Annotated in this window: 55 protein-coding genes, 1 tRNA gene and 1 pseudogene (2 of these 57 running past the window's edge); 33 read left to right on the top strand and 24 right to left on the bottom strand. The window is 70.3% G+C overall.

From position 1 onward, the window contains the following. Window positions 1–334, top strand: partial view of a peptidylprolyl isomerase gene (locus BLV96_RS21910; RefSeq protein WP_091389439.1) — the 3' portion only. It extends 176 nt beyond the left edge of the window; only the last 334 of its 510 coding nucleotides appear in the window; its start codon lies beyond the left edge, outside the window; the stop codon is at window positions 332–334. 38 nt (window positions 335–372) lie between these two features. After that, window positions 373–1332 (top strand): rhomboid family intramembrane serine protease, encoded by a 960-nt coding sequence (locus BLV96_RS21915; protein WP_167379692.1) that lies wholly within the window; start codon window positions 373–375, stop codon window positions 1330–1332. Here BLV96_RS21915 and BLV96_RS21920 read toward each other — a convergent pair. Both BLV96_RS21920 and crgA read right to left on the bottom strand, forming a co-directional pair. After that, on the bottom strand, window positions 1329–1748 hold the full coding sequence (locus BLV96_RS21920) for a PH domain-containing protein (protein WP_244180398.1): 420 nt from the start codon (window positions 1746–1748) through the stop codon (window positions 1329–1331). The genes BLV96_RS21915 and BLV96_RS21920 overlap by 4 nt on opposite strands. A gap of 70 nt (window positions 1749–1818) precedes the next feature. Next, window positions 1819–2085: a cell division protein CrgA gene (gene crgA / locus BLV96_RS21925; protein ID WP_033261030.1), complete on the bottom strand. Its 267-nt coding sequence runs from the start codon at window positions 2083–2085 to the stop codon at window positions 1819–1821. A gap of 184 nt (window positions 2086–2269) precedes the next feature. On the opposite strand from crgA, the gene BLV96_RS21930 reads away from it, so the two are divergent. Next, entirely contained in the window at window positions 2270–3331 is a 1062-nt protein-coding gene (locus tag BLV96_RS21930; RefSeq protein ID WP_091389443.1) for a class E sortase, read from the top strand. Next, window positions 3331–3486 (top strand): hypothetical protein, encoded by a 156-nt coding sequence (locus BLV96_RS21935; RefSeq protein ID WP_086675995.1) that lies wholly within the window; start codon window positions 3331–3333, stop codon window positions 3484–3486. Before BLV96_RS21930 ends, BLV96_RS21935 begins: the two co-directional genes overlap by 1 nt. A gap of 240 nt (window positions 3487–3726) precedes the next feature. Here BLV96_RS21935 and BLV96_RS21940 read toward each other — a convergent pair whose 3' ends face one another. The 3 genes from BLV96_RS21940 to BLV96_RS21950 form a co-directional block, all read right to left on the bottom strand. Then, window positions 3727–4119, bottom strand: a complete 393-nt coding sequence (locus BLV96_RS21940; protein ID WP_086675997.1) for an SCO5389 family protein — start codon at window positions 4117–4119, stop codon at window positions 3727–3729. 92 nt (window positions 4120–4211) lie between these two features. Next, window positions 4212–4946 (bottom strand): ABC transporter permease, encoded by a 735-nt coding sequence (locus BLV96_RS21945; RefSeq protein WP_086675999.1) that lies wholly within the window; start codon window positions 4944–4946, stop codon window positions 4212–4214. Then, window positions 4943–5656, bottom strand: coding sequence for an ABC transporter ATP-binding protein (locus tag BLV96_RS21950; RefSeq protein WP_086676001.1), 714 nt, complete (start codon window positions 5654–5656; stop codon window positions 4943–4945). Before BLV96_RS21950 ends, BLV96_RS21945 begins: the two co-directional genes overlap by 4 nt. Window positions 5657–5826: 170 nt before the next feature. On the opposite strand from BLV96_RS21950, the gene BLV96_RS21955 reads away from it, so the two are divergent. Together BLV96_RS21955 and BLV96_RS21960 are read left to right on the top strand one after the other, a co-directional pair. Further along, the gene (locus BLV96_RS21955) at window positions 5827–7647 is read left to right on the top strand and encodes a sensor histidine kinase (RefSeq protein WP_086676002.1); all 1821 of its coding nucleotides are present in this window, start codon (window positions 5827–5829) and stop codon (window positions 7645–7647) included. Next, the gene (locus BLV96_RS21960; RefSeq protein WP_086676004.1) at window positions 7587–8243 is read left to right on the top strand and encodes a response regulator; all 657 of its coding nucleotides are present in this window, start codon (window positions 7587–7589) and stop codon (window positions 8241–8243) included. Before BLV96_RS21955 ends, BLV96_RS21960 begins: the two co-directional genes overlap by 61 nt. On the opposite strand, the gene BLV96_RS21965 is transcribed toward BLV96_RS21960, so the two are convergent. Then, on the bottom strand, window positions 8240–9559 hold the full coding sequence (locus BLV96_RS21965) for an FAD-dependent oxidoreductase (protein WP_086676006.1): 1320 nt from the start codon (window positions 9557–9559) through the stop codon (window positions 8240–8242). The genes BLV96_RS21960 and BLV96_RS21965 overlap by 4 nt on opposite strands. Before the next feature lie 112 nt (window positions 9560–9671). Between BLV96_RS21965 and BLV96_RS21970 the strand changes: the two genes are divergently transcribed. The 4 genes from BLV96_RS21970 to BLV96_RS21985 all read left to right on the top strand — a co-directional run bounded on the left by BLV96_RS21970 (window position 9672) and on the right by BLV96_RS21985 (window position 12151). Further along, a complete protein-coding gene (locus tag BLV96_RS21970) occupies window positions 9672–10316 on the top strand; it encodes an aminodeoxychorismate/anthranilate synthase component II (RefSeq protein ID WP_086676007.1) in 645 nt (214 codons plus the stop codon). Beyond that, complete coding sequence (locus BLV96_RS21975; protein ID WP_086676008.1) at window positions 10313–11104, top strand: ABC transporter ATP-binding protein; 792 nt, start codon at window positions 10313–10315, stop codon at window positions 11102–11104. The genes BLV96_RS21970 and BLV96_RS21975 overlap by 4 nt, the downstream gene beginning before the upstream one ends. After that, the gene (locus BLV96_RS21980) at window positions 11092–11733 is read left to right on the top strand and encodes a hypothetical protein (RefSeq protein WP_086676009.1); all 642 of its coding nucleotides are present in this window, start codon (window positions 11092–11094) and stop codon (window positions 11731–11733) included. Before BLV96_RS21975 ends, BLV96_RS21980 begins: the two co-directional genes overlap by 13 nt. 100 nt (window positions 11734–11833) lie before the next feature. Continuing rightward, the gene (locus BLV96_RS21985) at window positions 11834–12151 is read left to right on the top strand and encodes an effector-associated constant component EACC1 (RefSeq protein WP_086676010.1); all 318 of its coding nucleotides are present in this window, start codon (window positions 11834–11836) and stop codon (window positions 12149–12151) included. Between the two features lie 55 nt (window positions 12152–12206). On the opposite strand, the gene pknB is transcribed toward BLV96_RS21985, so the two are convergent. The 7 genes from pknB to BLV96_RS22020 all read right to left on the bottom strand — a co-directional run bounded on the left by pknB (window position 12207) and on the right by BLV96_RS22020 (window position 21659). Then, entirely contained in the window at window positions 12207–14171 is a 1965-nt protein-coding gene (gene pknB / locus BLV96_RS21990; protein WP_086676011.1) for a Stk1 family PASTA domain-containing Ser/Thr kinase, read from the bottom strand. Beyond that, window positions 14168–15508 (bottom strand): serine/threonine-protein kinase, encoded by a 1341-nt coding sequence (locus BLV96_RS21995; RefSeq protein ID WP_086676012.1) that lies wholly within the window; start codon window positions 15506–15508, stop codon window positions 14168–14170. Before BLV96_RS21995 ends, pknB begins: the two co-directional genes overlap by 4 nt. Before the next feature lie 3 nt (window positions 15509–15511). Then, window positions 15512–16981 (bottom strand): peptidoglycan D,D-transpeptidase FtsI family protein, encoded by a 1470-nt coding sequence (locus tag BLV96_RS22000; RefSeq protein ID WP_086676013.1) that lies wholly within the window; start codon window positions 16979–16981, stop codon window positions 15512–15514. Further along, window positions 16978–18465, bottom strand: a complete 1488-nt coding sequence (locus BLV96_RS22005) for an FtsW/RodA/SpoVE family cell cycle protein (protein WP_086676014.1) — start codon at window positions 18463–18465, stop codon at window positions 16978–16980. Before BLV96_RS22005 ends, BLV96_RS22000 begins: the two co-directional genes overlap by 4 nt. Beyond that, entirely contained in the window at window positions 18465–19862 is a 1398-nt protein-coding gene (locus tag BLV96_RS22010; RefSeq protein ID WP_086676015.1) for a PP2C family protein-serine/threonine phosphatase, read from the bottom strand. Before BLV96_RS22010 ends, BLV96_RS22005 begins: the two co-directional genes overlap by 1 nt. Then, window positions 19859–20320 carry an FHA domain-containing protein FhaB/FipA gene (locus tag BLV96_RS22015; protein WP_003079002.1) on the bottom strand — a complete coding sequence of 154 codons (462 nt, stop codon included), beginning with the start codon at window positions 20318–20320 and terminating at the stop codon, window positions 19859–19861. The genes BLV96_RS22010 and BLV96_RS22015 overlap by 4 nt, the downstream gene beginning before the upstream one ends. A gap of 100 nt (window positions 20321–20420) precedes the next feature. Further along, window positions 20421–21659: a DUF3662 and FHA domain-containing protein gene (locus BLV96_RS22020; protein ID WP_086676016.1), complete on the bottom strand. Its 1239-nt coding sequence runs from the start codon at window positions 21657–21659 to the stop codon at window positions 20421–20423. A 131-nt stretch (window positions 21660–21790) separates the two neighbouring features. Here BLV96_RS22020 and BLV96_RS22025 point away from each other — a divergent pair. Further along, a tRNA-Leu gene (locus tag BLV96_RS22025) sits at window positions 21791–21873 on the top strand. A gap of 124 nt (window positions 21874–21997) precedes the next feature. Here the strand turns inward: BLV96_RS22025 and BLV96_RS22030 are convergent. From BLV96_RS22030 to BLV96_RS22040, 3 genes are all read right to left on the bottom strand, one after another. Continuing rightward, complete coding sequence (locus BLV96_RS22030) at window positions 21998–22738, bottom strand: S1 family peptidase (RefSeq protein ID WP_086676017.1); 741 nt, start codon at window positions 22736–22738, stop codon at window positions 21998–22000. 105 nt (window positions 22739–22843) lie between these two features. After that, window positions 22844–23596 (bottom strand): S1 family peptidase, encoded by a 753-nt coding sequence (locus tag BLV96_RS22035; RefSeq protein ID WP_086676018.1) that lies wholly within the window; start codon window positions 23594–23596, stop codon window positions 22844–22846. Window positions 23597–23655: 59 nt separating this feature from the next. Continuing rightward, the gene (locus BLV96_RS22040; protein WP_086676019.1) at window positions 23656–24030 is read right to left on the bottom strand and encodes an FKBP-type peptidyl-prolyl cis-trans isomerase; all 375 of its coding nucleotides are present in this window, start codon (window positions 24028–24030) and stop codon (window positions 23656–23658) included. Between the two features lie 140 nt (window positions 24031–24170). On the opposite strand from BLV96_RS22040, the gene BLV96_RS22045 reads away from it, so the two are divergent. The 4 genes from BLV96_RS22045 (at window position 24171) to BLV96_RS22060 (ending at window position 29890) form a co-directional block, all read left to right on the top strand. Next, window positions 24171–27389, top strand: coding sequence for a penicillin acylase family protein (locus tag BLV96_RS22045; protein WP_208608298.1), 3219 nt, complete (start codon window positions 24171–24173; stop codon window positions 27387–27389). A gap of 92 nt (window positions 27390–27481) precedes the next feature. Continuing rightward, complete coding sequence (locus tag BLV96_RS22050) at window positions 27482–28522, top strand: trans-sulfuration enzyme family protein (RefSeq protein WP_086676020.1); 1041 nt, start codon at window positions 27482–27484, stop codon at window positions 28520–28522. Between the two features lie 61 nt (window positions 28523–28583). After that, the gene (locus tag BLV96_RS22055; RefSeq protein ID WP_244180400.1) at window positions 28584–29312 is read left to right on the top strand and encodes a hypothetical protein; all 729 of its coding nucleotides are present in this window, start codon (window positions 28584–28586) and stop codon (window positions 29310–29312) included. Continuing rightward, window positions 29309–29890, top strand: a complete 582-nt coding sequence (locus BLV96_RS22060; protein ID WP_086676021.1) for a class F sortase — start codon at window positions 29309–29311, stop codon at window positions 29888–29890. The genes BLV96_RS22055 and BLV96_RS22060 overlap by 4 nt, the downstream gene beginning before the upstream one ends. On the opposite strand, the pseudogene BLV96_RS22065 reads toward BLV96_RS22060, so the two are convergent. Then, window positions 29876–30855: pseudogene (locus tag BLV96_RS22065) on the bottom strand (patatin-like phospholipase family protein). The gene BLV96_RS22060 and the pseudogene BLV96_RS22065 sit on opposite strands and share 15 nt — an antisense overlap. 70 nt (window positions 30856–30925) lie before the next feature. After that, window positions 30926–31672 carry a FadR/GntR family transcriptional regulator gene (locus BLV96_RS22070; protein ID WP_086676022.1) on the bottom strand — a complete coding sequence of 249 codons (747 nt, stop codon included), beginning with the start codon at window positions 31670–31672 and terminating at the stop codon, window positions 30926–30928. 66 nt (window positions 31673–31738) lie between these two features. Between BLV96_RS22070 and BLV96_RS22075 the strand changes: the two genes are divergently transcribed. The 10 genes from BLV96_RS22075 to BLV96_RS22120 all read left to right on the top strand — a co-directional run bounded on the left by BLV96_RS22075 (window position 31739) and on the right by BLV96_RS22120 (window position 41433). Then, complete coding sequence (locus BLV96_RS22075; RefSeq protein ID WP_208608299.1) at window positions 31739–33229, top strand: ABC transporter substrate-binding protein; 1491 nt, start codon at window positions 31739–31741, stop codon at window positions 33227–33229. Beyond that, window positions 33226–34170, top strand: a complete 945-nt coding sequence (locus BLV96_RS22080) for an ABC transporter permease (RefSeq protein ID WP_086676023.1) — start codon at window positions 33226–33228, stop codon at window positions 34168–34170. Before BLV96_RS22075 ends, BLV96_RS22080 begins: the two co-directional genes overlap by 4 nt. After that, complete coding sequence (locus BLV96_RS22085) at window positions 34170–34976, top strand: ABC transporter permease (protein ID WP_167379693.1); 807 nt, start codon at window positions 34170–34172, stop codon at window positions 34974–34976. The genes BLV96_RS22080 and BLV96_RS22085 overlap by 1 nt, the downstream gene beginning before the upstream one ends. Further along, on the top strand, window positions 34973–35704 hold the full coding sequence (locus BLV96_RS22090) for an ABC transporter ATP-binding protein (RefSeq protein ID WP_086676025.1): 732 nt from the start codon (window positions 34973–34975) through the stop codon (window positions 35702–35704). The genes BLV96_RS22085 and BLV96_RS22090 overlap by 4 nt, the downstream gene beginning before the upstream one ends. Further along, window positions 35701–36474: an ABC transporter ATP-binding protein gene (locus tag BLV96_RS22095; RefSeq protein ID WP_086676026.1), complete on the top strand. Its 774-nt coding sequence runs from the start codon at window positions 35701–35703 to the stop codon at window positions 36472–36474. The genes BLV96_RS22090 and BLV96_RS22095 overlap by 4 nt, the downstream gene beginning before the upstream one ends. Next, entirely contained in the window at window positions 36467–37879 is a 1413-nt protein-coding gene (locus BLV96_RS22100) for an aldehyde dehydrogenase family protein (RefSeq protein WP_086676027.1), read from the top strand. The genes BLV96_RS22095 and BLV96_RS22100 overlap by 8 nt, the downstream gene beginning before the upstream one ends. Then, the gene (locus tag BLV96_RS22105; RefSeq protein ID WP_086676028.1) at window positions 37876–38631 is read left to right on the top strand and encodes an SDR family NAD(P)-dependent oxidoreductase; all 756 of its coding nucleotides are present in this window, start codon (window positions 37876–37878) and stop codon (window positions 38629–38631) included. The genes BLV96_RS22100 and BLV96_RS22105 overlap by 4 nt, the downstream gene beginning before the upstream one ends. 9 nt (window positions 38632–38640) lie before the next feature. Beyond that, a complete protein-coding gene (locus BLV96_RS22110; RefSeq protein ID WP_086676029.1) occupies window positions 38641–40026 on the top strand; it encodes an amidase in 1386 nt (461 codons plus the stop codon). A 62-nt stretch (window positions 40027–40088) separates the two neighbouring features. Continuing rightward, a complete protein-coding gene (locus BLV96_RS22115) occupies window positions 40089–40604 on the top strand; it encodes an RNA polymerase sigma factor (RefSeq protein ID WP_086676030.1) in 516 nt (171 codons plus the stop codon). Beyond that, entirely contained in the window at window positions 40597–41433 is an 837-nt protein-coding gene (locus BLV96_RS22120; protein ID WP_086676031.1) for a CU044_5270 family protein, read from the top strand. The genes BLV96_RS22115 and BLV96_RS22120 overlap by 8 nt, the downstream gene beginning before the upstream one ends. Window positions 41434–41435: 2 nt before the next feature. On the opposite strand, the gene BLV96_RS22125 is transcribed toward BLV96_RS22120, so the two are convergent. Then, window positions 41436–42293: an HpcH/HpaI aldolase/citrate lyase family protein gene (locus tag BLV96_RS22125; protein WP_086676032.1), complete on the bottom strand. Its 858-nt coding sequence runs from the start codon at window positions 42291–42293 to the stop codon at window positions 41436–41438. Beyond that, the gene (locus BLV96_RS22130) at window positions 42290–43360 is read right to left on the bottom strand and encodes an HpcH/HpaI aldolase/citrate lyase family protein (RefSeq protein ID WP_086676033.1); all 1071 of its coding nucleotides are present in this window, start codon (window positions 43358–43360) and stop codon (window positions 42290–42292) included. The genes BLV96_RS22125 and BLV96_RS22130 overlap by 4 nt, the downstream gene beginning before the upstream one ends. A 422-nt stretch (window positions 43361–43782) precedes the next feature. Between BLV96_RS22130 and BLV96_RS22135 the strand changes: the two genes are divergently transcribed. The 3 genes from BLV96_RS22135 to BLV96_RS22145 are packed head-to-tail and all read left to right on the top strand — an operon-like array spanning window position 43783 to window position 46041. Beyond that, window positions 43783–44433: a hypothetical protein gene (locus BLV96_RS22135; protein WP_086676034.1), complete on the top strand. Its 651-nt coding sequence runs from the start codon at window positions 43783–43785 to the stop codon at window positions 44431–44433. A gap of 10 nt (window positions 44434–44443) precedes the next feature. Continuing rightward, window positions 44444–45094: an SDR family oxidoreductase gene (locus BLV96_RS22140; RefSeq protein WP_086676035.1), complete on the top strand. Its 651-nt coding sequence runs from the start codon at window positions 44444–44446 to the stop codon at window positions 45092–45094. Next, complete coding sequence (locus BLV96_RS22145; protein WP_086676036.1) at window positions 45091–46041, top strand: ribose-phosphate diphosphokinase; 951 nt, start codon at window positions 45091–45093, stop codon at window positions 46039–46041. The genes BLV96_RS22140 and BLV96_RS22145 overlap by 4 nt, the downstream gene beginning before the upstream one ends. Here the strand turns inward: BLV96_RS22145 and BLV96_RS22150 are convergent. Further along, window positions 46038–47333, bottom strand: coding sequence for a D-arabinono-1,4-lactone oxidase (locus BLV96_RS22150; protein WP_091389445.1), 1296 nt, complete (start codon window positions 47331–47333; stop codon window positions 46038–46040). The two genes, BLV96_RS22145 and BLV96_RS22150, sit on opposite strands and share 4 nt — an antisense overlap. A gap of 85 nt (window positions 47334–47418) precedes the next feature. Between BLV96_RS22150 and BLV96_RS22155 the strand changes: the two genes are divergently transcribed. After that, window positions 47419–48603, top strand: coding sequence for an amino acid deaminase/aldolase (locus BLV96_RS22155; RefSeq protein WP_091389446.1), 1185 nt, complete (start codon window positions 47419–47421; stop codon window positions 48601–48603). A 438-nt stretch (window positions 48604–49041) separates the two neighbouring features. Here the strand turns inward: BLV96_RS22155 and BLV96_RS22160 are convergent, their stop codons facing one another. Then, window positions 49042–49689: a TetR/AcrR family transcriptional regulator gene (locus tag BLV96_RS22160; RefSeq protein ID WP_086685216.1), complete on the bottom strand. Its 648-nt coding sequence runs from the start codon at window positions 49687–49689 to the stop codon at window positions 49042–49044. A gap of 129 nt (window positions 49690–49818) precedes the next feature. Between BLV96_RS22160 and BLV96_RS22165 the strand changes: the two genes are divergently transcribed. Next, on the top strand, window positions 49819–51138 hold the full coding sequence (locus tag BLV96_RS22165; protein ID WP_091389448.1) for a GH1 family beta-glucosidase: 1320 nt from the start codon (window positions 49819–49821) through the stop codon (window positions 51136–51138). Beyond that, the gene (locus tag BLV96_RS22170) at window positions 51128–52390 is read left to right on the top strand and encodes an MFS transporter (RefSeq protein WP_086675048.1); all 1263 of its coding nucleotides are present in this window, start codon (window positions 51128–51130) and stop codon (window positions 52388–52390) included. Before BLV96_RS22165 ends, BLV96_RS22170 begins: the two co-directional genes overlap by 11 nt. 379 nt (window positions 52391–52769) lie before the next feature. Here BLV96_RS22170 and BLV96_RS22175 read toward each other — a convergent pair whose 3' ends face one another. Beyond that, the gene (locus BLV96_RS22175) at window positions 52770–53192 is read right to left on the bottom strand and encodes a hypothetical protein (RefSeq protein ID WP_086675047.1); all 423 of its coding nucleotides are present in this window, start codon (window positions 53190–53192) and stop codon (window positions 52770–52772) included. 13 nt (window positions 53193–53205) lie between these two features. Then, a complete protein-coding gene (locus tag BLV96_RS22180) occupies window positions 53206–53541 on the bottom strand; it encodes a hypothetical protein (protein WP_086675046.1) in 336 nt (111 codons plus the stop codon). Window positions 53542–53825: 284 nt separating this feature from the next. Here BLV96_RS22180 and BLV96_RS22185 point away from each other — a divergent pair, with 284 nt between their 5' ends. Together BLV96_RS22185 and BLV96_RS22190 are read left to right on the top strand one after the other, a co-directional pair. Then, window positions 53826–55211: a helix-turn-helix transcriptional regulator gene (locus BLV96_RS22185; protein WP_086675045.1), complete on the top strand. Its 1386-nt coding sequence runs from the start codon at window positions 53826–53828 to the stop codon at window positions 55209–55211. A gap of 22 nt (window positions 55212–55233) precedes the next feature. Beyond that, window positions 55234–55699: the 5' portion of an aminoglycoside phosphotransferase family protein gene (locus BLV96_RS22190; protein WP_086675044.1), read on the top strand. Its footprint extends 422 nt past the window's final position; 466 of the gene's 888 nt are visible here — the first part of the coding sequence; its start codon is at window positions 55234–55236; its stop codon lies beyond the right edge, outside the window.

Consider the following 55699-nt stretch of genomic DNA (forward strand, 5'->3'; position numbering starts at 1 on the left):
GGTCATCGACGGCTTCATGCTGCAGGGCGGCGACCCGACCGGCACCGGCCGCGGCGGCCCCGGCTACAAGTTCGGCGACGAGTTCCACCCGGAGCTGCAGTTCAGCAAGCCGTACCTGTTGGCCATGGCCAACGCGGGGCCCGGCACGAACGGCTCGCAGTTCTTCATCACGGTCGCGCCGACCACCCACCTGAACTTCCGGCACACGATCTTCGGCGAGGTGGCCGACCAGGAGTCGCGCAACGTCGTCGACGCGATCGCGCGCACCTCGACCGGCCCGGCGGACCGTCCGCTGACCGACGTCGTCATCGAGAAGGTCACCATCGAGCACTGACGGTTCCTCGACGGGAGTTTCGGTAGGTTGGTGACATCGTGAACCAACCGCCGAACCCCGCCGCCGAGCAAGCCGCGCTGCCCGGGTGCTGGTGGCACCCGAACCGCCCGACCGGACTGAGCTGTTCCCGGTGCGGGCGTCCGGCGTGCCCGGATTGCCTCCGTGAAGCCCCCGTCGGCTTCCAGTGCACCGACTGCGTCCACTCCGGCACCCAGCAGCAACGCCGGCAGCACCGCGACTACCAGGAAGCCGGGTTCGGCCAGCGCACTGTCTTCGGCGCGCGGCTGTCCCAGTCGGTGCTCGTCACCCAGGCCATCCTCGCGGTGAACGTCCTGGTCTTCCTGCTGACGGTCGTGCAGGCGGGCAGCCTCACCGACAACGACCTGTCGTCGGCGTTCCAGCACGGCGCCCTCTACGGCGACGCGACCCTCGGCCACGGCGAGTGGTGGCGCGTCCTGACCAACGGGTTCCTGCACTACGGCCCCCTCCACATCGCGGTCAACATGTTCTCGCTGTGGATGATCGGCCGGTCGCTGGAGCAGGTCTGCGGCCGCGGCCGCTACCTAGCGCTCTACTTCGTCTCGATGCTCGGCGCGTCGGCGTCCGTGCTGCTGTTCGCCGACCCCGCCGGGTTCCCCGGCACGGCGGGCGCGTCCGGTGCGCTGTTCGGCCTGATGGGCGCGTACGCGGTCACCGTGCTGAAGCTGCGCCTGAACCCCACCGGCCTGCTCATCACGCTGGCGCTGAACGCGTTCATCACGTTCGGCATCCCGGGCATTTCGATCTGGGCGCACGTCGGCGGCCTGGTGACCGGGGCGCTGGTCACCGTCGCGCTGCTCTACGCCCCGCAGGCCGGCCAGGCGCGCTGGCAGGCGATCGGCATCGGCATCATCACCGTCGCGATCCTCGGCCTGATCGTCTACAAGGGGTCGCAGTTCACGGCCGAGACCTGCCAGTACGTGCAGTTCCCGTTCGGCCGGTACTACGTCTGCCGCTAGCCGCGCGCACGCAGGGTGCTGAGGACGTCCAGGACGTCGCGGGGGTCCTCGCCGAGGTCGAGCCAGCCGAAGACGTACAGCTCGTCTTCGTGCTCGACCTCGAGCGTGACGCCGTCGCGGCCCAGCCGGCGGGTGGTGCGCAGCCGGGTGCGGGTCTGCGCCCACGGCAGCCGGTGCGTGCCGCCGAGCGTCCGCGCCACCAGGCCCTCGGTGCCCGCGGCCAGCCGGGGCCGGACGAGCGTCGAGTGCGCGGCGAAGGCGCCGACGGCCACCGTGGCCAGCGCGAACAGCACCAAGCCGCCGCGGTCGCCGGTGAGGGCGTCGGCCACCACGCCGATCAGCAGCAACGCGGTGACCGCCCACGCCGATACCACAAGGGCCCGACGCGGCGCCCACGAGGTGGGGTAGTTATCCACAGGGGTTATCCACACTGGGGATGAGTCACACCGGTGTAATTCGGCGTCAAGCCGCCATTCGGAGTAATAATCAGCGCCAACGCATAGTCATGAGCAGACCCGCGATCATCAGCGCGAACCCGCCGGCGAAGTTCCAGTTGCCGAGGTCGGCCATCCAGGAGATCTTGTCGCCGGCGATGTAGTTCACCAGCAGCCAGACCAGGCCCACGAGCATCAGCCCGAACATGGGGATCTTCCAGGCGAGACCGGTGGGACCGGCCGCCCGCACCTTCACCGGCGTGCGCCGGTCGGCAGGCGGGGTGTAAGCCGTCTTCTTGCGGACCTTGGACTTGGGCATCGTGTTCCTCGCGGTGCTGTTCGGGCTCGTCTGGTGGCGATGACCCGCCTGGGGTGCGCAACCAGCGCCACGTGCACACGTTAACGTAAATGACCGCAGGAAAGCAGCGGCCGGGAGTGGTCGGATTTCCCGTACCGTGACGTCGGGGTCACCAAGTGTTGGACGCGGCTTGAGAGGAGCTTGCGTGACTACGCGCGAAGGACCGGATGACGACCGGCGCAGACACCCCGGGCAGCGGCCCGCGCCCCAGCGCCGCCCGGTCCCGCCCCCACGTGGGCAAACGCCGCCCCGTCAGGCCCCCGGCCAGCCGCCGCGGCGTCCGCAGGGCCCGCCGCCCCGCCGGTACACCAGCCCGTCCCCGCCGCCCGGCGCGAACGAGGAGACGATCGTCTTCGCCCCGGTCAAGGGCGGCACCGCGACCAAGGAGAAGCCGGCTCCGCCGCTGGGCAAGGGCGGCGTCGCGATCCGGACGGCCGGCGAAGTGCTCATCACGCTGGGCCTGGTCGTGCTGCTGTTCATGGTCTACGAGCTGTACGTGACCGACCTGTTCTCGGCGGGCAAGCAGTCCGAGGCGAGCGACCAGCTCGACGGCGAGTGGGCGCACGACCGGACGCTGCACCCCGAGCTCATCGACGGCAAGGCGTTCGCCCGCATCCACATCCCGACGTTCGGCGTCGACTACAACTTCACCATCCAGGAGGGCACCGACGACGCCTCCCTGGAGGTCGGCCCCGGCCACTACAAGGGCACGTCGCTGCCCGGCGAGCCCGGCAACTTCGCCGTCGCCGGCCACCGCGTCGGCAAGGGTGCCCCGTTCAACGACCTGGACAACCTCTCCTCTTGTGACCAGATCGTGATCGAAACCTCGACCGACTTCTACATCTACAAGGTCCTGCCCTATGACGACGAGATGAAGGACTGGGCGGCGGGCAAGGGTGCCGACCCGAAGTGCAAGGGAGTCTCGACCCTGCGTTCCGGCGACGACGTCGACGCCGGCGCGTACAGCGAGACGTTCGGCCGCAAGGTCGTGCTGCCCAGCCAGGGCACCGCGGTGAACCCGGTCCCGTACAAGGACGCCGACACGCTGCCGAAGGCCCAGCAGGCCGCGCTCCTCACGCTGACGACATGCCACCCGCAGTTCTCCGCCAAGGAGCGGCTCATCATCACGTCGGTGCTGACCCAGCAGGTGCCGAAGGACCAGGTCAAGAACTACGGCGACCTGCTCTCGAAGATCGGGGAGGCCTGATGTACGCCTGGCTCTGGCGGAAGTTCCCCGGCCCGTTCGCGGTGAAGCTGACGATCGCGGTGGTTCTGGCGCTCGGTGTCGTGGCGCTGCTGATGTTCGTGGTGTTCCCGTGGCTGGAGCCGCGGCTGTGGTTCAACGAGGTCGCGGTCAACTGAGGTGGCAACCGGCCGGGCATATGCCGACGGAAGACACTTCGCCTTCCGCGAGGTGCCGCTGATTCCGAACCCGAACCGGCGGCCGGACCTGTGGAAGGCCGAAGTCGGCCGCTGTGCGAACGAGCCTCCGGCGCACCGGCGTCTCCCACGTGCTGATGCTCGTGGAGGCTTCCGGTACGCCGGAGGGCACTTTCGAGAACATCGCGCGGATCGGCACCGAAGTGCTGCCCGCGCTGCGGGCTAGCAGTCCCGCAGCTCCGGGCTCTGGTTGAGCAGCTGGCCGCGCGGTGAGACGAACGCGCGGTAGCGGTCACCGTCCACTTCGGACTTCTTGAACACCGCGATCCGGTGGCAGTTCTGGAAGGCCAGCTTGACGCCGAAGTGGCGCTCGAGGCCGCCGCGGATCGCGTCCGACGCCAGGGCCCGCAGCAGCTGGCCGCGGGCGGCCTCGCTCGGCGGCGGCGTCTCGTTGTCGGCGAACCCGTCCGCCGCGCCCTCGGCGTCGGCGATGACGCCGGTGATGACCTCCCAGGCGTACGGCAGGGATTCCTTGACGCAGGTGACGAACTCGGCGTCGGTGACCTCCCCGCGCTCGGCCTTCTCCAGCAGCGCGGGTGACACGTCCAGGGACATCGAACCTCCAAGTTGAGCAGGGCCACTCTCCTGGCTACCGGCCGGGCGACCCCGCCACAAGAGAAAACGATGATCATCACCAATATGGCGGATCACTCCCAGCGGAAGAGCTTGGCCGCCAACGCCGTGCCGATCACCGCGAACCCGGCGAGCACGAGCAGCTGCAGCGGCTGCACGCCGGTGCCGACCCAGGCGTCCTGCAGCGGCTGCGTGCCCGGCGGCAGGTAGTCGCCGACCCGCTGCAGGACCACCGGCAGCAACGCCCGCGGCAGGTACACGCCGCCGAAGAACATCGTCGGCACGAACGCGATCAGCGCGAACCCGCCCGCCGCCTTGGCCGTCCGGGCGACCGCGGCCGCCAGGAGGCCGAACGAAAACATCGAGACCGTGCCGAGCAGCAGCGTCAGCAGGAACAGCAGCGGGTGCTTCGGCAGCGGGACGTCGTAGACCGCGTTGGCGACCGCGAGCACCAGGCCGATGCCAGCCAGCGCGACCACGGCGTGGATCAGCAGCTGCGCGCCCAGCAGGTTGACCGGGTGCACCGGGGTCGTGGCCAGCCGGCGCAGCACGCCCTGCTCGCGGTAGGTCGCGACGGCGCCCGGGATCGACTGCAGCGCCAGCATCGCGAGGCTGACGACGATCAGCGACGGGACCCAGGCGTCGATGAACCGCGCGCCGCCGGTGGCCGGGCTGGGTTCCGTCATGCCCGGGATGGCGCCGACGGCCAGCAGCACCGCGGTCGGCAGCAGGAGCCCCGCGATGCCCATGACCGGCGTGCGGAGGAAGAGTTTCGCCTCGGTGGCGGTGATCTTGGCGAAGGTGTTCACAGCGTGCTCCTCGTGAGCGAGACGAACGCGTCGTCCAAAGTGGAGGCTCCGGCCGTTGCGCGGAGCTCGGCGGGCGTGCCGGTCGCGACCACGCGGCCGGCGTCGAAGATCGCGACGCGGTCGCAGAGCCGCTCGGCTTCGTCCATGAAGTGCGTGACCAGCAGGACGGTGACGCCGGCGGCGCGCACGCCTTCGACCAGCCGCCACGTTTCGCGGCGGGCGTGCGGGTCGAGCCCGGTGGTCAGCTCGTCGAGGATGGCCAGTTCGGGGTTGCCGACCAGCGCGAGCGCGATCGACACGCGCTGCTTCTGACCGCCGGAGAGCTTCCCGAAATAGCTGCGCGCGTGGTCGCGGAGGTCGAGCTGGTCCAGCAGGACGTCGACGTCGGCCGGGTCCGGGTAGAAGGAGGCGAACAGCTCCAGCGCCTCCCGCACCCGCAGCTTCGGCGGCAGCCGGCTTTCCTGCAGCTGCACGCCGACGCGGCGGGTCAGCGCGGCGCGGTCGGCCGCGGGGTCGAGGCCGAGCACGGAGATCGCCCCGCGGTCGGCGCGGCGGAGGCCCTGCAGGCATTCGACCGTGGTGGTCTTCCCGGCGCCGTTCGTGCCGAGGATGCCGAAGATCTCGCCGCGCTCGACGGTGAACGAAACGCCGTCGACCGCGACCCTGCTGCCGTAGCGCTTGTGGAGGCCGGTGACTTCGATGAGTGGCATGGCTACGAAGCTACGAATCTTCGCGGCCTCGCAGAATGACGCTGAATCCCCAGCTCAAGTAGGGTTTTGCTGACGCGGGGGTGGGTCTGGCCCCACCCCGGCCGGGGAGCTTCGGCCAGTGCGCGGACGCGGGCGGTCCGGCGATGATCCCGGGGGAAGGAGGTGCGGCGATGACGTACCTGCGAGCGCTCGGGCGGGCGGGCGCGCTGGCCGTGTTCGCGTTGCTCAGCTGGGTCGACGTGCTGGTCGAGCTGATCGCGTTCGCGCTGCTGTGCGTCGGGCTGGTCTTCTTCCTGGGCCCCGCGGTCGAATGGGCGCGCGGCCGGTCGAGGGTGGCGCGGACGCTGGCCGCGCGCTGGTGCGACGTCGAGATCGCGCCGCCGTACCGGCCCGAGCCGCCGGAACCGGTCCGCGAGCGCGACGGCTGGTACCGCGACGGCAACCAGCTCTACAAGCGCGCGTTCTGGATCCGCTGGCAGCACCGGCTGACGTGGGCGCTGGAGGATCCGGCGGCCGGGCGCGAGTTCACTTGGCAGCTGGTGAACCCGCTGGTCACGTTGCTGCTGCCGGTCGCCGTCCTGCTCGGCGGCTCCACCGTGCTGCGTGGCTACGGCCACTGGACGCGCTGGTGGCTCGGCCCCCGGCCGCCGGTCGAAGCCCGCAAGAACCGGCTGCACCGGCACGTCGAGGCGCTGGGTCACCAGGGTGGCATCTTCGCGCTTTCGGTGGTGCAGCTGATCTTCTCGCTGCCGCAGCTGGTCCTGATGGTCGGCTTCCCGCCGTTGGCGGTCCCGGTCGTCCTGTGGACCCGGTCGATCACGGACACGCTGCGCCGGGAGGCCGGGAACTGGACGGGCGTGCGGATCGCGCGGCCGTACCTGCCGCCGCCGGGGCTGCCGGTCCCGCGTCCCGACGGGCTCTACCAGGTCGGCAAGCAGTTGCACGAGGAGCCGTTCTGGCCGGTGCAGCACGCCCGCACGCGGTGGGTCCTGCGCGACCGCGCCACCTGGCGCGACCTCGCCGGCGCCGTGCTCGGCACGCTGGTTTCGTTCGTCCTGCTGCTGCCGTCGATCGCGCTTGTCACCCGCGGACTCCTCGGCCTCGTGACGCTCTGGGTTTGGCGGCCGTTCGTGTCGTCGCCGGTGACCTGGTGGCCGTTCCCAGAGGTCTCGACGCACCTCGGCGCGGCCGCGCAGACCCCGGTGGCGCTCGCGATGGTCGTCGCCGGCCTGGCCCCGGCGCCGTGGCTCGCGCGGCAGCAGGCGCGGTTCGCGCGCGTCTGGCTGGGACCGACGGAGGCGACCCGGCTCGCCGCGCGCGTCGAACGGCTGAAGCAGACCCGCACCGACGTCACGGTCACGCAGGCGGCGGAGCTGCGGCGGATCGAACGCGACCTGCACGACGGCATCCAGTCGCGGCTGGTCGCGATGGGGATGAAGCTCGGCGCGGTCGAGGCGCTCGTCGACACGGACCCGGCGGCGGCCAAACGGCTCGCGGCCGAGCTGCGGACGGCGTCGTCCGAGGCGTTGACCGAGCTGCGGGTGCTGATCCGCGGCATCCACCCGCCGGTGCTGTCCGAACGCGGGCTGCTCGACGCCGTGCGCGCGCTGGCCCTCGACAGCCCGCTGAAGACCGAGGTCACCGGCTCGCTGCCGGGCCGCGTCGAGGAGCCGGTCGAGGCGTGCACGTACTTCGCGGTGTCGGAACTGCTGGGCAACGCGGCGAAGCACGGCTCGAAGCGCGCGTCGATCGAGGTGGACTTCGCCGACGGCCAGCTGACGGTGGTGGTGACCGACGACGGCCCGGGCGGCGCCGTTCCCGCCCGCGGTTCGGGACTGCGCGGGATCGAGCGCCGGTTGGGGGCCTTCGACGGTAGGTTGACCCTGACCAGCCCGATCGGCGGGCCGACCAGGGCGATGGTGGAGATCACGTGTCAGCTCGACCGAGAACCGTCGTCGCCGAGGACCAGTACCTCCTCCGAGACGGCCTGACGCACCTGCTCGCCGCGCACGGCTTCGACGTCGTCGCGGCGGTCGGCAGCGGTCCCGAACTGGCGGCCGCCCTCCGCGAGCACCGTCCGGAAGTGTCCATTGTGGACGTCCGGATGCCGCCGACCAACACGGACGAAGGCCTGCAGGTCGCGTTGGCGGCACGTCGGGAAGTGCCGGGCTTGCCGATCTTGGTGCTGTCCCAGCACGTCGAGCAGCTCTACGCGCGCGAACTGCTCGCCGACGGCACCGGCGCGATCGGCTACCTCCTGAAGGACCGCGTGTTCAACGCCGACCAGTTCATCGACGCGGTCCGCCGCGTCGCGGCCGGCGGCACGGTGATGGACCCCGAGGTGATCGCGAAACTCGTGGCGGGCAACGCCTCCGACCCCCTCGCCGCCCTGACCCCACGCGAGCGCGAGGTCCTCGGCCTGATGGCGGAAGGGTGTTCGAACGCGGCGATCGCGTCCCGGCTGCACTTCAGCGAAGGCGCGGTCGGCAAGCACACGGCGAACATCTTCGCGAAGCTCGGCATCTCGGCTTCGGACGACACGAACCGCCGCGTGCTGGCCGTACTGGCGTACCTCGGTGCCGGCTAGCCGCGCGAAACCCGGGTCATCTCTTCGCGCTCCACGACCTTGATCCGCTCACGGCCGGCCGCGAGGCCCAGCGCCTTCTCGTGCGAGTCGAGCTTGCCCCAGCCTTCCCAGGTGGTGAACGGGATCCCGCGCGTGGCCAGGAAGTCGAGGATCGCGTCCGGGGAGTCGTACTTCGGGGCGGTCAGCGTGTCCGCGTCCGCCAGCAGGCTCGCGATCGTCTCCGCCGCGTCGCCCTTCGTGTGGCCGATCAGGCCGATCGGGCCGCGCTTGATCCAGCCCGTCACGTACACGCCCGGCAGCTGGTTCTCGTCCAGGTCCAGCACGCGGCCGGCCTGGTTCGGGACGACGCCGCCGACGTGGTCGAACGGGAGCTCCGGCAGATGTGACGACAGGTAGCCGACCGCGCGGTACACGGCCTGGACGTCCCAGTCGTGGAGCTCGCCGGTGCCGCGGACCGTGCCGTCGCCGGTCAGCTCGGTGCGTTCGGTGCGCAGGCCCGTCACGCGGCCGTCCTCGCCCAGGACTTCGGCCGGCGAGTGGAAGAAGTGCAGGTGCAGCCGCTTGGGACGCGATCCCGGCTCGCGGATCGCCCACTCCTGCAGCGTCTTCACGACCATGTCGATCTGCTTCGACGCGCGCAGGGCCGCGATGCTGCCGTCGTCGAACTCGATGTCCTCCGGGGACACGATGACCTCGACGTTCGGCGAGTGGTCCAGCTCGCGCAGCTCCAGCGGCGTGAACTTCGCCTGCGCCGGGCCGCGGCGGCCGAACACGTGGACGTCCGTGACCGGGCTCGTGCGAAGCCCCTGGTAGACGTTGTCCGGGATGTCCGTGGTCAGCAGCTCGTCGGCCGTCTTCGCGAGGATGCGGGCGACGTCGAGAGCGACGTTGCCGACACCGAGGACCGCGACCGAAGACGCGTCGAGCGGCCAGGTGCGAGGTACGTCCGGGTGGCCGTCGTACCAGGAGACGAAGTCCGCGGCGCCGTAGCTGCCGTCGAGGTCGATGCCCGGGATGTCGAGCGCGCGGTCGGCCGACGCGCCGGTCGAGAAGATGACCGCGTCGTAGAACTCGCGCAGCTCGTCGAGCTTGATGTCGGTGCCGTAGTCGATGTTGCCCAGCAGGCGGATGTTCGGCTTGTCGAGCACCTTGTGCAGGGCGGTCACGATGCCCTTGATGCGCGGGTGGTCGGGAGCGACGCCGTAGCGGATCAGCCCGAAGGGGGCCGGCATCCGCTCGAAGAGGTCGATCGTCACGTCGGCGTCGGACTTGTCCAGGATGTCGGCGGCGTAGATACCGGCGGGGCCAGCGCCCACGACGGCTACGCGAAGAGATCGAGTCACACCCTCCACGGTAAGTTAGGGTCACCTAACTAAAAATGTGATTTACCGTACGGTCCACCAGGTGGGAGCCGGTAAGCTCGGCGCCATGCGCGTTCTCGTCGTCGACAACTACGACAGCTTCGTCTACAACCTGGTCCAGTACCTGGCCCAGCTCGGCGCCGACTGCACGGTCTGGCGCAACGACGTCGTGGACCTCGACCGCGTGCCCGAGTTCGACGCCGTGCTCGTCTCGCCCGGCCCGGGAACGCCGGAACGCGCTGGTCAGAGCATGGATGTCATCCGCAAGTGCGCCGAGACGCGCACGCCGATGCTCGGCGTCTGCCTCGGCCACCAGGCGCTCGGCGTCGTCTACGGCGCGACCGTCGACCGCGCGCCCGAGCTGCTCCACGGCAAGACCAGCCAGGTCCGCCACACCGGCGCCGGTGTCCTCAAGGACCTGCCCGAGGAGTTCACGGCCACCCGGTACCACTCCTTGACCGTGCTGCCGCACACCATCGCCGACGACGTCTTCGAGGTCACCGGCCGCACCGAAACCGGCATCGTGATGGGCATGCGCCACCGCGAGCTGCCGCTGGAGGGCGTCCAGTTCCACCCGGAGTCCGTGCTCACCGAGGGCGGCCACCGGATGCTCGCGAACTGGCTGGCCGCGGCCGGCCACCCCGTCGACCCGGTCCGTGTCGACGAGCTCGAGCGCGCGACCAAGGCGCTCCAGAAGGCCGCTGTTGCGTGATCCGGCTCGCGGGGGTCGGCAAGCGGTACGGGCGTGGTGACTTCGTCCTGCGCGACGTCGACCTGAGCGTCGAGCCCGGGCACGTCGTCGGCGTCCTCGGCAGCAACGGCTCCGGCAAGTCGACGCTGCTGCGGATCATGGCCGGCGTCTCTCACGCGACCACCGGCACCGTGACGGGCACCCCGCGGATCGGCTACCTGCCCGACCGCTTCCCGGCCGGCCAGCGCATGGGCGCGCGGGCCTACCTGCGGCACATGGCGCGCGTCCGCGGTCTCACCGATCTCTCGGTGATCGACCCGCTGCTCGAACGGCTCGCGCTGGTCGGCGGCCCGACCGCGCCGCTGCGGACGCTGTCGAAGGGCAACGCGCAGAAAGTCGGGCTCGCGCAGGCCGTCATGGTGCGGCCCGACCTGCTGATCCTCGACGAGCCGTGGTCCGGGCTCGACGTCGGGACGCACGCGATCCTCGGCGAGCTCGTCGCCGAGACGCGGGCGCGCGGGGCGAGCGTCGTGTTCACCGACCACCGGCCGCAGGTGGTGCACGACCACGCCGACGTCGTGCACCTCATGACCGACGGCCGGCTCACGGCCGAGAGCGCCGAGCCGACCACGCGGATCGTGCTGCGCGGCGACGGCGCCGGCTGGGCGGCCGAGCCCGGCGTCCGGCACGCGGTCGTCGAAGGCCCGCAGGTGGTGCTGACCGTCGAAGTCGCCTCGGTGGACGCGGTGCTGCTGCGGGCGTTGAAGGACGGCTGGTCCGTGCGGGAGGTGGCGCCGTGCTCGCCCTGACCCGCTACTACCTCGCGCTGCTCGGCCATTCGCAGCGGTACCTGCCGGCGCTGCTGGCCTACCTCGCGTTGTGCGTGATCCTCTACGCCGACCCGCATTCGCCGCCGTTGCCGCTGTTCGGCGTGAGCGCCGGCGGGCTGCTCGTCGTGTCGTGCTGGCTGACGATCGCGCTGCTCGACATCGAGGACCCGGTGCAGCGGCTGGTGACCTTGAGCCACGCGCGGCAGTGGCGGCGGATGATCACCGGCGCGATCTTCACCGTGCTGGCCTGCGCCGCGGTGCTGACGGTGATCACCGAGGTGTGGTCGGCGATCAAGTCGTTCAAGGTCCAGCCGGCCGCGCTGGGCATCGGGCTGCTCGCCCACCTCGCGTGCGCACTGCTGGGCATCGCGATCGCGCTGCCGTGCTCGCGGCTGCTGGTGCAGCGGATCGGCTGGACGGTGCTCGCCGCCGTCGTCACGCTGATCGTCGTGCTGCTGGCGAAGATCCCGCTGGTCCACCCGCTGCTGCACGCCCTGACCGACGACGAACCGGTCGGCGGCCCGCTCGTGCTGGCGCTCGTGACGTCCGTGGTGGTGCTGGCCGCCAGCTTCGCCGTCGTGTCGCGGCTCGTGCAGCGCCGTTCCTGAGTGCAATTTGCAATATTCAAATTCCCGGCCAGGGTATCGGCGGGTGCTCGGCGCCGACTAGTGTTCGGGTCCTCTCCGATTCCGGGCGAAGGGAGAACGGGTGACGGCGGGGATCGTCGCGATCACCGGGCCAGACTCCGAAGGCGAGCTCCGGGAGCTCGCCGCCTGGCTGCGCGGCGAGGACGAGCTCCGCGGCCGCGTCCAGCTGTTCGACGCCGTCGTCGTCGGGGTCACCAGCAATTCGGCCGGTGTCTTCTGCCGGTCGCTGATCGCGTGGTTGCGGCGGTGCCGCGAAGGCCGCGTTTCCCTGAAGGTCAAACGTTCCGGCGCGGCCGAAGAACTGGAGCTCGACTGCGGTCCCGCGAGTGACGCCGAGCAAGTGCTCGGCGCCGTCCGCGGCTTCCTCGACAAAGCCTGAAGAAACGAAAAGGCCCGCACGGCGAACCGTGCGGGCCTTCATCGTGGAGATCGGATCAGGGGGTACCGCCGGTCGACGTCGGGAACAACGGGCCCTCGGACACCGAGACCGTGATGTTCTGGTCCTTGTCGATCTGCTGTCCCGGATTCACGCTCTGCTTGGTGACCGTGCCTTCGGGCTTGTTGCTGGTCCGGTCGGACTGCTCCCGCAGGTCACCGGTCCAGCCCATGCTCTGGAGCTTCGCCTTGGCGTCCTCGGCCGTCATGCCGACCAGCTGCGGCATCTCGATCTTGTTGTCCGGCTGGCCCGTCGACACGGTCAGCGTGATCTGGCTGCCGACCGGCACCGAACCACCGACCGGGATCTGCTGGATGACCTGGTCCTTCGGCTGGTCGGACTGCTGGTCCACCCGCTTCACGGTGAACCCGAGGCCGGTGAGCGTGGAGTTGGCGTCGCTGAAGGACTTGCCGATCACGCTCGGGACCTGCTTCTGCTGCTTGCCCTTGCCGATCGAGATGGACACGCTCGTGCCCTGCTGAACCTGGTTGCCCGCCTGCGGGTTCTGGCTGACGACCTTGCCGACCTGGTCCTGGTCGGTGACGTCGACCTCCTGCACCGTCTGGTTCAGGGTGAGGCCGGCTTCCTTCAGCTTCGCCTCGGCGTCGTCCTTGCTCAGGTCCTTCAGATCCGGCACGGCGACCTTGCCCGGTGGGACACCGATCGTCAGCGTGATCTGGGCCGTGGTCGCGACCGGCGTGCCGACGTCGGGAGTGATCGCGATGACCTGGTTGATCTGGTCGGTGGTGCACGGTGTGTTGCCACTCGCGTCGGGCACCCCGCAGATCTGCGTCTTGTTCGGCGCGAAGTTGTTGAAGCCCTTTTCGCGCAGGGCGCCGCGGGCCGCCGGCTCCGTCTGCCCCTTGACGTCCGGGATCGCCACCGTGCCGGTCTCGTCCCCGCCGCCGCTCTTGAAGGAGCCCGACAGCCACATGATCAGCAGCACCGCGCCCAGCACGAACACCGCGGCCAGCGCGGCCAGGATCGTGCGGCGGCGGCGCTTGGCCTTCGGGTCCTCGTCGTCCGCAGCGTCGTACTCCTCGTAGCGCTGCGGCTGCCGCCGGTCGGCGTTCATGACCTGCGTGCGCTCGTCCTCGGACATCACCATCGGCGCCGCCGGACGCTGGCCCGAAAGCGTCCGGACCAGGTCCGAGCGCATCTCCGCCGCCGACTGGTAGCGGTTCGCCGGGCCCTTGGCCAGCGCCTTCAGCACGACGGCGTCGAGCTCGGGCGCCACCGCCGGGTTCACCGACGACGGCGGGTTCGGGTCCTCCCGGACGTGCTGGTAGGCCACCGCGACCGGGGAGTCCCCGGTGAACGGCGGCTCGCCGGTGATCAGCTCGTAGAGCACGCAACCGGCGGCGTAGACGTCGGAACGGGCATCGACCGACTCGCCGCGGGCCTGCTCCGGCGACAGGTACTGCGCCGTGCCGATCACCGCGGCGGTCTGGGTCATCGCGGACTGGCCGTCGTGCATCGCCCGCGCAATGCCGAAGTCCATCACCTTGACCGCGCCGTTCTTCGTGATCATCACGTTGGCCGGCTTGACGTCGCGGTGCACGATGCCGTGGCGGTGGGAGAAGTCGAGCGCCGCGCAGACGTCGGCCATGACCTCCATGGCCCGCTTCTGCGACATCGGGCCCTCGGTCTTGACGATGTCCCGCAGCGTCCGGCCTTCGACGTACTCCATGACGATGTACGGCAGCGGGCCGAACTCGGTGTTGGCCTCACCCGTGTCGTAGACCGCGACGATCGCCGGGTGGTTCAGCGCGGCGGCGTTCTGCGCTTCGCGGCGGAAGCGCTCCTGGAACTGCGGGTCCCTGGCGAGGTCGGCACGGAGGATCTTGATCGCGACTTCCCGGCCGAGACGCACGTCGTGGCCGTGATGGACCTCGGACATGCCTCCGTAGCCGAGCGTTTCGCCCAGCTCGTACCGGTTGGAGAGCAGTCTGGGTGTGCTCATCTCTGGGTGCCGTTCCATTCCGTCCAAGGTGCGGTCATGATGCCTTGCTGGCCATCGTCGGTCGTTCCGGGAGATTCCGCCGGTATCGCGCTCGACACGGGCGGTTCCTCCGCGGGCGGCTGTCTGCCCGGGACCACCTGGCTCTGCGTCTGGCCGGTGTGCGGTGGCGAGCCCGAGCTGCCGATCATCTTCGCGACGAGGACGATCGCCGCCACCAGGACAACGAGCAGGATGGCCGCGAGGAGCGCCCACCAGCCCCACTGGGACTTCTTCCGCGGCGCCGGCACCATCGCCGGACGCAGCACGGGCCGTGACGGCGGGCCGATGGCGACCATCGGGTTCACCGCCGGCGACTGCGGGCCCACCGGCATGTGCTGCTGCTGCGGCGGCACCGGCTGCTGCGGAACCGGTTGCTGCACCGGCTGTTGCTGCTGCGGTTGCGGCACCACCGGCTGCTGGCCCGTCGAGTAGCTGGCGTTGACCAGACCGCGCGGCGTCGGCAGCGGCAGCCCGGCGCGGACCGCGGCGACGGCGGCCGCGAACTCGCCGCCGCTGTTGTAGCGCTGCCGCGGGTCCTTCACCAGCGTCGCCTCGATCACCGCGCGCGCGGCGGGCGGGACGTCCGGCGGCAGCGGCGGCGCGATGTCGCGGATGTGCATCATCGCGACCGTCACGGCGTTCTCGGACAGGAACGGCCGGTGCCCGGCGAGGCATTCGTAACCGCACACGGCCAGCGAGTAGACGTCGGACGCCGGCTCGGCCGGGTGCCCGAGCGCCTGCTCCGGCGCGATGTAGTGCGCCGTGCCCATGACCATGCCGGACCGGGTGACCGGCGCGGCGTCGGCCGCCTTGGCCACGCCGAAGTCGGTGATCTTCACCTGCCCGGCCGAGGTCACCAGGATGTTGCCCGGCTTGACGTCGCGGTGCACCAGACCCTGTTCGTGCGCGGCCTGCAGCGCGTTGCCCGCCTGCTCGAGCATGTCGAGCGTGAACTCCGCCGACAGCCGACCGTGCTTGGCCAGCAACCCGGCCAGCGGGTCGCCGTCGACGAGTTCCATCACCAGGTAAGCGATCGAGAGGTCACCGTCGAAGACGGTCTCGCCGTAGTCGTGCACCGCGGCGATGCCGGGGTGGTTGAGCGACGCCGTCATCCGCGCTTCGGTGCGGAAGCGGTGGAGGAACTCGGCGTCGCCGGAGAGTTCGGCCTTGAGGATCTTGACGGCCACGGTCCGGTCCAGCCGGGTGTCGCTGGCCTGCCAGACCTCGCCCATCCCGCCGACGGCGATCCGGCTCGTCAGCTTGTACCTCTCGGCCAGCAGCTGGCCCGAGGACAGCATCCGCTATCCACCCCCGAGCTTGGCGTTGATCGCGGCGCGGCCGATCTCCGACGCGACCTTGCCGCCGGTCGCCGCGAGGCCGCGGTCGCCGCCGTCTTCGACGATCACGGCGACCGCGATCTGCGGGTCGTTGGCCGGGGCGAAGGCGGTGTACCAGGCGTGCGGCGCGGTGTTCTTGGAGTCCGTGCCGTGCTCGGCGGTACCGGTCTTCGACGCGATCTGGATGTCCGGGCGCTTGCCGCCGCCCGCGGTGAAGCCTTCCGAAGCGATCATCATGTCCTTGAGGATCGCGGCGTTCGACGACGACAGCGCCGGGGTGCCGGTGAGTTCGGTGGGGCTGTAGTCCTCGATGGTCGACAGGTCCGGGGCCAGCACCGACTGCACCAGCTGCGGTTTCATCGCCATCCCGCCGTTGGCCACGGTGGCCGCGAGCAGGCAGTCCTGCAGCGGGGTGATGCGGACGTCGCGCTGGCCGATGCCGCTCTGGTAGAGCGCGCCCTGCGAGTCGAGCGGGCCGACGGTCGACGGCGCGACCTTCATCGGCACGGTCAGGTCGGTCTGCCCGATGCCGAAGTTCGCCGCCGTCTTCTTCATCTTGTCGGCGCCGAGCTGGCCGGCGAACTCCGCGAACGGCACGTTGCACGAGTGCGCGAGCGCGTCCTTGAACGTGGTTCCCGGGCAGGCCGAGCCGGCGTAGTTCTCCAGCGTGACGTTCGTGCCGGGGAGCTTCGTGTTCGGCGCCGGGTTGACCGGGGTGTCCGGGCCCTTGCCGTCCTCGAGCGCGGCCGCCGCGGTGACCAGCTTGAACGTCGACCCCGGCGGGTAGGTCTCCGAGATCGCCCGGTTCAGCATCGGGTTCTTCGGGTCCTTGACGTAGGAGTTCCAGGCGTCGGTCTGCGCCTTCGACGTGTGCGACGCCAGCTTGTTCGGGTCGTACGACGGCGTCGAGACCATCGCCAGGATCCGGCCGGTCTTCGGCTCCATCGCGACGACGGCGCCGGTGTACCCGCGCTGCGTCATCAGGTCGTAGGTGGCCTTCTGCACGGCCGGGTCGATGGTCAGCCGGACGTTGCCGCCGCTCGGGTCGCGGCCGGTGACCATGTCCGAGAGCCGCCGCACGAACAGCCGCGGGTCGGAGCCGTTGAGGACGTCGTCCTCGGACCGCTCGAGGCCGCCGGAGCCGTAGTTGATCGAGTAGTAGCCGGTGACCGGCGCGTACATCGGCCCGTCGACGTAGGACCGGATGTACTTGTACTTGTCGTTCGACGGGTCGACCTTCGCCAGCACCTCGCCGTTGGCCTGCGACACGATCTGGCCGCGGCGGCGGGCGAACTCGTCGTAGAGCACGCGCGCGTTGCGGGAGTCGGTGCGGTAGTCGTCGGCCTTCACGACCTGGATGTAGGTCGCGTTGGCCAGCAGCAGGACGACCATGACGAGCATCGTCATGCCGACCTTGCGCAGCGGGGTGTTCATGCCTGCTGACCCCCGTCCGCCGGCGGACGCTGGACGAGCACGGTGTGCGCTTCGGCGATCGGCGCCTGCTGCTGGGGCTGCGGCTTCGGCCGGGCGGCGGGCCGCCGGGCCGCGTCGGAGACGCGGAGCAGCAGGGCGACGAGGATGTAGTTCGCCAGCAGCGACGAACCACCCTTGGACAGGAACGGGGCGGTGATACCGGTCTCCGGGATGAGCTTCGTGACCCCGCCGACGACGACGAAGATCTGCATGACCATGGTGAACGCGAGCCCGCCGCCGAGCAGCTTGCCGAACGTGTCGCGCACGGCGAGCGCGCTGCGCATGCCGCGCATGGCGAGCAGCAGGTACAGCATCAGCACGGCGGCCAGGCCGATGAAGCCGAGCTCCTCGCCGATCGCCGCGGTGATGAAGTCGGTGTTCGCCTCCGGGACCATGTCCGGGCGGCCGGCGCCGAGCCCGGTGCCGCCGATCCCGCCGGTGCCGAGCCCGAACAGGCCCTGCGCGATCTGGTAGCCGCCGCCCGCCTTGTCGTACGTCGCCAGCGGGTCGAGCCAGTTGGCCACGCGCTGCTGGACGTGCGTGAAGAGGTTGTAGGCGATCAGGCAGCCGCCGACGAAGAAGCTCAGGCCCAGGACGACCCAGATGATCCGCTCGGTCGCCACGTACAGCATCATCAGGATGACGCTGAAGAACAGCAGCGACGTGCCGAGGTCCTTTTCGAACACCAGGATGCCGATGCAGGCGACCGCGGCGATGAGGATCGGGCCGAGGTCACGCGCGCGCGGCAGCTCGACGCCGAGGAACTTCTTGCCCGCCACCATGAACAGGTCGCGCTTCGACACCAGGAACGAGGCGAAGAAGACCATCAGCAGGATCTTCGCGAACTCGCCCGGCTGGATCGAGAACCCCGGCAGCTTCAGCCACACCTTGGCGCCGTTGACCTCGGACAGGCTCGACGGCAGCAGCGCGGGCAGCGCCAGCGCGACGATCCCGATCAGGCCCGCGGTGTAGCCGTAGCGGGTCAGCGTGCGGTGGTCGTTGACGATGACCAGCACGGCGACGAAGAACCCGAGCGAGATGACGGTGAACAGCACCTGCGCCGTCACGGCGGGGGTGTAGTCCTTCCCGTTCTGCACGGCCTTTTCGGCGAGCGCCAGGTCGATCCGGTGGATCATCACCAGGCCGATGCCGTTCAGCAGCGCGACGCAGGGGAGCAGCACCGGGTCCGCGTACGGCGCCCAACGGCGCACGGCCAGGTGCGCCGCGGCGAAGATCGCGAGGTACGCGAGACCGAGCCAGACGATCGACCAGGTCAGCTCCTGCTCCTGGTTCGCTTCGACCAGCACCAGGGCGATGGTGACGATGAACGCGGCGAACCCCAGCAGCACCAGCTCGGTGTTGCGGCGGGTCGGGACCTCGCGCGGCGGGTTCGTCTGGAACTGCGCGGCGAGCGGTTCGGCGGCGCGCGCGGCGGGCTGGCTCATCAGTTACCGCCTCCCGTCGTCGGTGCCGTCGAACTCGGCGTCGAGCAGTCCCTCCCCGCTGGCTGGTTCGCCGACGACGGAGCAGTGGAGCCGGCCGGAGCCGACGGCGTGGACGTCGGCGTGACCGTGGGGGTCGGCGTCGTGGACGGCTGGCCGCCCGCCGGCGCGCAGTTGTTCAGGCGCTTGTGCAGCTGCAGGAAGTCGTCGATGTACTTCCGGGCGTCGTCGAGGCTGTCCTTCTTGACGCCGTTCTGCACCGCCAGCCGCGCGTCTTCCTGGAGCTGGTCGACGCGCAGCTTGTCCGTGCACACCTGGTTCGGCGGGCACGAGCCCTGCTCGTAGGTGTGCAGGTCGATGCCGAGGATGCTGCCGGGGACGCCGCGGTAGATCACGACTTCCTGGTCCGCACCTTCGCCGACATAGTACTGACTCAGGACGAAGTAGCGGGTGGCGATGGCGGCCGCGGCGAGCACGACGAGCACCACCAGCGCGCCGGCGAGCCAGCGGAACCGCTTCCGGCGCTTGGCTTTCGGATCTTCGCTCGGCTGCGGCAGCTCGGGACGCGGCTGCGGCGGTGGCTGGGTCAGCGCCCGCGCGCGGGCCGCCGGCGAGTCGCCCTGGTGCCGTTCGTCGCTGCCGTCCCCGGCGGCGCCGCCCACGATGGGCGCGTCCTCGCCGAAGTCGACGTCGACCACGTCGGCGATGATCACCGTGACGTTGTCGGTGCCGCCGCCCTTGAGCGCCAGCTCGATCATCCGGTCCGCGCACTGCTGCGGGTCCGGGATCTGCACGGCTTCGGCCAGCGTCTCGTCGCTGACCATGCCGGACAGGCCGTCCGAGCAGATCAGGTACCGGTCGCCGGAGCGGGCTTCGCGCACGGTCAGGCTCGGCTCGACCTCGTGGCCGGTCAGCGCCTTCAGCAGCAGTGACCGCTGCGGGTGCACCGCGGCTTCTTCGGGCGTGATCCGGCCCTGCTCGAGCAGCTCGTTGACGAAGCTGTCGTCGCGGGTGATCTGCGCGAACTGGCCGCCGCGCAGGAGGTACGCGCGCGAGTCGCCGACGTGCACCAGGCCGAGCCGGTTGCCGGCGAAGAGAACGGCGGTGAGCGTGGTGCCCATGCCGTCGAGGTCGGGGTCCTGCGAGACGAGTTCGGCGATGGCGGCGTTGCCGTTCGCCACCGCTTCGCGCAACTGCGCGAGGAGGTCGTCACCCGGCTCGTCGTCGTCGAGTGGCGCGAGCGAGGCGATGACGACCTTGCTGGCCACCTCACCCGCCGCGTGACCACCCATACCGTCGGCGAGCGCGAGCAGGCGAGGGCCGGCGTACACGGAGTCCTGGTTGCTCGAACGCACCAGGCCCCGGTCGCTGCGGGCTGCGTAGCGGAGGACGAGAGTCATGGGCGAAGCTCGATCACCGTCTTGCCGATCCGGATGGGGACTCCGAGCGGGACCCGGAGGGGTGCAGTGACCTTAGCCCGGTCGAGATACGTCCCGTTCGTCGAGCCCAGATCTTCCACGTACCAGTCCTCGCCGCGCTGGGCGATCCGCGCGTGCCGGGTCGACGCGTAGTCGTCGTCGAGCACCAACGTGGAGTCGTCGGCCCGGCCGATGAGGATCGGCCGGCCGTCCAGCGCGATGCGCGTCCCCGCCAGCGCGCCGTGGGTCACGAGCAGCTGCTGCGGGGACTTGCTGTTGCGCGGCTTCTTCTCCTTCTTGCGCCCGAAGGTCGGTACCTGGACGCGCATGCCCGACGCCGCGTAGAGGTCCGAGCGGACGACTCTGAGCGCGGCGAACACGAAGAGCCAGAGCAGCACGAGGAAGCCCACCCTGGTGAGTTGTACGACCAGCTCTGGCACTTGGTGTGTCCGCTCCCGACTCGTCCGTGCAGCCGCGACGCGGGTACGCCGCGGTCCCCCCGCACGTCAATTCTGCGGGAACAGTATTCCGTGCCCCCAGTCAGCCCTGTGTACGGAACACGAGCGAGGAGTGCCCCACCCGGATCACGTCGCCGTCCGCGAGCTGCCAGGTCTGGACCGGAGTGCCGTTCACGGTCGTGCCGTTGGTCGACCCGATGTCGGCGAGCGTCGCGCTCTGGCCGTCCCAGGTGATCTCCAGGTGCCGGCGCGAGACGCCGGTGTCCGGGAGGCGGAAGTCCGCGTCCTGGCCGCGGCCCACGACGTTCCCGCCCTGCTTCAGCGAGTAGGTGCGGTTCGAGCCGTCGTCCAGCTGCAGGCTCGCCGCGAGCTGGCGGCCCGGCGCGGGCTGGCCGTAGCCGCCCTGCTGCTGGCCGTACGGGTCGGCGGCGGGCTGGCCGTACGCCTGCTGCTGGCCGTACTGGTCGTAGCCGGCTTGCTGCTGGCCGCCGTACTGGTCGTACCCGGCCTGCTGCTGACCGCCGTACTGGTCGTAGCCACCCTGCTGGTAGCCGCCCTGGTCGTAGCCGCCGCCCTGGGGCTGGGCGTAGCCGCCTTGGTCGTAGCCGCCCTGCTGGGGCTGGCCGTAACCCTGGTCGTAGCCACCACCCTGCTGCGGCTGCTGGTACCCGCCCTGGTCGTAACCACCCTGCTGGTAGCCGCCCTGGTCGTAGCCGCCGCCCTGGGGCTGCTGGCCGTAGCCGCCCTGGTCGTAGCCGCCCTGCTGCTGGCCGTAACCCTGGTCGTACCCGGGCTGCTGGCCACCCTGCTGTCCGTAGCCGTACTGGCCCTGCTGGCCGTACGGGTCACCCTGGTCGTATTGGCCGTAGCCGGGGGGCTGGCTCATTGCTGGGTCTCCTGCGTTGCTGGGTCGTGCCGACCGTGGTGTACCGGCGCCTGAGGGGCGGGCGTCGGGATCGACGGACGAACGGGTCTTGAACTGTCCAGTATGCAGCGCCTCGTTGCGCTCGAGTGATACGACGACGTCACCATAGGTGTCCAGGCCCTCGGCGGCGAGGTGTTCCGCCACCGCCTTCGCCAGCACCTGGGTGACGCGCTGCTCGTCACCGGCCATGCGCTCGTGGTCAGCCGTCCCCAAGGACACGATGTAGTGATTCGGGGCGAGCTGCCGACCGCCTGCCAGCTCACGAACGTTCTCCTCACTCTCCCGCTCCAGGGCGATCGCCACTTCCTGCGTGACGACGTTGCCACCGAACATGCGCGCGAAAGTGTTCCCCACCAGGTTCTCGAGTCGCCTGTCGAATCGCTCAGCGCGGCCCACCGGGGAAAACCTCCTCACACGTGTGCTTCCGCTATCGATCCTATCCGGGTGAGCCCGCCTCGACACGGCCCCCGGTGAAACCCGTAAAAACCACCTGCTAGTCTTCTACTCGCTGTCAGAGAGAAGCGCTCGGGCGAGTGGCGGAATGGCAGACGCGCACGGTTCAGGTCCGTGTGTCCGAAAGGACGTGAGGGTTCAACTCCCTCCTCGCCCACTCGAAAAGGGCCCCGGCACCACGCCGGGGCCCTTTTTCGTGTCTGCCGAGAGTTTGCCTCAGGTGGGGAATATCACCCGTTTGGCTCTGCGTGGTGTTCGCTCACGGCGGACTTTGGGGTGTATCAGGCTGTCGATTTGGCGACCCAGGCCGCCAGCACGTCGGCCCGGCTGGCCGTCTCGATGCCGGCGTGGGGGCAGTCCGGCCCCGTCGCCTCGACCGCCACCAGCTCGCCGCCGGTGAAGTACGGCGCTCCCGAGTCGTAGGTGCAGGCGCTCGTCGTGATCTCCGGGGCCGCGCCGCGAACGCCGACGGTCGTCGTCTCCACCTTGGCGACGGCCACCGTGCCCTGCTGCATGCGGCTCGCCGGGGTGGGGTTCGTGCCGGTCGTGCTGCCCCAGCCGGCCAGCGTCAGCTGCTGGCCCACCTTCGGCGCCGCGCGGCCGATGTTCAGCGGCGGCACTGCCGTCACCGGGGTGTCCAGCCGGGCGAGGGCGACGTCGTTCTCCTTGGCCTGGAGCACCTCGGTCACCCGGCGGGCGATGCCGGACTCCGTGGCTTCGTCGACCAGGCCCAGGGTCACCGTGGTCGGGTAGGGGACCTTGCCGGAGACGCGGTTGCGGTTCGCGTCGTGGAAGCAGTGACCCGTCGTCAGCACCCAGCCGGGCGCGATCAGGGAGCCGGTGCAGTAGCTGCTGTAGGTCGAGCCGTCCGGGCGCGGGATCTTCGTCATCGCGAGCTTCGCGACGAACCCGAACTGCCCGGGCGGTACGTCGGACCCGTGTGCGACGCCGGGCGCGGCCCAGGCGGCGGGAGCGAGGGCGGTGGTCAGGACAGCAGCGGCGAGCAGGGCGCGCAGGCGCATTCTTCCCCTTCGTCGAATGGATGATCGACGTTCGAGGCTATTGGCGCGGCCGCACGCTGGGAATTCCCTGGCCGGGCGTCACCCGGGTGATGCCCGGCCAGTCGGTCAGCCGACGTGCGAGGCGATCCAGTCCGCGACGACGTCCACGCGCGCGGTCGTCTCGGCCTGGTCGTGGGGGCAGTCCGGGCCGTCGCTCTCCACCGAGACGATCCGGCCGCCCTTGCCCGACGGGACGAAGTACGGCGCGCCCGAGTCGTACGTGCAGGCGCTCGTCGTCGACGTCGGGGCGAAGCCCTTCACGCCGACGTACTGCGGGTCGACGGTCGCGACCTTCATGGCGCCCTGCTGGAGCTTCGTGCCCGGCGCCGGGTCGACCGAGGTGAGGCTGCCCCAGCCGGCGAGCGTCACCTTCTGGCCCGCCACCGGTGTCCGGCGGTTCAGCGTGAGCGGCTCGATGCCGAAGACCGGCTTGTCCAGCTCCGCGATCGCGATGTCGTTGCTCGGCGACTGGAACACCGTCACGACGTTGCGGGTGCCGCCCGGCTGGTCCACGGTCGTGGTGCCTAGCAGCACGGACGTCGGGTACGGGACCGGGCCGGACACCGGGTTGCGCGCGGCGTCGTGGAAGCAGTGGCCCGCGGTGATGATCCACTTGCGGGCGATCAGGGAACCCGAGCAGGCGCTGTCGTACTTGGTGCCGTCGGGACGCGGGATGTCCGTCATGGTCAGCTTCGCGGCGAACTTGAACGTCCCCGGCGGGACGTCGGATCCGTTGGCCACGGCCGAAGCCGGGGCCGCGGTGGCCACGGCCGCGGCGAGCGCGAAGAGCGTTGCGGACAGGAAAGCGCGAGGGCGCACGGGAAATCCCCCAGGTGTGGGTCGGCGGTGGCGAGAACTCCCCGCCACCGCCGCGGAACCTAGTTCACGCCGACGAGGTCGACCACGAAGATCAGGGTTTCGCCCGGCTTGATGACGCCGCCCGCGCCGCGGTCGCCGTACGCCAGATGCGGCGGGATGACGAGCTTGCGGCGGCCACCGATCTTCATGCCCGCGACACCCTGGTCCCAGCCGGAGATGACCTGGCCGGCCCCCAGGCCGAAGCGCAGCGGCTCGCCGCGGTTCCAGGACGCGTCGAACTCCTCGCCGGTCGAGTGCGAGACACCGACGTAATGCACGGTGACGGTCTTGCCCGACGTGGCTTCCGTGCCGTCACCGACCGTGATGTCGATGATCTCGAGGTCGGCCGGAGGGTTGCCCTCGGGGCGGTCGATCTGGGGCTTTTCCAAGGTCATGGCACTCACCGTACCCACGCGCGCGAGGCTGCGCCGTTCGGACTACGCCCAAGGGCTGAAAAACGCGAAAAGTCTTCACACTTCTGCTACTGCTCGGTAGCGTGCGCTTCGTCACTCTTCTGACTGGAGGGGAGCCCGGCATGCGACGTGGCATCCGCGCCCTGACCCTGACCGCACTGGGGGCCCTCGTGGCCGGCCTCACCCAAGTCGCGGTCACCGCTCCGGCCGCGCAGGCGGCCGCGTCGCCCGACGACTACTGCGGCGGGCAGTGCAGCGACATCCTGCCGCCCGGCGAGAACGGCAACGCCACCCTCGCCGACATCCTGGCGCACAAGCTGCTCGGCACCCGCCCGGCGCACGCGTCCGACCAGCTGGGGAAGTACTCGTCCCTGGCGAACGGCTACAAGACGCTGACCACGAGCGCCATCAACCAGTACTTCAACGACTCGTCGTTCGGCGTCGCCGCCGACCAGGTCGCGAGCACGACCAAGCCGCGCTCGGACGTGACGATCGTGCGCGACAAGGCCCTCGGCGTCCCGCACATCACCGGGACCACCCGCTCGGGCACCGAGTTCGGGGCCGGGTACGCCGCCGCGCAGGACCGGCTGTGGCTGATGGACGTCCTGCGGCACGCCGCGCGCGGCCAGGTGACCCCGTTCGCCGGTGGCGCGGCGGCCAACCGCGAGCTCGAGCAGCAGTTCTTCTCGAACGCGCCGTACACCGAAGCCGAGCTGCAGCAGCAGATCGACCACGTCGCGAGCAGCGGCCCGCGCGGCGCGCAGGGTCTCGCCGACGCGCAGGCCTACGTCGACGGCATCAACAAGTACATCAGCGACTCCTACAACGGCCGGTACTTCCCGGGCGAGTACGTGCTGACCGGGCACGTCGACTCGATCACCAACGCCGGGTCGATCGACCCGTTCAAGCTGACCGACCTGGTCGCGCTCGCCTCGCTGGTCGGCGCCGAGTTCGGCGCGGGCGGCGGCGGCGAGGTGCAGAACGCCATCGCGAAGCTCGCCATGCAGGAGAAGTACGGCGTCGTGCAGGGCGAGAAGGTGTGGCAGAGCCTGCGCTCGGAGGACGACCCCGAAGCCGTCAAGACGCTGCACGACGGCCAGACCTTCCCGTACGGCAAGACGCCGGCCAACGCGGTCGGCCAGGCCCTGCCGGACAAGGGCTCGGTGACCGGGCAGCAGCTGGTGTTCGACAAGACCGGCTCGGCCGCCTCCGCGACGCCGTCCACTGTGGACGTCGCCGCGCCCGCCGAGCAGGAGCCCGCCCGCGGGATGTTCGACAACGGCGTGCTGCCGGGGAACATGCTGAGCGAGAAGCACGGCATGTCCAACGCGCTGCTCGTCTCCGGTTCGAAGACCGCCAGCGGCCACCCGGTCGCGGTGTTCGGCCCGCAGACCGGCTACTTCGCCCCGCAGCTGCTGCTGTTGCAGGAACTGCAGGGCCCGGGCATCAGCTCGCGCGGCGCGGCCTTCGCCGGCCTGAGCATGTACACGCTGCTGGGCCGCGGCCAGGACTACTCGTGGAGCGCGACGACGTCGGCGCAGGACATCATCGACACCTACGCGCTGACGCTGTGCGACCCGAGCGGCAAGGCGCCGACGAAGGACTCGAACTACTACACCTGGCAAGGCCAGTGCATCCCGATGGACACCGTCGAGGTCAAGAACGCCTGGAAGCCGACGGTGGCCGACGGGACCGCGGCGGGCTCGTACACCCTGCGCAGCTACCGGACGAAGTACGGGCCGGTGCAGAGCCGGGCGACCGTCGGCGGCAAGCCGGTGGCGTACGCGGCGCTGCGCTCGTCCTACTTCCACGAGGTGGACTCGCTGATCGGCTTCCAGGAGCTGAACGACCCGGGCTTCGTCAAGTCCGCGGCGGACTTCCAGAAGGCCGCGGCCGACATCAACTACACGTTCAACTGGTTCTACGCCGACTCGAAGGACATCGCGTACTTCAACTCCGGCAGCAACCCGTCCCGGCAGTCCAATGTGGACCCAAACATGCCGGTGTGGGGCGACCAGGGCCACGACTGGAACGGCTGGAACCCGGCGGGCAACGTCGCGAACTACACGCCGGCGTCGCAGCACCCGCAGTCGGTCAACCAGGACTACTACGTCAGCTGGAACAACGCCCAAGCCAACGGCTACGCGGCCGCGGGCGCGGACAAGTCCGCCGTGCACCGCGTCGACCTGCTCGACTCGCGCGTCAAGCAGCTGATCTCCAGCGGCACCAAGGTCACCCGGGTCAACCTGACCCAGGCGATGGAGTCCGCGGCGCTGGCGGACTTGCGTGCCGAGCGCGTCCTGCCGCTGCTGCTGCAGGTGCTCGACAAGACGCCGACGACCGGCGCGGCCGCGGACGCCGAGGCGAAGCTCAAGGCATGGCTCTCGCACGGGCAGCTGCGCACGGAGACGTCGGCCGGCAGCAAGGCGTACGCGGACGCCGACGCGATCCGCATCTTCGACGCCTGGTGGCCGCTGCTCGTCCAGGCCGAGTTCAAGCCGGGCATGGGCGACGACGCCTACAACGCGATGACGGGTGTGCTGGGCATCAACGAAAGCCCGTCCGGCTTCCAGAACGGCAACGGCCAGCACACCGGCCAGCCGCACAAGGGTTCGTCGTTCCAGTTCGGCTGGTGGGGTTACGTCAGCAAGGACATCCGGCAGGTGCTCGGCCAGCCGGTGGCCGGCCCGCTCGGCCAGACGTTCTGCGGCGGCGGCAACGTCACGACGTGCCGCCAGGCGCTCGTCGACTCGCTGACGACGGCCGCCGGCCAGGCGGCGAACACCGTCTACCCCGGTGACGCGTCCTGCTCGGCCGGTGACCAGTGGTGTGCCGACACGATCGTCCACAACCCGCTGGGCGGCATCACGCAGGACAAGATCAGCTGGCAGAACCGCCCGACGTTCCAGCAGGTCGTCGAGTACACCGCCCACCGCGGCGACAACATCGCGAACCTCGCCCCCGGGAAGACGGTCAGCGCCACGAGCGCCGAGACCGGCTTCTACAACTCGCCGGCGTCGAACGCGATCGACGGGAACGCCTCGACCCGCTGGGCCAGCGACTGGAGCGACGACCAGGCGATCACCGTCGACCTCGGTTCGGTCCAGCAGGTCAGCCGGGTGCTGCTGAGCTGGGAAGCCGCGTACGGGAAGAACTACAAGATCCAGACCTCGCCGGATGCGGTGAACTGGACGGACGCGGCCGTGGTCACCGACGGCGACGGCGGGCAGGACAACCTTTCGTTCGCCCCGACGTCGGCGCGGTTCGTGAAGATGCAGGGCGTCCAGCGCGGCACGAAGTACGGCTACTCGCTGTACGAGTTCGAGGTCTACGCCCACTGAAGGAGCCAGGCCGGCTCGTCCCCGGACGCGGGGGCGGGCCGGCCGTCTTCGTCACAGTGACCGCGATCTGACCCGCGGTTACCGTGAGGCGCATGGACGACTGGACGCCCCGCACCAAGGCCATCGCCGCCGGCCGGCCGCACGGACCCGGCGAGCCGCTGAACACCCCGCTCGTCGCCACCAGCACCTACCGGGCCGGTGGCGACTCCGTGTACGCGCGTGGTGACGGGACGCCGACCTGGCACGCGCTGGAAGAGGCCGTCGGGGCGCTGGAAGGCGGCCACGCGACGGCGTTCGCGTCCGGCGTCGCCACCCTGTCCGCGGTGCTGGACCTGCTGCCGGTCGGGTCGCGGGTGGTCGTGCCGACGTTCAGCTACGCCGTGACGCGCGGGGTGCTCGCCCACGCGCAGAAGCTCGGCAAGCTCGCCGTCACCGAGCTCGACCCGACCGACACCGAGGCTTGGGTCGCCGAGGCGGCGACGTCCGACCTGGTCTGGCTCGAGTCGCCGACCAACCCGACCCTCGACGTGATGGACATCGAGACGATCGCCGCCGCCGCGCGCGGCCGGGTCGTCGTCGACAACACCTTCGCGACGCCGTTGCAGCAGCGGCCCCTTGAGCTGGGCGCCGACGTCGTCGTGCACAGCGCGACCAAGCTCATCGGCGGGCACAGCGACCTGCTGCTGGGCATCACCGTGGCCAAGGATCCCGAGGTCGCGGCCGAGCTGCAGGGCGCGCGGACCCGCGTCGGGTCGACGCCGGGCGCGCTCGAGGCGTGGCTCGCGCTGCGCGGGCTGCGGACCATGCCGGTGCGGCTGGCCGAGCAGTCCCGCACGGCCGCGCTGCTGGCGTCGCGGCTCGGCGAGCACCCCGCGGTGACGCGCGTGCGCTACCCGGGCTTCGGGATGATGGTGTCCTTCGAACTGGCCGACGCCGAGGCGGCCGACCGGTTCTGCGCGGCGACTCGGCTGATCGTCCCGGCGACGAGCCTCGGCGGCGTCGAAAGCCTGGTCGAGCGGCGGGCGTGGCTCCCCGGCGAGGAGCGCGTGCCGGCGGGCTTGATCCGGTTCAGCGTCGGGTTGGAGGACCCGGAGGACCTTTGGGCGGATCTGACCTTCGCCCTCCCGGAGTAACGCGGACGGGTGAGACCTCGATAGTCCGGCCATCGCAGGTCAACCGCCGTTGGGAGTCATCGTGGGTAGAACGCTGAACCGGGTCGCGGGTGTCGTTTCGGCGGCTGCCTTGGCCACTTTCGCCGCCGCGCCGGTCGCGCTCGCCCAGGAAACGGACACCACCGCTCCCGAGACGACGACCACGACCTCCACGTCGGAGACTTCGAGCACCACCACGACGGTGCCGGCCACGACGACCACGACCGAGTCCTCCCCGGTCACCACCACGTCGACGACCTCGGCGCCCTCGACGACCGACGTCACGAAGACCACCGTCCCGGAGACCGAGACCAGCACGACCACCCCGCCCGACGACAACTTCCCGGACAACACCGGCCACGGCTTCGTGGGTCTCGGCGGCGAAGGCGTGCTGGTCATCAACTGCGCGGCCGGACACGTCGGCAACGTGGCGACCCAGTACCTGAGCGTCACCGGCGGCCCGGACCAGGACGAGTCCGACGGCCGGATCTGGAACTACACGGTCCGGGTGGAGAACCTGCCCGCGGGCACCACCACCGGCAAGTTCAGCTGGACCTGCGACGGCGTCGAAGGCGAGGGCATCGTCGAGTTCCAGCAGGAAGAGCCGCCGGCCAGCAGCAGTGCGCCGGCGTCGAGCACCGCGCCGGTCACCACCGCGACCTCCAGCACGACCGCTACCATCACCCCCGTCGGCAACGCCGCACCGAAGGCCCAGGTCAAGGTCGCCCCCAAGGGCGGCGTCGAGACCGGCTTCGGCGGCACCGCCTGGTGACCGTCCGGCGGGCGGGGGCGACCCTCGCCCTCGTCCTGACGCTGGCGGCCTGCAGCACCCCGGAGCAGCCGAAAGCCGCGCCGGCACCGGTCCCCGCTTCGGTGCCGGTGACCGCGCCGTTCAAGGGACTGCGGCCCACCTCGGTCAAGATCCCCAAGATCGGCGCGGAGTCCAGCCTGCTCGCGGTCGCGGTCAAGACCGACGGCTCGATCTCCGTCCCGTCGGTGCACACCCCGATGCAAGCGGCCTGGTACAAGCTCTCGCCGGTGCCCGGTGACGTCGGCCCCGCGATCGTCCTCGGGCACGTCGACGGCGACAAGAAGCCCGGCATCTTCTACAAGCTCAAGGACCTCGCGCCCGGCGACGAGGTCGACATCGACCGCAGTGACGGCAAGAAGCTGAAGTTCGTCGTCGACCGCGTCACGCAGGTTCCGAAGGACACGTTCCCGCGCGACGCCGTCTACGGCAACAGCGACAAGCCCGAGCTGCGCCTGATCACCTGCGGTGGCGCGTTCGACCACGCCGAGCACAGCTACCAGGACAACATCGTCGTCTACGCGAACCTAGCCAACGCCTGAGCCCGGGTACGGGAATTCCGGCGTCAGCGACGTCCCCGGGCACACCCAGCGGCGCATGCCCGCGTCGCAGGCCGCGTAGCCCCAGTTGATCAGGTTGTCCTGCACCTTTTCGGACATCCGGGTCAGCCGGGTCTTCGTCTCGGCCAGCGCGCGGGTCCGCTCGACCGGGGCCGGCAGCGCGTCCGGCAGGCCGAAGTGCGTGATGTCGCTGTAGGTCGCCCAGTACGTGCCCGCGAACCGCTTGTCCTGATAGGACTTCAGCAGCGAGCCGGTACGCAGCTCGCGGACCTGGTTGTCCATCACGGTCAGCACGCGGAACAACTGCAGCGGCCAGTTGTGGTGCGGCTTCTCCTCGTGCTTCATCTTCTTGCCGGCGTCGCTGACCAGGACGGTCGCGCGCTGGTTCTCGATCGGGTCGAGGCCGAGGTTGTCGTACACGCCGGCGTCGCTCAGCACGATCTTGCGGTCCGGCCGGTGCGGGTCCGGGATCACCACCGGGAAAGCAGCGGCGGGAAGGCGGAAGACGCGGCCACCGCCGTCGCCAGCGTGACCTGGCCGTGCGGGCCGGGCTGGCGGAAGAACCACCACAGCGAGCCGTCCTGCAGGCTGGTCGCGGTGAACACGAAGTTCGGCCCGGCCGGGTCGAGGTCCGCGAGCCGACAGTCGCCGAAGAGGTGCTTCCGGTACCGCAGCGCGAGTTCCTCGCCCGCACTGCGCCACGGGATGCACATCGCCTTCAGCGTCACCGGGATGTCGAGGTTCGTGCGCGCGAGTTTCCGCAGCGGCTGCACGACTTCCTTGCCGAAGTTCTCCGCGACGCCGTCTTCGCCGAAGTACAGCTTGTGCCACGCGTGCGCGAGCACCCCGGCGGCGATCGATCCGCCCGAGACGCTGGAGACGGTGGTCAGCTTGGGCAGCCAGCCGAGTTCGTTGAGCCGCCAGAGCGCGCCCGCGTGGAAGAGCATCGCCCGATAGCCACCGCCGGACAGCGCGAGCCCGACGCCGTCCCGTTTCGCCGCGTCCACCTCGCCGAGTCTAGGACCGCAGCAACGGGTCGAGCAGCGGGCGCTGGTCGGCGGGGACGTATTCGGCGTAGTTGTCGTACAACGCCTGTTTGGCCAGGTGCGCCGCGCCGGCGCCGTCGGCCGAACGGATCGCGGCGAGCACTTCGGCGTGGTGGGACAGCCACGCGCGCATCAGCGACGTCCGGTTGCTGGCGTGCTCCAGCTTGTCCTCGATGAGTTCCAGCACGACCCCGCGCACGACTTCTTCGCTGACGACGAGCAGCGGATTGCGCGAGATGCGCGCGATGACTTCGTGGAACGCGACATCCGCGCGGCTGAACTCCGCGTAGCCGTGCGAGACGCCTTCGCGCATCGCCTCCAGCGCCGCGTCGAGGCCGGTCAGGTCGTCGTCTGTCCGCAGTTCCGCGGCGAGGAGGTGGGCCGAGCCGTCGAGGATCATCCGGAACTGCAGGAGTTCGGCGAGCCCGACGTGGTCGGCGCGCGCCAGCCGGTGCATCGACCGGTGCAACGCGGCGGGGGACGCGGCCAGCACCTCCGGCCCGCGCGGGTCGCCGGGCCGCGACCGGATCATTTCCGCGGCCTGCAACACCCTCAGCGCTTCGCGGATCGTCGAGCGGCCGACGCCGAACTGCGTCATCAGCTCGCGCTCGCTGGGCAGGCGTTCGCCCGGCTTGAGCGCGCCGCTGATCACGGCCTGCTCGATCTGCTCGACGACCCGCTCGTACGCGCGGACCGGAGCCACCGGTTCGAACCGCATCCCTTGACCTCGACGTCCGTCGCGTGCAGGCTACTGGTCAGACCAGTGTACTGACCTGGAGGCCGAATGAAAGCCCGGATTCCCGCGTTGGCAGTGGCGCTGCTGCTCGCGGTCGCGGGGTGTTCGGCTGGCTCGTCGGCCAGCGTTTCCGCTGGTCCGGACACGCTTTCCGTTGGCTTCACGGCGGAGCCGGCGAACTTCGACTTCACCAAGACCGACGGCGCCGCGATCCCGCAGGCGCTGCTCTACAACGTCTACGAAGGCCTGGTGAAGCTCGACTCGCAGGGTCGCGTGGTGCCGCTGCTCGCGAAGTCGTGGACGATCAGCCCGGACCGGAAGACCTACGACTTCCAGCTCCAGCCGAACGTGAAGTTCAGCAACGGCGCACCCTTCACCGCCGAGGACGTCAAGTTCTCGCTGCTGCGCGTGAAGACGGACTGGACGATCTCGATCAAGTCCACGATGGACGTCGTCGACCACGTCGACGTCGTCGCGCCGGACCACGCGCGGGTGGTGCTCTCGAAGCCGTCGAACGGCTGGCTGTTCAGCCTGACCAGCCGGCTCGGCGCGATGTTCAGCCCGACCGGCGTCGCGGACCTGGCGAACAAGCCGGTCGGCACCGGGCCGTACGTCGTGGCGGCGCGCAAGCGCGGCGATTCCGTGGTGCTGAAGGCGAACCCCGCGTACTGGGGCCGTGAACCGGCGTACAAGACGGTGGTTCTGAAGTACATCAAGGACCCGACCGCGTTGAACAACGCCTTGTCGAGCAACGGCATCGACGTCATCTCGGCGATCACCGCGCCCGACTCGATCCCGCAGTTCCAGGCCGACGACCGGTTCCAGGTCGTCCAGGGCACGTCGAACAGCGAGGTCACGCTCGCCATGAACAACCAGCGGGCGCCGCTGAACGACGTTCGCGTGCGCCAGGCGCTGACGTACGCGATCGACCGGAAGGCGTTGCTGGACACGGCGTGGGCGGGCCGTGGCACGTTGATCGGCAGCATGGTCCCGCCGACCGACCCCTGGTACGAGGACCTGTCCAGTGTCTACCCGTTTGATCCCGCGAAGGCGAAAGCGCTGCTGACGGAGGCGGGCGCGACGAACCTGAACCTGCGGCTGCGGATCCCGAACCTGCCGTACGCGGTGTCGGCCGCGCAGGTCGTGCAGTCGCAGCTGGCCGACGTCGGCGTGCGGACGACGATCGAACCCCTCGACTTCCCCGCGGTGTGGCTGAAGCAGGTGTTCACCGACCACGACTACGACCTGTCGATCATCCAGCACGTCGAGGCCCGGGACATCACGACGTTCGGGAAGCCGAAGTACTACTGGGGTTACGACAGCAAGCGCGTCCAGCAGCTGCTCGCCGAAGCCGACAGCGGGACGCCGGAGCAGCAGGTCGCCGACATGAAACAGGTGGCTCGGCAGCTCAACACGGACGCCGCCGCGGACTGGCTGTTCCTGTTCCCCAACGTGATCGTGGCGAAGGCCAAGGTCGGCGGGTTCGTCCAGAACCAGGTCAGCGAGTCGTTCGACCTCACCGGGCTGGCGCCGCGATGACCGCCAAGGTGCTGCGCCGGGTGGCGATCTTCGTGGTCAGCGTGCTGGTCGCGTCGATCGTGGTGTTCCTCTTCATGGCCGTGCTGCCGGGCGATCCGGCGCAGGTCGCGCTCGGCGTCAACGCGACGCCGGAGCTGCTCGCCAAGACCCGCGCGGAGTTCGGCATCGACCGCCCGCTCGTCACGCAGTACTTCGACTGGATCGGGGGCGTGCTGCACGGCGACTTCGGCCGCTCCTACGTCACGCGCGATTCGATCGGTCCGCAGCTGCTCGACCGCCTCGGCGTCACGCTCTGGCTGGTCGGTGCCGGGATGCTGGTGGCGCTGGTGATCGCGGTGCCGGCGGGGACGTTCGCCGCGGTGAAGCACCGGAAGGCTTCGGGCGCGGGCGTTTCCGGGTTGTCGCAGATCGGCGTCGCGATCCCCGCGTTCCTCGCCGGGATCATCCTGGTGCAGATCTTCGCCGTGCAGCTGCGCTGGCTGCCGTCGGGCGGGTGGACGCCACCGGACCAGGACTTCGGCGAGTTCTTCCGCGGGCTGATCCTCCCGGCGTTGTCGCTGGGCCTGGTGCAGGGCGCGGTGCTCACGCGCTATGTGCGTTCCGCCGTGCTGGACACGCTGGGCCAGGACTACCTGCGCACCGCCCGGTCGAAGGGGCTCAGGCCGGGACAAGCATTGGTGCGCCACGGGCTCCGCAATGCGTCCGTCCCGGTGGTCACCGTGCTCGGGCTGCAGCTGGCGACGCTGTTGATCGGCGCGGTCGTCGTCGAGCGCGTGTTCGTGCTGCCGGGCCTGGGCTCGATGCTGCTGGACGCCGTCGCCTCCCGTGACCTGCTGACCGTGCAGGGGATCGTCCTGGTGCTGGTGGTCGGCGTGCTGCTGGTCAACTTCGTCGTCGACGTCCTCTACACCGTGCTCGACCCGCGATTGCGAGGTTCGTGATGCGCAATCTCGTGCTGGGCGCGGTGCTCGTCGGCCTGGTCGTGCTGGCCGCGCTGCTGTCGTTCTTCTGGACGCCGTTCGACCCGGTGAAGGTCGACGCCGCGAACCGGCTGCTCGACGTCGGCGCGTCCCACTGGTTCGGCACCGACAAGTTCGGCCGCGACCTGCTCAGCCAGATCATGGTCGGCGCGCGGACGACGTTGTACGTCGGAGTCGTCGCGGTCGGCATCGCCGCGGTGATCGGCACGCCGCTCGGCATCCTCGCCGGGATGTCGCCGCGCTGGCTGGGCGAGTTCGTCATGCGCGTCAACGACCTCGTGCTCGCGTTCCCCGCGTTGTTGCTGGCCATCATGTTCGGCGCGGTGTTCGGGGCGGACACGCTGACCGCGATGGTCGCGATCGGCATCGCGACGATCCCGTCGTTCGCGCGGATCGCCCGGTCCGGGACGCTGCAGGTGATGAGCACGGAGTTCGTGCTCGCGGCCCGCGCCGGCGGCCGGTCCCGCCTGACGATCGCGGTGCGGCACGTGCTGCCGAACATCTCCGGCCTGCTGATCGTGCAGGCGTCGGTGTCGTTCGCGATCGCCGTGCTGGCCGAGGCGGCGCTGTCGTTCCTCGGCTTCGGGACGCGGCCGCCGACGCCGTCGTGGGGCCGGATGCTGCAGGAGTCCCAGGAACTGCTGACCGTCCACCCCCGGCTGGCGCTGGTGCCGGGCATCGCGATCGCCGTGGCCGTGCTCGGGTTCAACCTCCTCGGCGACGGCCTGCGCGACCGCCTGGATCCCCGATTGGCGGCGCGCGTATGACGCTCTCGGTGCGTGGCCTCAGCGTTTCATCCCTGGTCCGGGACGTCTCCTTCGAGATCGGCGCGGGTGAGCGCGTCGGCCTGATCGGCGAGTCCGGGTCCGGGAAGTCGTTGACGGCGTTGTCGATCATGGGCCTGCTCCCGGACGAACTCCGTGCGTCGGGCTCGATCCGGCTGGGTGACCGCGAGCTGCTCGGAATGTCCGAAAAGGACTTGTCGCGGTTGCGCGGCGACGAACTGGCAATGGTCTTCCAGGAGCCGATGACGGCGTTGAACCCGGCCATGCGCGTCGGCCGCCAGGTCACCGAGCCCGGCCGGATCCACGGTCGTCGTCACCGCGCCGAAGACCTGCTTTCCGCCGTGGGACTGGAAGGCACGGCCCGCGCGTACCCGCACCAGCTCTCCGGTGGGCAGCGGCAGCGGGTCGTGCTCGCGATGGCGCTGGCCAACGAGCCGCCCCTGCTGATCTGCGACGAGCCGACGACCGCCCTCGACGTCACGGTCCAAGCCCAGATCCTCACCCTCATCAAGACGCAGCTTTCACGTGAAAGCTCGCTCCTGTTCATCACGCACGACCTCGCGGTGGTCGCGTCGGTGTGCGAGCGCGTGCTCGTGATGCTCGACGGCGAAATCGTCGAAGCAGGTTCGACGCGCGAAGTGCTTACGCAGCCGAAGCACGAGTACACGCGCAAGCTGCTGGCCGCCTCGGACCTGGAGGCCCGCCGATGAGCATCATCAAAGTCCGCGACCTCGAACGCCGGTACGCCCGGCGGGACGTCCACGCGCTCCGCGGCGTCAGCTTCGACGTCGAGGCCGGGCAGCGGTTCGGCATCGTCGGCGAGTCCGGCTCGGGCAAGTCGACGCTGGTCCGGCTGCTGGCCGCGCTCGACAAGCCGACCGCCGGCACGGTCTCGTTCCAAGGCAAGCGGATCGACGACCTGCCCGAACGCAAGCTCGGCTTCCTGCGCTCGGAGCTGCAGATCGTCTTCCAGGACCCGATGGGCTCGCTCGACCCGCGGATGCGCGTACGGGACATCGTTTCCGAGCCGCTCGGCCACCGCGAGCCCGACCGCGTCGCCGAGCTGCTCGCCGCGGTCGGCCTGCCCGCCGACGCCGCGCAGCGGTACCCGCACCAGTTCTCCGGCGGCCAGCGGCAGCGGATCTCGATCGCCCGCGCGCTGGCGCCGAGCCCGAGCGTGCTGATCGCCGACGAGCCGGTCAGCGCCCTCGACGTCTCGGTGCGCGGCCAGATCCTCGACCTGCTCGCGTCGCTGGTGGACCAGTTCGCGTTGACGCTCATCTTCGTGTCGCACGACCTCGGCGTCGTCCGGCACGTCTGCGACCGGGTCGCGGTGATGCGCCGCGGCGAGATCGTCGAGCTCGGTGACGTCTCGCAGGTCTACGACGCACCACAGCACGAGTACACGCGGGAACTCCTGGCCGCCGCGCCGAACCTGCGCGCCGAGCTGGCCCGGCTGAGTGGAGGTGACGATGACTGAGTACCCGGACGGCCTGCCGGTCGGCGCGGGCTGGGTGTCCACTGTGGACGTCGAAGAAATCGTTTTCCCCTACGACGGAAGCGTGATCGGCACCGCGCCCGTCGGCACTCCTGAGCAGGCTACGCGCGCTGTCGACGAAGCTGTCGCCGTCGCGTGCGAAGTGGCTTCGCTGCCTTCGCGGACACGCCGTGCTCTGTTGAACGACGTCGCGGCGGCTTTGGCCGAGCGCCGCGCGGAGTTCGAGAACCTGCTGGTGCTGGAGACCGGCAAGCCGCTGGTCGACTGCCGCGTCGAGGTCGCGCGCACGATCGTCACCTGGGAAGCCGCGGCCGAAGAGGTGTCACGGCTGCACGGCGAGACCGTGCCGCTGGACCTCCTGCCGTCCGGAGACGGTCTGGTCGGGTTCTGGAAGCGGAAGCCGATCGGTGTCGTCGTCGGCATCGCGGGCTTCAACTACCCGCTGCTGCTGGCGTCGCACAAGATCGCGCCCGCCATCGCCGCGGGCTGCCCGGTCATCGTGAAGCCCGCGCCGCAGACGCCGTTGGCGACGCTGTGGCTGGTCCACCTGGTCAGGCAGCTCGCTCCGCTGCCGGCGATGGTCCAGCTGGTCACCGGCGACGCGTCCGTCGGCGCGGCCCTGACGACCGACCGCCGGATCGGCGCGGTCTCCTTCACCGGCTCGGCCGCGGTCGGGCACCGCATCGCGCGTGACGCGGCGCCCACCAAGACGTTGCTGGAGCTGGGTTCGAACGCGGCCCTCGTGGTCGCTGAAGACGCGGATCTCGAAGCCGCGGTCGACGCCGTCGTGCGCGGCGGGTTCTACGCGTCCGGCCAGGCCTGCATCTCGGTGCAGCGGGTGCTGGTCGTCGCGTCGGTGGCTTCGGAGTTCACCGAACGCCTGCTGGCCCGGCTCGACGAGGTCGTCGTCGGCGACCCGCGGGACGAGAAGACGCGGGTGTCCGCGCTGATCGACCCCGCGTCGACCGACCGCGTCGCCGCGTGGATCGAGAAGTCCGGTGCCCGGCAAGTAGGCGGCGGCATCGACGGCACCGTGCTGCGGCCGACGGTCCTGCTCGACGTCCCGGACGGCGTCGAGGCCTGGGACGAGGAGATCTTCGGCCCGGTCGTCTGCGTGCGCACGGTGTCCGATGTGGACCAAGCGTTCGCCGCGGTGAACGCGTCCCGCTACGGCCTCCACGCCAGCGTCTACAGCAAGTCCTTGCACACGGCGTTCCGCGCGCTCGACGAGCTGGAGGTCGGCGGGGTCGTCGTCAACGAAGTGCCCGGCTTCCGCTCGGACACCATGCCCTACGGCGGGGTGAAGGACTCCGGCATCGGCCGCGAAGGGCCGCGGTTCGCCGTCGAAGAGCTGACTGTGACGAGGATGGCGGTGCTGCGCCCGTGACGTACGAAAACCTGTTCCGCCTGGACGGCCGCCGGGCCGTGGTCCTCGGCGCCGGCGGGATCGGCCGTGAAGCCGCGCGAGCCCTGGCCGCGCACGGCGCCGACGTGGTCTGCGCCGACCGCGACCTCGAAGCCGCGCGCGAGGCCGGTGTCGGCGAGGTGTACGAGATCGACCTCCTCGCGCCGGGCGCGATCGACCGCGCGGCGTCCGACCTCGGCCCGCAGGACATCGTCGTGCTGACCGCCGCGACTAACGTCCGCAAGCGGCTGCTGGACTACACGCGAGAGGAGTTCGACCGCGTCATCGCGCTGAACCTCGGCGTGACGTTCGAGGTCGTCCGCGTGTTCGGCGCCGACATGGTCGCGCGCGGGCGGGGGAGCATCATCGGCTTCTCGTCGATCCGCGGCACGACCGTCGAACCGGGCCAGGGCCCGTACGCGGCGACGAAAGCGGGTCTCGTCCAGCTGTTCCGCACGGCCGCGGCGGAGTTCGGCCCGGCCGGCGTGCGGGTCAACGCGATCGCCCCCGGCGTCGTCGAGACCCCGCTGACCGCGCAGATCAAGGCGAACCCGGAGTGGTACGACGCGTACGCGACGAAGGGCGCGTTGGGCCGCTGGGCGCGTCCGGACGAGCTGGCCGGCGCCGTCGTCTACCTCGCTTCGGACGCTTCGTCGTTCGTGACCGGCTCAGTGCTGGCGGTGGACGGTGGCTGGACCGCCGTCGACGGCCGCTTCGAACCGCCTGCTTCCTGAGGAGCGTTGATGACCGAGCTGCCCGACCTGACCGCCGTCGAACTCGTGGCGGGGTACCGCGCGAAGACGCTCTCGCCGGTCGAGGTGACCGAAGCCGTTCTCGCGCGCATCGAAGCGCGAGAGCCGGAGTTGCACGCGTTGTACGCGTACGACCCTTCAAGCGCGCGTGAAGATGCGAAGGCTGCTGAAGCGCGTTGGCACGCCGGCGAACCGCTGGGCCCGATCGACGGCGTCCCGCTGACGCTCAAGGAGAACATCGCGACCCGCGGCACGCCGGTCCCGCTGGGCACGGCCGCGACGGCGTTGACCCCGGCCGCCGAGGACGCCCCGGCGGCGGCGCGCGTCCGCGAGTCCGGCGGCGTCCTGCTGGCCAAGACGACGATGCCGGACTACGGGATGCTGACCTCGGGGCTGTCGAGCTTCCACGAGACGGCGCGCAACCCGTGGCTGACCTCGGCGTCGCCGGGCGGTTCGAGCGCGGGCGCCGGCGCGGCGGCCGCGGCGGGGTACGGCCCGCTGCACGTCGGCACGGACATCGGCGGCTCGATCCGGCTGCCCGCGGGCTGGTGCGGCCTGGCCGGGCTGAAGCCGAGCTTCGGCCGGGTGCCGGTCGACCCGCCGTTCCTCGGCCGGGTGGCGGGCCCGATGACCCGCACGGTCGCCGACACGGCGTTGCTGATGAGCGTGCTGTCGGCGCCCGACGCGCGTGACCACCTGAGCCTGCCGCCGGCGGAGCTGGACTGGTCCGCCCTGGACTCTTCGCTGACAGGCCTGCGCGTCGGCCTGCACCTGGACCCCGGCGTGGGCCTCCCGGTGGACCCGGCCACGCTCGCCGCGGTCACCACGGCCGCGCGCGTCTTCGAAGCCGCGGGCGCGGTCGTCGAGCCGGTCGGGCCGTTCCTGACCCGCGAAATGCTCACCGGCCTGGACGTCTTCTGGCGCACCCGCGCGTGGTCGGACATGACGGCGCTGCCGGCGGACCGCCGCGCGAAGGTCCTGCCGTACATCGCGGACTGGGCCGCGGGCGGCGCGGACGTGTCCGGAGTGGACGCCTACCGCGGCTTCGCCCAGATCGACGCGATCAGCGTCGCGGCCCTGCGGGCGACGTCCGCGTACGACGTCGTGCTGTCGCCGACGTGCCCGGTGGCGGCGCCACCGGCGGAGTGGGCGTCGCCGACGAACGACCCGGCGCGGCCGTTCGAGCACATCGCGTTCACCGTCCCGTACAACATGTCCGGCCAGCCGGCGGTGTCGGTGAACTGCGGCTACACCGACGACGGCCGCCCGATCGGCCTCCAAATCAGCGGCCGCCGCTTCGACGACGTCGGCGTCCTGCGCGCGGCAGCGGCGTATGAGCAGCTGCGCGGCCCGCAACGGTCCTGGCCGATCGGATAGGGAAGAAGTTCCGGTCCCGCGGCGAAGTGGTGGTGAAGCTGTCGCCGACGGGAAGGGAACCCATGACCGAGGCAGCCCCGGTGACCGGCATCGACCAGTTCACCGAGGTGCACGACCGCCACTTCGCCGACATCTACCGCTACATCGCGGGCCGGCTCGGTGCGCAGGTCGCGGAGGACGTCGCCGCCGAGACGTTCCTGGTGGCGTTCGACCGCCGCAAGACGTTCGACCCCGCCCGCGGTGACCTGCGCGCCTGGCTGTTCGGCATCGCGACGAACCTGGTGTCGAGACACCGCCGCAAGGAAGCCCGCCACTACCGGGCCCTCTCGCGGCTCGACACACCCCGGCCCCACGAGGGACACGAAAACCGCGTCGTCATGAGCGGACAGCTGGGGAAAGCGCTGGCCCGGCTCACGTCGGGCGAGCGTGACGTGTTGTTGCTCGTCGCTCTCGCCGACCTCGGCTACACGGAAGTGGCCCAGGCACTCGGCATCTCCCCGGGCACGGTCGGCTCCCGGCTGACGCGCGCCCGCAAGAAGCTCACCCCCGTTCTCGCCCCGGAGGCCACCGATGAATGACCTCGAGAACCTGCGTACGGCGCTCCTGCCCGACGAGCCGTCCCAGGACGTCGTCGACCGCAGCCGCCACCGGCTGCAGAACCGGATGCTCGGCCGCCGCCGGCGGGTCCGCCCGCTCGCGATCGGCGCCGGTCTGGTCGCCGCAGCAGCCGCGGTCGCGGCTGTCGTCGCCACCCTTCCCAGCCCCCCACCACCTCGCCAGGCAGTGGTGCTGCCGGTCGAGACCGGTCCGGCGGTCCTGCTGGCCGCCGCCAGGGTCGCCGAGCACGCCCAGGTCGGCACCGGGAAGTACTGGCACACGACCACGAAGGTGGGCAAGACAACCTGGGAGTACTGGACGACCGCCGACGGGCAGGAGTGGTACCGCGACGAGAACCACGGCGGCGAACTGAGGCCGTTGCCCCAGGCCCGGCCCATCCGGATCAACGGCGACGACGACGTCACCCTCAGCACGATCCTGTCGCTGCCCCCGGACCCGGCGGCCCTGCGGACCTGGCTCACGGACGGGCTGTCGCGACACGGGCTGCCCGCGAACCAGCTCGGCTTCGCGGTGCTCGGCGGGCTGATCGACCTGGTGTCCACGGTGCCGTCACCCCCGGCGGTCCGGGCCGCGGCGTTCCGCGCGATAGCCGCGTACCCGGGCGTGACCGGCCTACCCGACGGCAAGAGCGTCCGGCTACCGGGTGGTGGCCGCCTCGTCGTCGACCCGGCGACCGGCCAGGTGGACAGCTCGTCGGTGTTCCTCGACTGGAACGGCAAACCGGCCACGAACGCGAACGGCGACACGTACGCGGTCAGTGGCGAGTGGACGGACGACCTGCCGAAGTGACCTCAGCTCTTGACGGCCTCCGCCAGCGCCAGCACTCGCCGCGCGTTGTCGACGTGCAGGTTCTCGATCATCCGGCCGTCCACAGTGACCACGCCGCGGCCTTCCTTCTGCGCCGCTTCGAAGGCCTCGATGATCCGCCGCGAGCGGTCGATCTCCTCCTCGGACGGCGCGAAGATCCGGTTGCACGGCTCGACCTGCGCCGGGTGGATCAGCGTCTTCCCGTCGAAGCCGTACTGCCGGCCCTGCTCGCACTCGGCCTCGAAGCCCTCGAGGTCCTTCACGTCGTTGTAGACGCCGTCGAGGATCACCTTGCCGGTCGCGCGTGCGGCCAGCAGGCACAGGGAAAGCCCGCCGAGCAGCGGGCCGCGGCCCGGGACGAACTCCGCGTGCAGCTCCTTGGCCAGGTCGTTCGTGCCCATCACCAGCACGGTCAGCCGCTCGGACGCCGCCGCGATCTCCTCGGCGTGCAGCATCGCGACCGGCGTCTCGACCATCGCCCAGATCTTCGTGTGCCCGGGCGCTCCGCCGAGCTCCAGCGCACGCTCGATGTTGTGCACCTCGGCGGCCGAGTTCACCTTCGGGACGACGACCGCGGCCGGGCCCGCCGACGCGGCCGCGCGCAGGTCGGCGTCGTGCCACTCGGTGTCCAGGCCGTTGACCCGGATCGTCACCTCGCGGTCGCCGTAGTCGCCCGAAGCCGCCGCCGCGCAGACCCGCTCGCGCGCGGCTTCCTTGGCGTCGGGGGAGACGGCGTCCTCGAGGTCGAGAATCAGCGCGTCCGCCGGGATCGTCTTGGCCTTCTCCAGCGCTCTTTCGTTCGCGCCGGGCATGTACAGGACGGAACGTCGGGGCGTGGTCATCCGAGGGTCTCCTTGGTGGCGGCGTCGTAGGCGGCCGCGAGTTCGGGGTCGTCCGCCGCCAGGGCGTCGGCCAGTTCGGCGACCACGCGGCACTGCTTCACCGACGCGTCGTCCTGCATCTTCCCGTCGATCATCACCGCGCCGGTGCCGTCGCCCATCTCGGCGATCACCCGGCGCGCCCAGGCCACATCGGACGGCGAAGGCGAGAACACCTTCTTCGCGATGTCGATCTGCACCGGGTGCAGGCTCCACGCGCCGACGCAGCCGAGCAGGAACGCGTTGCGGAACTGGTCCTCGCACGCGACGACGTCGCGGATGTCCCCGAACGGCCCGTAGTACGGCAGGATCCCGTGCATCGCGCAGGCGTCCACCATCCGCGCGACCGTGTAGTGCCAGAGGTCCTGCTGGTAGGTCGTCCGGCCTTCGGTGAGGTCGTCGCCGGTCGGGTCGGTGCGCACGAGGTAGCCGGGGTGGCCGCCGCCGACGCGGGTCGTCTTCATCCGGCGGCTCGCGGCCAGGTCGGCCGGGCCGAGGGAGATGCCCTGCATGCGCGGGCTCGCGCCGGCGATCTCCTCCACATTGGCCACTCCGCTGGCCGTCTCGAGGATCGCGTGCACCAGCAACGGCTTCGTCAGGCCGGCCCGCGCTTCGAGCTGGGCCAGCAGCCGGTCGACGTAGTGGATGTCCTGGGCGCCCTCGACCTTCGGCACCATGATCACGTCGAGCTTGTCGCCGATCTCGGTGACCAGCGTGACCAGGTCGTCGAGGACCCATGGCGAGTCGAGGCTGTTGACGCGCGTCCACAGCTGCGTCTTCCCGAAGTCGGTGGCCTTCGCGATCGAGACGAGCCCGGCGCGCGCGGCCTCCTTCCGGTCGGCGCGCACGGCGTCCTCGAGGTTGCCGAGGAGGACGTCCACCTTCTTCGCGATGTCCGGCACCTTCGCGGCCATCTTCTCGTTGCCCGGGTCGAAGAAGTGGATCATCCGGGACGGGGTCACCGGGATCTCCCGCACGGGAGCGGGCGCGCCCAGGGCGAGCGGGGCGAAGAAGTCCTTCGGGGAGCGCATCGGTCCTCCACGGCGGCGACTAAGTGACTGATCGGTAACTTTAGTCGCGGGGCCGCGTCACCGCTGCGGCGCAAGTCACCGCCATGTGGGTGACGACGGACAACCGCAGCTCAGCGGCCCGCGTCAACTGTGGATCCTCCCGGTATTGCGCCGAACGGGCTAGTCGGAGCAGGTTTGGCGATTTCTCCCCCGGGTAGTCGGTCGGAACCGTTCCGTAGTGCCACTCACCTCGCGATCACTCGGTTGGCCGCACCGTTCGACCGAAGTCGGATGACCGCCTACCGACCGGTCATCGACCGCTGGGCGCCGCCGATCGCAGCCACTCGCACTACCCGGCGACGCCGCGCCGCCGCGCTGTTAGACAGGTTGGGTGCCGGTTTCCCCCGGTCACGAAGCGGTGCAGGTTAGAAGGAGGCGGACTCGTGGCGGCTACACCTCAGAACACCGAGCGCTCGACGGTCGCCGGTGGCGCGAAGCGCAGCCGGTCGATGCCGAGCCGCGTGGTGCCGCCGATCGAGCTCCCCGCGAGCGTCGACGAGCTCGCCCGCGCCGCCGCGGCCCAGCTGGGCTGGAACGGCGTCGTCCTTCCCGAGATCACGATCCTGGGCCGCAAGGTCTGCGTGGTCGCCAAGCTCCGCACCGACGTGCACGCCGAGCGCATCGCGATGGGTGCCGGCCCGGTGGCCGACCGCGCCACCGTCGACACCTGGACCTGGCCGGAGCTGGCCGGAACCGCCCCCGCCCCGGCCGCCGAGATCGTCGGCGTCCTGGCCGTCGCGCGCCACTGGCGCACCGCGATGGCCTCCGCGGTTCCGTTCGCCCGCTACGGCGAGGCCGCGATGGTGCTCCCGTCGCCGGCGATCCTCACCGAGGACTACGTCGGCAACTGCCTCCCACGGGCCCGCGCGTACGGCCTCGCGGTCGTGACGGCCGACCCGAACGCTGTCGTCGACCTCGACCTCGAGGGCCGCACCGAGCGCGTGCTGCTGGCCGAGGACCCGGTCTCCCGCCTGGTCAACGAGCTGGTCTACGACCACCTGCTCCGGACCGCAGAGGCGCCCGCTTCACACTAGGGTCGGCTCCATGCGAGTCGTCATTGCAGGTGGACACGGTCAGATCGCGCTGCGGCTGGAGCGGCTGCTCGCCGCGCGCGGGGACGAAGGGGTCGGGATCATCCGGAATCCCGCCCACGCGGCGGACCTCGAGGCGGCCGGCGCCCAAGCCGTCGTGCTCGACCTCGAAAATTCCGATGTGGACGCCGTCGCCGAAGTCCTGAAAGGTGCCGACGCTGCGGTGTTCTCCGCCGGCGCGGGCCCGGGCAGCGGCACCGCCCGCAAGGACACTGTGGACCGTGGCGCGGCGGCGTTGTTCGCCGAAGCGGCCGAGCGGGCCGGAGTCCGGCGGCACATCCAGGTCGGCTCGATCGGTGCCGACAACCCGGAAAACCCCGACGTCACCGAGGAATTCCGGCACTACCTGCGCGCCAAGCGCGCGGCGGAGGACGACCTCAAGGCCCGCGACCTCGACTGGACGATCCTCCGGCCCGGATCGCTGACCGACGACCCCGGCACCGGCCTGGTCCTGCTGGCCGAGCAGACCGGCCGCGGCCCGATCCCGCGTGACGACGTCGCCGCGGTGCTCGTGGCCCTGCTCGACACGCCCTCGTCGGTCCGCCGCACCCTGACGCTGATCTCGGGCGAGGTCGCCATCGGCGAAGCGGTCTCCGCGCTGTGATCTCTGAAGCGTCGAGAGAGATCGCTGTCTTCAGCGGCAGCGCGCACCCCGAATTGGCCGAAGAGATCTGCGCCCACCTCGGCGTCCCGCTGCAGCCGGCCGAGGTCCGGCGGTTCGCGAACGACTGCCTCGAGGTCCAGCTGCAGGCGAACTGCCGCGAGCGGGACGTCTTCATCATCCAGCCGCTGGTCAAGCCGGTGCAGGAGCACCTCGTCGAGCTGCTGCTGATGCTCGACGCGGCGCGCGGGGCGTCGGCGTCGCGGATCACCGCCGTGATGCCGCACTACTCGTACGCGCGCTCGGACAAGAAGGACGCGCCGCGCATCTCCATCGGCGGCCGCCTGGTCGCCGACCTGCTGACCACGGCGGGCGCGAACCGCGTCCTCGCGATGACGCTGCACTCGCCGCAGGTCCACGGCTTCTTCAGCGTGCCGGTCGACCACCTGCACGCGTTGCAGGAGCTGGCCAAGCACTTCCGCCAGTACGACCTCTCGCGCACCACAGTCGTCTCACCCGACCTGGGCAACGCGAAGGAGGCGTCGCACTTTGCGCGGCTCCTCGGCGTCCAGGTCGCGGCCGGCGCGAAGGAGCGTTTCCCGGACGACCGCGTCCAGATCAGCTCGGTGATCGGCGAGATCACCGGCCGGGACGTGATCGTGCTCGACGACGAGATCGCCAAGGGCAGCACGGTCATCGAGCTGCTCGACAAGCTGGCGGAGCTGGAGCCGCGCTCGATCCGGGTCGCGTGCACGCACGGCCTGTTCGCGGCGAAGGCGATCGAGCGCATCGGCAGCCGGCCGGAGGTGCTGGAGATCGTCTGCACCAACACGGTCCCGGTGCCCGAGGAAGAGCGCACCGAGAAGCTGAAGATCCTGTCGATCGCGCCGGCGATGGCCGAGGCGATCCGCCGGATCCACAACGGCGAATCGGTGTCGGCGCTCTTCTAGGCCGGCCCGAGCACCCGGTCCAGGTAGGTGTTCGTGAAGACGCCGTTCGGGTCGGTTTCCTTGCGCACGCGCAGGAAGTCGTCGAAGTGCGGATAGCGGGAGCGGAGGACGCCGGCGTCGAGGTCGTGCATCTTGCCCCAGTGCGGGCGGCCGCCGACCGCGCCGGCGATCTTCTCGAACGCGCTGAAGTACTCGCGGTACGGCATGCCGGTGAACTGGTGGATCGCGATGTAGGCGGAGTCGCGGCCCTGCGCGGTCGACAGCCAGATGTCGTCGGCCGCGGCGACGCGCACCTCGACCGGGAACATCACCGGGTCCTTCAGCGTCGGCACTACCGCCCGTAGTTCGGCGAGCACGTCGAGCACTGATTCACGTGGAACAGCGTACTCCGTTTCGGTGAAACGGACGTTGCGCGCGGTGACGAACACGCGGTGGGAGAGGTCGCTGTACTCGCGGGCGGAGAGGACGTTCGACGCGAAGCTGCCGAGCGACGGCACGAGCCGCGGCATCAGCCGGCCGGTCCGGCAGAGTCCGCCAAACGCGACGTTCTCCATGATCTGGTAGTCGACGAACTCGCGGACCTTGCTCAGCGGCTCGGCCGTCTCGCACCGGTTGTTGCGCTTGACCAGGGCGTTCTTGCCGTAGGGGAACCAGTAGAACTCGAAGTGCTCGTTCTGGTCGGCGAAGTCGTGGAAGCCCTCGAGGACCTGCTCCAGCGGCTCCGGCCGTTCTTGCGCGCGCAGGTAGAAGGACTTCTCACACCGCAGGGTCACGGTGGTGATCACGCCGAGCGCGCCGAGCCCGACGCGGGCGGCGGAGAAGAGGTCGGGCTTCTCGTCGGCCGAACAGGTGACGACCGAGCCGTCGGCCAGGACGAGTTCGAGCGCGGCGATCTGCGTGGCGATACCGCCGAGGCGTGCGCCGGTGCCGTGGGTACCGGTGGAAATCGCGCCGGCGATGGTTTGCGCGTCGATGTCCCCGAGGTTGGTCATGGCCAGCCCGAGCGCGTCGAGTTCGGCGTTGAGCTGCTTGATCGTCGTGCCCGAGCGGACGGTGACGTGCCCGGTTTCCAGGTCGACGCGCTCGATGCCGGTCCAGTGGCGCAGGTCGAGGGCATCGGAGTCGGCGACGGCGATCGCGGTGAACGAGTGCCCGCTGCCCCAGGGCCGCACGGTCCGGCCGGCCGCGGCGACACCGGCGACGGCCGCCGCGATTTCGGCCGCGCTGCGCGGCTGGTGAACGTGCTGCGGCGAGGCGGACGCCGTGCCCGCCCAGTTGGTCCACCGGGTCATGCGCGCCCCCTCCATCGGTCGAATGTCCGAGACAGTATGTGAACAGTATTCGCGTTTCAAGCTTTGTTGTCGTACTTTAGACCTCGTGACCAGTGCGACGGTGTACGACTTGGCGACCAAGGACCTCGATCCACCCTTGGCCGTGGTCGACTTGGCGGCGTTCGACGCGAACGCCGACGACCTCCGCCGCCGCGCGGCGGGCAAGCCGATCCGAGTGGTCAGCAAGTCCGTCCGCTGCCGGACGTTGCTGGAGCGCGTGCTCGCGATGCCGGGTTTCGAAGGGCTGATGTGCTACTCGCTGGCGGAAGCGATCTGGCACGCGGAGCTGGGCACGACCGATGACATCGTCGTCGCCTACCCGACGGCGGACCACGAAGCCCTGCGCCGCCTGGCCGCGTCGGAGAAGGCCCGAGCGGCGATCACGATCATGGTGGACTCGCCGGCGCACCTGGACCTGGTCGACGCGGCCCTCGGCCACGGTCACCCGGAGATCCGGGTCTGCCTGGAGCTGGACGCGTCGTGGCGCCCGCTCCCGGGAGTCCACGTCGGCACCCGGCGGTCCCCGATCTTCACGCCGAAGCAGGCATCGACGTTCGCCCAGCACGTGCTGGCCCGCCCGGGCTTCCGCCTGGTGGGCGTGATGGCGTACGAAGGCCAGATCGCCGGCCTCGGCGACGCGGCGGGCGCGCGCCTGAACCAGCTGGTGATCGGCTGGATGCAGCGTCGGTCGGCGGCGGAGCTGAACAGCCGTCGCGGCGAAGCGGTCCGCGCGGTCCAGGCGGTGACGTCCCTGGAGTTCGTGAACGGCGGAGGCACGGGAAGCATCGAGTCCACGGGCGCGGACGCGGTGGTCACGGAGATCGCGGCGGGCTCGGGCCTGATCGGCCCAACGCTGTTCGACGGGTATTCCCGCTTCACCCCCCGCCCGGCGGCGTTGTTCGCCTTGCCGGTGGTCCGCCGCCCCACGCGCAAAATCGCCACGCTGTTCTCGGGCGGCTACATCGCTTCGGGGCCGGCGGGTGCATCGCGAGTCCCGCAGCCGTACTTGCCGACGGGCTTGAAGCTGTTGGGCTTCGAGGGAGCGGGCGAAGTCCAGACGCCGGTGACAGGCCGAGCGGCGCGAACCTTGAAACTGGGCGACCGGGTGTGGCTGCGGCACGCGAAGGCGGGCGAGCTGGCGGAGCGGTTCACGCACTACCACTTGGTGATGGGCGATCGGGTGGAGCGGATGGTCCCGACGTATCGGGGTGAGCACCAGAACTTCGGCTGATCCTTCAGCCGTTGTGGCCTGGCGGCGGCCTTGCGGGTCGGTTGTTTCCCGGCTTGGCTGGCCGCTCGTTCTGCGGCCTGGCGGTAGTCTCGGCTGGCCGCTCGTTCCGCGGCCTAGCAGTCGCCTTGGCAGGCCGGTCGTTTCCCGGCTCGGCAGACCGCTCGTTCTGCGGCCGGGCGGGTCTTTCGTTTCCCGGCTCGGCAGACCGCGTTCCGCAGCCCAGCAGTCACCTCGGCGCGGCGGTAGTTTCCCGCCCCGGGCAGTCGATCGCGCGCTCAGAGCCCAGTACCCATCCGCCCCCGCCGGCCGGGCCCACACGCAGCCCACCCTCCCCGGGGGAACCCCCACATCCAGTCTATCGGCGCCCACCGACAACCCGGCCCCGGAGACCCCAGTTGTCCACAGCTGTGCATACCTGTGGACAACTTCTGTGGACAGCTACGACTGCTCCCCGAACCGCGCCGCCAAATACCCCTTCACCACATACTTCGCCTCGGCGACGATCTTCTCGTCCCCCCGAGGGTCCTTCCGGAAAGCCAGCTTCAGCAACGCGTCCGCCACCTCGTTGGCGATCCCGATCGCGAACCGCAGGTCCTCCACCGGCCGATCCACCTGCGTCGACACCAGGTCCGTCAGCGAATCCACGATCACCGCGTTGTTGTCGCGCGTCTCGTCGAGCAGCTGCCGGTCGATGATGTCGCCGAAGTGGACCTTCGAAAACCCGGGTACCGAGCGGTGCATCTCCAGGTAGATGTCGAGGATCGAGTCCACGACGTCCCACCAGTGCTCCGGGCCCAGCTGCTTCAGGCGCTCGTTCACCGCGCCCACGAAGCGCTCCAAGTTCCTGGCCGTAAGCGCTTGCACGACCGCTCGCTTGTCCGGGAAGAACTGGTACAGCGAACCGACCGCCACGCCCGCTCGTTTGGCGATCAGGGTTGTCGTCAGTGCGTCGTAGCCGAGTTCGTCGATCAGCGCCGCGCTCGCGTCGAGCATCTGCTCGACCCTCTTCGCACTGCGCTGCTGGACCGGCTGGCGGCGCAAGGGGGTGGCTTCTGCCGGCACCTTCGCGGCCTGGATGTCGGACACGGCGCTCCTCCTCGTCTGATCTGGGACTTTATCGTGCCGACGGGCTTCCCCACGGACGAGTGAAGACCTAGTATATGAGAACTTTTCATGTTCACCCGTACGGGTGGCCTGACGAAGGGGTCAGCACCGGTGCAGAACCCGATCTTCCCGCCCGATTTCCTCTGGGGTGTCTCCACTTCGGCGTTCCAGATCGAAGGCGCCACCAGCGAAGGCGGGCGCGGACCGTCCATCTGGGACACATTCTCCGCGACCGAGGGCAAGATCGCCCGCGGGGAAAAAGCGAACGTAGCCGCCGATCACTACCACCGCTACCCCGAAGACATCGCGCTGATGTCGGAGCTCGGCGTCGGTGCCTACCGGATGTCCATCGCCTGGCCGCGGATCCAGCCCACCGGCAGCGGTGCGCCCAACCCCGAGGGCCTCGGCTTCTACGACAAGCTCATCGACGCCGTCTGCGAGGCCGGCATCGCTCCCGCCGTCACGCTCTACCACTGGGACACCCCGCAGGCGATCGAAGACGACGGCGGCTGGCTCTCCCGCACGACCGCTGAGCGCTTCGCCGAGTACGCCCACATCCTTGGTGAGCGCTTCGCCGATCGGGTGAAACTGTGGATTCCGCTCAACGAGCCCATGGTCATGTCCATCTTCGGGTACGCCATCGGCGAGTACGCGCCCGGCCAGACGCTCCTGCTCGACGCCGTCCCGACCGCGCACCACCAGAACCTCGCGCACGGACTCGCCGTCCAGGCCCTCCGCGCGGCCGGTGCGACGAACATCGGCACCGCCAACAACCACTCGCCGATCTGGCCCGCCGACGAGACCGACAGCGACGCCGCCGAGTGGCTGGACGCCCTGCTCAACCGCCTCTTCGCCGACCCCGTGCTGCTCGGCAGCTACCCCGAACAGCTCCACGAGCACCTGCCCGCCGGGTTCGCCGACGACCTGCCGACCATCGCGCAGCCGCTCGACTTCTACGGCGTCAACTACTACGAGCCCCAAGGCGTCGCGAAGCCCGGGCCGGGCAATCCGCTGCCCTTCGAACTTCGCCCGATCGAGGGCTACCCGATGACGACGAACGACTCGCCGATCGTCCCGCACGCCCTGCGCGAGCTGCTGCTCGACTTCCACCGGCGCTACCGCGACAAGCTGCCGCCCGTCCAGATCACCGAGAACGGCTGCAGCTTCGCCGACGTCGTCGCCGAGGACGGCGGCGTGCACGACCCCGAGCGGATCGACTTCCTGCACAGCCACCTCGTCGCGCTGCGCGAGGCGATGGACGCCGGCGTCGACGTGCGGGGTTACTTCTGCTGGTCACTGATGGACAATTTCGAGTGGTCCAAGGGCTACGCGCCGCGCTTCGGCCTGGTGCACGTCGACTACGAAACCCTGCGGCGCACGCCGAAGGACTCGTTCCACTGGTACCGGAAGCTGGTGCGCGATGAGCAGTGAGACGACCCGGGCGCTCCCGGAGGCCCTCGCCGAGCCGGTCGTGCGGGTGCGGCCCGGCTGGATGAGCCTGCTGTTCTTCGCGAACATCGCGCTCTGGCTGGGCATCTACGCGCCGATCCAGGTGCTGCTGCCCCAGCAGGCCGAGCTGCTCGACCAGGCGAACAAGGAGTTCGTCCTGGGCCTGGTCATGGGCGTCGGGGCGATCGTCGCGCTGATCGTGAACCCGGCCGTCGGGCTGCTGTCCGACCGGACGACCTCGCGCTTCGGCCGCCGCCACCCGTGGACGGTCATCGGTGCCGCCGTCGCGACCGTCGGGCTGCTCGTGCTGGCCTTCGCGCCGACCGTCGCGGTCCTCATCGTCGGCTGGTGCCTCGTCCAAGCGGGCCTCAACGGCATGCTCGCCACGCTCATGTCGGCCATCGCCGACCGCGTCCCGGTCGGGCAGCGCGCGCAGGTCGGCGGGCTCGTCGGGATCGCGCAGATGCTCGGCACGGTGCTCGGCGCGGTCGTGGTCGTCGTGATGCTCGGCATCGCCGGGATTCCGCTGGCCTACGCGGTTTGCGCGGTCATCGTCGTCGCCGGTGCCGCGTTCTTCGTCTTCCGGACGCCGGACGCGCGCCTGCCGGTCGAGTACCGGCCGTCGTCGCAGGCCGGCGAGGTGCTGCGGAACCTCTGGGTCTCGCCGCGGCGGCACCCGGACTTCGCGTGGGCCTGGTCGTGCCACTTCATGATCAACCTCGGCAACGCGTTCGGGACGCTCTACCTGTTGTTCTTCCTCAAGGACGCCGTGCACTACGAAGACCCGGACACGGGCCTGCTCATCATGATGGGGCTGTACGGCGTCGCGCTCGTCATCGGTGCCGTGCTCGCCGGCCACTTCTCGGACAAGTCCGGACGGCGTAAGCCGTACGTCCTTGCGGCCTCCGGTGTGATGGCATTGGCCGCTTTGCTGCTGGTCGTCTGGCAGAGCTGGCCGGTCGCGCTCGCCGCGTCGCCGTTGCTGGGCGTCGGCTTCGGTGCGTACATGGCCGTCGCGCTCGCGATGCTGACGCAGGTGCTCCCGACGGCGCAGGACCGCGCGAAGGACCTGGGTGTCATCAACATCGCGAACTCGCTGCCGCAGGTGGTCGCGCCGCTGCTGACGCCGCTGGTGCTCGCCTACCTGGGTGGGTATCCCGGCCTGTTCGCGGCTTCGGCCGTCGCGACGCTGCTGGCCGCGGTGCTCGTGCTGCGCGTGAAGGCGGTTCGCTGAAAGAGCTTGGAACCGCGGGCCGGTGCCGGTCGGGGGAGGGGAGTGCAACGGCACCGGCCCGCGGAATTCGAGGGCCGCGTCAACAGCGGGCGGATCGGTCGAGGCGAACCAGTGGTCCAGGCCTCTACGATGATCAATCTAGCGGGGGATTACCGCCTGGGCTAGGCCTAACGCGTAATTTTTTCGATTAATCGCGGTGGGGACCGGGTGGTGTGGCCGAGGACTGGTTCGCGCTGCTCGGGGGTGCGGGCGAAACAGTCCCCGGCCGGGGCGAGGACCGGCACGGGTCCGATGGGGCGATCGGACCGGCCGCGCTCGCCTGATCAGGGGTGGAACGGGGTGGGCCGCGACCGCGGGAGGTGGCGACGACCCGGGAGGATCAGGCGGTGACCGCTCGGCGCGGGTTCACCAGCGCGTGGCGCCCGGTGGTCTCGGCCGCGCTCGGCGCCGGGGCGCCGCGGTCCTGCGTCGGCACCGGGCTCTTGCGCCGCCCGGACAGCCGGCTCGCCGGAGCCTGCTGCTGCGGGGCCAGACCGCCCGCCACCAGGTGTTCGTGCGCGACCTGCCAGACCGAGCACGGCGCCTTGCAGCGGTGCCACCGGGTCGAGCAGGTCGGGCAGTCGCCGCGCTCGTCGGGCTCGTGCATCTTCAGCATCGCGCGCCAGGCCTCCGTCAAGCGGGGCAGTTCGGAGCGCGCGACCGAGACGAGCGACTGGGCGTCGGCGCGGTTCGCCAGGTCGGTCAGCATGTCGAGGCGCTCCCAGACCGCGTTGCGGAGGACCTGCCCGAGTACCTGATCCATGATCAGCTCACCGTTACCTTTCCGCCATCTTGGCGGCTTCGTTGAGCGCGGCGCGCAGCTGTCCGAGCTGGCCGGACGTCAACCGCGCGGTCTCGCCGGGGGGCGAGACCAGTACCACCTGGTTGTCCTCGACGAACACCGTCACCGCGCGCTCGCGGCTGATGAGGTCGCCGCACTGCACGCGCCACACCAGCTGACCGCCTTCGTAGTGGCGGACGCTCGCGGTGCGGGGGTCCACCGCCGCGGCGGGCGTGACCGGTCGGACGGCGGAGATCGGAGAGACCGCCGGCCGCACGGCGCGGGTCGCCGTGCCGGCATGTCCCCCTGCGAACGAGTCCACGAACTCCACGCCCTTCTCCGCTCTGTCGTCCGTAAGCCTTGCTTTCTGCAACTTCTCCGTGATCGCTGCAGGTGCACAGGCGGTGACGGAGGTCTGACAACTACAGTGAGGTGCAATCGGGGCCGAGAGAAGCTGTAACCGGCGTCATAGCGGTGACTGGGCCAAGTCGCACGGTAAACGGTCAGCGGACTTCGCCCCGGCCGATCAGGGGCGCGGTTCGCTCGATTCCCAAGCTCCGCCAGGTTTGCCTACGCTGTTTCACAGACGCCCGACCGGACAGTGGAGGGGGCGCGATGGACGCCAGTAACGGTGGCAGTGCCGAAGCCCGGCAGAGCCACGCGGTTCCCGCTGACGCGTGGGAGCAGCCGGAGATGAGAGCGGCTCTCGCGTCCCGCGAGATCAGCGCCGTCTACCGCCTCCTGCGCAAGCACGGTGTCTCGCAGCGCCAGATCGCCGCGATGACCGGCCAGTCCCAGTCCGAGGTGTCGGAGATCCTCAAGGGTCGCCAGGTCATGGCCTACGACGTCCTCACGCGGATCGCCGACGGCCTGGGTGTCCCACGTGGATACATGGGCCTCGCCTACGACGAGGCCACGGCGATACGCGTCGTCGGCTCCGCCGACGGCCAGCAGGCTGAGGAGGACGAGTCCGTGAAGCGACGGAGGTTCCTCGCGCACGCCGCCCAGGTCACGATGGGTGCGGCGGTGTTCGGTCCGGAATCGGGCACCTGGTCGGCCGGGCCGGCCCGGACGCCGGCGCCCGGGCGCATCGGCATGACCGACGTGCGCCAGGTGGAGGCCGCGACGCGCGCGCTCCGCGCCCTGGACTACCAGTACGGCGGCGGGTTCTGCCGCGACGCCGTCGTGGCGCAGCTGTCCTGGGGACAGCAGATGCTCGAGGCGCACGGCACCGACATCGTCAAGAACCGCCTGTACGTGGCGCTCGCCGACCTGCACTCGCTGGCCGGCTGGACGTCGTTCGACACCGGCCTGATGGACTCCGCCCGCGGCCACTTCGCGAACGCGCTGGACCTGGCCAAGCAGGGCGAGAACCACCCGCTCGTCGCGAACGTCCTCTACCGGATGGGCCGCGTCTACCTGCACCAGGACGCCCCGAACGACGCGCTGAAGCTGTTCCAGCTGGGCCAGATCGCGGCTCAGGAAAGCGGTTCCGAGCTGGCCGTCTCCGTGCTCTGCGCGAACGAGGCCTGGGCCTACGCGATGATGGGCAACGAAGAGCAGGCGGTGAAGCTGCTCGGCCGGAGCAAGGACGAGTTCGAGCGCGCCAACCTGGCCGAGGCCGAGTCCTGGGTGAAGTTCTTCACCGAGACCGACGTCTACGCCATGGTCGGCACCGTCCACACGGTCCTCGCGCAGAAGAACACCGAGCACACGAAGTACGCCATCCCGGCGCTGACCAGGGCCGTCGAGTCCTACGACGACGAGATGGCCCGCTCCAAGACGTTCATGCTCAGCGCGCTCGCGACCAACCACCTGCTGGAAGGCGACCTCGACCACGGCGCCAAGGTCGGCGGCAAGGCCATCGACTGCGCCGAGGGCATCAAGTCCGAGCGGGTCAAGGACCGCATGCGGCCCCTGCAGGACGAGGCCGAGCGCCGCCGCAACAACGCCGACGCCCGTGATCTCGCCGACCGCCTCAACGCTTTCTACGCCGCCTGACGCCGAAGGGGCCGGGACCGTCTTGGACGGCCGGTTCACCTCCGGCAAGCTGCGTGGTGTGCTGGCCGCGACCTGCGCGCGGCTGGGCCTGGACCCGGCCGGCGCGCGGCTCCTGCGGTTCACGAACAACGCCGTGTACGCGCTGGTCACGGCGCCGTTCGTGATCCGGATCGTCGGCTCGACCCAGCTGCGCCACCGCGTCGGCACGGTGGTGCGCGTGGCGAAGCACTTCGAACGCCACGACGTCTCCGCGATCCGGCTGCTCGACACCGTCGAGCAGCCGATGGCCGTCGACGGGCACCTCGTGACCGTGTGGCACCAGGTGCCGAGCATCGGCCGGCCCGCGACGTCGGCCGACCTGGCCCGGCTGCTGCGTCAGGTGCACGCGCTGCCCGCGCCCGACGGCCTCGCCGGGTGGGCGCCGTTCGCCGCGGTGCGGGCCCGGGTGTCCGACGCCGAAGAGCTCGGCGCCACTGACCGCGCCTTCC

The sequence above is a fragment of the Amycolatopsis pretoriensis genome, assembly GCF_900107925.1.
GTDB classification, from domain to species: domain Bacteria; phylum Actinomycetota; class Actinomycetes; order Mycobacteriales; family Pseudonocardiaceae; genus Amycolatopsis; species Amycolatopsis pretoriensis.

Bases quoted from the DNA above. Each gene is read 5' to 3' on its own strand.
- crgA (WP_033261030.1), bottom strand. From the start codon at position 2,085: ATGCCCAAGTCCAAGGTCCGCAAGAAGACGGCTTACACCCCGCCTGCC.
- BLV96_RS21935 (WP_086675995.1), top strand. From the start codon at position 3,331: ATGTACGCCTGGCTCTGGCGGAAGTTCCCCGGCCCGTTCGCGGTGAAG.
- BLV96_RS21940 (WP_086675997.1), bottom strand. From the start codon at position 4,119: ATGTCCCTGGACGTGTCACCCGCGCTGCTGGAGAAGGCCGAGCGCGGG.
- BLV96_RS21950 (WP_086676001.1), bottom strand. From the start codon at position 5,656: ATGCCACTCATCGAAGTCACCGGCCTCCACAAGCGCTACGGCAGCAGG.
- BLV96_RS21955 (WP_086676002.1), top strand. From the start codon at position 5,827: ATGACGTACCTGCGAGCGCTCGGGCGGGCGGGCGCGCTGGCCGTGTTC.
- BLV96_RS21970 (WP_086676007.1), top strand. From the start codon at position 9,672: ATGCGCGTTCTCGTCGTCGACAACTACGACAGCTTCGTCTACAACCTG.
- pknB (WP_086676011.1), bottom strand. From the start codon at position 14,171: ATGAGCACACCCAGACTGCTCTCCAACCGGTACGAGCTGGGCGAAACG.
- BLV96_RS21995 (WP_086676012.1), bottom strand. From the start codon at position 15,508: ATGCTGTCCTCGGGCCAGCTGCTGGCCGAGAGGTACAAGCTGACGAGC.
- BLV96_RS22000 (WP_086676013.1), bottom strand. From the start codon at position 16,981: ATGAACACCCCGCTGCGCAAGGTCGGCATGACGATGCTCGTCATGGTC.
- BLV96_RS22005 (WP_086676014.1), bottom strand. From the start codon at position 18,465: ATGAGCCAGCCCGCCGCGCGCGCCGCCGAACCGCTCGCCGCGCAGTTC.
- BLV96_RS22010 (WP_086676015.1), bottom strand. From the start codon at position 19,862: ATGACTCTCGTCCTCCGCTACGCAGCCCGCAGCGACCGGGGCCTGGTG.
- BLV96_RS22030 (WP_086676017.1), bottom strand. From the start codon at position 22,738: ATGCGCCTGCGCGCCCTGCTCGCCGCTGCTGTCCTGACCACCGCCCTC.
- BLV96_RS22040 (WP_086676019.1), bottom strand. From the start codon at position 24,030: ATGACCTTGGAAAAGCCCCAGATCGACCGCCCCGAGGGCAACCCTCCG.
- BLV96_RS22045 (WP_208608298.1), top strand. From the start codon at position 24,171: ATGCGACGTGGCATCCGCGCCCTGACCCTGACCGCACTGGGGGCCCTC.
- BLV96_RS22050 (WP_086676020.1), top strand. From the start codon at position 27,482: ATGGACGACTGGACGCCCCGCACCAAGGCCATCGCCGCCGGCCGGCCG.
- BLV96_RS22070 (WP_086676022.1), bottom strand. From the start codon at position 31,672: ATGCGGTTCGAACCGGTGGCTCCGGTCCGCGCGTACGAGCGGGTCGTC.
- BLV96_RS22075 (WP_208608299.1), top strand. From the start codon at position 31,739: ATGAAAGCCCGGATTCCCGCGTTGGCAGTGGCGCTGCTGCTCGCGGTC.
- BLV96_RS22080 (WP_086676023.1), top strand. From the start codon at position 33,226: ATGACCGCCAAGGTGCTGCGCCGGGTGGCGATCTTCGTGGTCAGCGTG.
- BLV96_RS22085 (WP_167379693.1), top strand. From the start codon at position 34,170: ATGCGCAATCTCGTGCTGGGCGCGGTGCTCGTCGGCCTGGTCGTGCTG.
- BLV96_RS22090 (WP_086676025.1), top strand. From the start codon at position 34,973: ATGACGCTCTCGGTGCGTGGCCTCAGCGTTTCATCCCTGGTCCGGGAC.
- BLV96_RS22095 (WP_086676026.1), top strand. From the start codon at position 35,701: ATGAGCATCATCAAAGTCCGCGACCTCGAACGCCGGTACGCCCGGCGG.
- BLV96_RS22100 (WP_086676027.1), top strand. From the start codon at position 36,467: ATGACTGAGTACCCGGACGGCCTGCCGGTCGGCGCGGGCTGGGTGTCC.
- BLV96_RS22110 (WP_086676029.1), top strand. From the start codon at position 38,641: ATGACCGAGCTGCCCGACCTGACCGCCGTCGAACTCGTGGCGGGGTAC.
- BLV96_RS22115 (WP_086676030.1), top strand. From the start codon at position 40,089: ATGACCGAGGCAGCCCCGGTGACCGGCATCGACCAGTTCACCGAGGTG.
- BLV96_RS22120 (WP_086676031.1), top strand. From the start codon at position 40,597: ATGAATGACCTCGAGAACCTGCGTACGGCGCTCCTGCCCGACGAGCCG.
- BLV96_RS22125 (WP_086676032.1), bottom strand. From the start codon at position 42,293: ATGACCACGCCCCGACGTTCCGTCCTGTACATGCCCGGCGCGAACGAA.
- BLV96_RS22130 (WP_086676033.1), bottom strand. From the start codon at position 43,360: ATGCGCTCCCCGAAGGACTTCTTCGCCCCGCTCGCCCTGGGCGCGCCC.
- BLV96_RS22140 (WP_086676035.1), top strand. From the start codon at position 44,444: ATGCGAGTCGTCATTGCAGGTGGACACGGTCAGATCGCGCTGCGGCTG.
- BLV96_RS22150 (WP_091389445.1), bottom strand. From the start codon at position 47,333: ATGACCCGGTGGACCAACTGGGCGGGCACGGCGTCCGCCTCGCCGCAG.
- BLV96_RS22170 (WP_086675048.1), top strand. From the start codon at position 51,128: ATGAGCAGTGAGACGACCCGGGCGCTCCCGGAGGCCCTCGCCGAGCCG.
- BLV96_RS22175 (WP_086675047.1), bottom strand. From the start codon at position 53,192: ATGGATCAGGTACTCGGGCAGGTCCTCCGCAACGCGGTCTGGGAGCGC.
- BLV96_RS22185 (WP_086675045.1), top strand. From the start codon at position 53,826: ATGGACGCCAGTAACGGTGGCAGTGCCGAAGCCCGGCAGAGCCACGCG.